This is a genomic window from Lactiplantibacillus plajomi (assembly GCF_005405405.1).
GTDB lineage: Bacteria > Bacillota > Bacilli > Lactobacillales > Lactobacillaceae > Lactiplantibacillus > Lactiplantibacillus plajomi.
Map to the genome: position 1 here is coordinate 1 of NZ_BJDZ01000017.1, position 57,671 is coordinate 57,671.

The 57,671-nt window shown below is 50.3% G+C and carries 51 protein-coding genes, 21 tRNA genes, 2 rRNA genes, 1 pseudogene and 1 other annotated feature (1 of these 76 running past the window's edge); of the genes and pseudogenes, 67 read left to right on the forward strand and 8 right to left on the reverse strand.

Features of this window, described 5'->3' with window-relative positions; genetic code table 11:
- The 24 genes from rrf (FFM82_RS08030) to FFM82_RS08145 form a co-directional block, all read left to right on the forward strand.
- Positions 1–99, forward strand: a 5S ribosomal RNA gene (gene rrf / locus FFM82_RS08030); the annotation flags it as partial.
- Between the two features lie 7 nt (positions 100–106).
- Positions 107–179: transfer RNA gene (locus FFM82_RS08035), tRNA-Val, on the forward strand.
- 3 nt (positions 180–182) lie between these two features.
- Positions 183–255, forward strand: a tRNA-Lys gene (locus FFM82_RS08040).
- Between the two features lie 43 nt (positions 256–298).
- Positions 299–415 (forward strand): 5S ribosomal RNA (rrf, locus tag FFM82_RS08045).
- A gap of 5 nt (positions 416–420) precedes the next feature.
- Positions 421–493: transfer RNA gene (locus FFM82_RS08050), tRNA-Val, on the forward strand.
- Between the two features lie 3 nt (positions 494–496).
- Positions 497–569, forward strand: a tRNA-Lys gene (locus tag FFM82_RS08055).
- Between the two features lie 92 nt (positions 570–661).
- Positions 662–734: transfer RNA gene (locus FFM82_RS08060), tRNA-Thr, on the forward strand.
- A gap of 16 nt (positions 735–750) precedes the next feature.
- Positions 751–822: transfer RNA gene (locus FFM82_RS08065), tRNA-Gly, on the forward strand.
- A gap of 19 nt (positions 823–841) precedes the next feature.
- Positions 842–927: transfer RNA gene (locus tag FFM82_RS08070), tRNA-Leu, on the forward strand.
- A gap of 13 nt (positions 928–940) precedes the next feature.
- Positions 941–1,014 (forward strand) — tRNA-Arg (locus tag FFM82_RS08075).
- Positions 1,015–1,019: 5 nt separating this feature from the next.
- A tRNA-Pro gene (locus FFM82_RS08080) sits at positions 1,020–1,093 on the forward strand.
- A 28-nt stretch (positions 1,094–1,121) separates the two neighbouring features.
- Positions 1,122–1,195: transfer RNA gene (locus FFM82_RS08085), tRNA-Met, on the forward strand.
- Positions 1,196–1,211: 16 nt separating this feature from the next.
- A tRNA-Ile gene (locus FFM82_RS08090) sits at positions 1,212–1,285 on the forward strand.
- Between the two features lie 42 nt (positions 1,286–1,327).
- Positions 1,328–1,417: transfer RNA gene (locus FFM82_RS08095), tRNA-Ser, on the forward strand.
- 6 nt (positions 1,418–1,423) lie between these two features.
- Positions 1,424–1,497 (forward strand) — tRNA-Met (locus tag FFM82_RS08100).
- Positions 1,498–1,500: 3 nt separating this feature from the next.
- Positions 1,501–1,575: transfer RNA gene (locus tag FFM82_RS08105), tRNA-Asp, on the forward strand.
- Positions 1,576–1,606: 31 nt separating this feature from the next.
- Positions 1,607–1,679 (forward strand) — tRNA-Phe (locus FFM82_RS08110).
- Positions 1,680–1,694: 15 nt separating this feature from the next.
- Positions 1,695–1,765: transfer RNA gene (locus tag FFM82_RS08115), tRNA-Gly, on the forward strand.
- Positions 1,766–1,770: 5 nt separating this feature from the next.
- Positions 1,771–1,845, forward strand: a tRNA-Ile gene (locus tag FFM82_RS08120).
- A gap of 6 nt (positions 1,846–1,851) precedes the next feature.
- A tRNA-Ser gene (locus FFM82_RS08125) sits at positions 1,852–1,939 on the forward strand.
- Between the two features lie 19 nt (positions 1,940–1,958).
- Positions 1,959–2,031: transfer RNA gene (locus tag FFM82_RS08130), tRNA-Glu, on the forward strand.
- Between the two features lie 9 nt (positions 2,032–2,040).
- A tRNA-Met gene (locus FFM82_RS08135) sits at positions 2,041–2,114 on the forward strand.
- A 2-nt stretch (positions 2,115–2,116) separates the two neighbouring features.
- A tRNA-Asp gene (locus tag FFM82_RS08140) sits at positions 2,117–2,191 on the forward strand.
- 595 nt (positions 2,192–2,786) lie between these two features.
- The gene (locus tag FFM82_RS08145) at positions 2,787–2,966 is read left to right on the forward strand and encodes a PspC domain-containing protein (protein ID WP_137645345.1); all 180 of its coding nucleotides are present in this window, start codon (positions 2,787–2,789) and stop codon (positions 2,964–2,966) included.
- 420 nt (positions 2,967–3,386) lie between these two features.
- On the opposite strand, the gene FFM82_RS08150 is transcribed toward FFM82_RS08145, so the two are convergent.
- A complete protein-coding gene (locus tag FFM82_RS08150) occupies positions 3,387–3,887 on the reverse strand; it encodes a hypothetical protein (protein WP_137645346.1) in 501 nt (166 codons plus the stop codon).
- 478 nt (positions 3,888–4,365) lie between these two features.
- Between FFM82_RS08150 and spxA the strand changes: the two genes are divergently transcribed.
- The 4 genes from spxA (at position 4,366) to pepF (ending at position 8,683) form a co-directional block, all read left to right on the forward strand.
- A complete protein-coding gene (gene spxA / locus FFM82_RS08155; protein ID WP_137645347.1) occupies positions 4,366–4,764 on the forward strand; it encodes a transcriptional regulator SpxA in 399 nt (132 codons plus the stop codon).
- 138 nt (positions 4,765–4,902) lie between these two features.
- Complete coding sequence (locus FFM82_RS08160; protein WP_137645348.1) at positions 4,903–5,634, forward strand: adaptor protein MecA; 732 nt, start codon at positions 4,903–4,905, stop codon at positions 5,632–5,634.
- A gap of 79 nt (positions 5,635–5,713) precedes the next feature.
- On the forward strand, positions 5,714–6,790 hold the full coding sequence (locus FFM82_RS08165; protein WP_137645349.1) for a competence protein CoiA: 1,077 nt from the start codon (positions 5,714–5,716) through the stop codon (positions 6,788–6,790).
- Between the two features lie 78 nt (positions 6,791–6,868).
- Positions 6,869–8,683: an oligoendopeptidase F gene (gene pepF / locus FFM82_RS08170; RefSeq protein ID WP_137645350.1), complete on the forward strand. Its 1,815-nt coding sequence runs from the start codon at positions 6,869–6,871 to the stop codon at positions 8,681–8,683.
- 121 nt (positions 8,684–8,804) lie between these two features.
- Here pepF and FFM82_RS08175 read toward each other — a convergent pair whose 3' ends face one another.
- The gene (locus FFM82_RS08175; protein ID WP_137645351.1) at positions 8,805–9,437 is read right to left on the reverse strand and encodes a DsbA family protein; all 633 of its coding nucleotides are present in this window, start codon (positions 9,435–9,437) and stop codon (positions 8,805–8,807) included.
- Between the two features lie 298 nt (positions 9,438–9,735).
- On the opposite strand from FFM82_RS08175, the gene yjbM reads away from it, so the two are divergent.
- Genes yjbM through FFM82_RS08190 form a run of 3 tightly spaced genes read left to right on the forward strand, consistent with a single transcriptional unit; the run spans position 9,736 to position 12,076 of the window.
- Complete coding sequence (gene yjbM, locus FFM82_RS08180) at positions 9,736–10,398, forward strand: GTP diphosphokinase (protein WP_137645352.1); 663 nt, start codon at positions 9,736–9,738, stop codon at positions 10,396–10,398.
- Positions 10,395–11,192: an NAD kinase gene (locus tag FFM82_RS08185; protein WP_137645353.1), complete on the forward strand. Its 798-nt coding sequence runs from the start codon at positions 10,395–10,397 to the stop codon at positions 11,190–11,192. Before yjbM ends, FFM82_RS08185 begins: the two co-directional genes overlap by 4 nt.
- Positions 11,189–12,076, forward strand: coding sequence for an RluA family pseudouridine synthase (locus tag FFM82_RS08190; protein WP_137645354.1), 888 nt, complete (start codon positions 11,189–11,191; stop codon positions 12,074–12,076). The genes FFM82_RS08185 and FFM82_RS08190 overlap by 4 nt, the downstream gene beginning before the upstream one ends.
- 54 nt (positions 12,077–12,130) lie before the next feature.
- Here the strand turns inward: FFM82_RS08190 and FFM82_RS08195 are convergent, their stop codons facing one another.
- Both FFM82_RS08195 and FFM82_RS08200 read right to left on the reverse strand, forming a co-directional pair.
- Positions 12,131–12,769, reverse strand: a complete 639-nt coding sequence (locus FFM82_RS08195; protein WP_137645355.1) for a copper homeostasis protein CutC — start codon at positions 12,767–12,769, stop codon at positions 12,131–12,133.
- A 23-nt stretch (positions 12,770–12,792) separates the two neighbouring features.
- On the reverse strand, positions 12,793–13,812 hold the full coding sequence (locus FFM82_RS08200; RefSeq protein ID WP_137645356.1) for a lactonase family protein: 1,020 nt from the start codon (positions 13,810–13,812) through the stop codon (positions 12,793–12,795).
- 135 nt (positions 13,813–13,947) lie between these two features.
- Between FFM82_RS08200 and FFM82_RS08205 the strand changes: the two genes are divergently transcribed.
- Entirely contained in the window at positions 13,948–14,307 is a 360-nt protein-coding gene (locus FFM82_RS08205; protein ID WP_137645357.1) for a PTS glucitol/sorbitol transporter subunit IIA, read from the forward strand.
- Between the two features lie 13 nt (positions 14,308–14,320).
- A complete protein-coding gene (locus FFM82_RS08210; RefSeq protein ID WP_137645358.1) occupies positions 14,321–15,460 on the forward strand; it encodes an AI-2E family transporter in 1,140 nt (379 codons plus the stop codon).
- A gap of 71 nt (positions 15,461–15,531) precedes the next feature.
- Here the strand turns inward: FFM82_RS08210 and rpsN are convergent, their stop codons facing one another.
- A complete protein-coding gene (gene rpsN / locus FFM82_RS08215; protein WP_137645359.1) occupies positions 15,532–15,801 on the reverse strand; it encodes a 30S ribosomal protein S14 in 270 nt (89 codons plus the stop codon).
- Positions 15,802–15,975: 174 nt separating this feature from the next.
- On the opposite strand from rpsN, the gene FFM82_RS08220 reads away from it, so the two are divergent.
- Entirely contained in the window at positions 15,976–16,827 is an 852-nt protein-coding gene (locus FFM82_RS08220) for a methyltransferase domain-containing protein (RefSeq protein WP_137645360.1), read from the forward strand.
- A 216-nt stretch (positions 16,828–17,043) separates the two neighbouring features.
- On the opposite strand, the gene brnQ is transcribed toward FFM82_RS08220, so the two are convergent.
- Together brnQ and FFM82_RS08230 are read right to left on the reverse strand one after the other, a co-directional pair.
- On the reverse strand, positions 17,044–18,384 hold the full coding sequence (brnQ, locus tag FFM82_RS08225) for a branched-chain amino acid transport system II carrier protein (protein ID WP_137645361.1): 1,341 nt from the start codon (positions 18,382–18,384) through the stop codon (positions 17,044–17,046).
- 311 nt (positions 18,385–18,695) lie between these two features.
- A complete protein-coding gene (locus FFM82_RS08230) occupies positions 18,696–19,346 on the reverse strand; it encodes an NAD(P)-dependent oxidoreductase (RefSeq protein WP_137645362.1) in 651 nt (216 codons plus the stop codon).
- 151 nt (positions 19,347–19,497) lie between these two features.
- Between FFM82_RS08230 and FFM82_RS08235 the strand changes: the two genes are divergently transcribed.
- Positions 19,498–20,010 carry a tRNA (cytidine(34)-2'-O)-methyltransferase gene (locus tag FFM82_RS08235; protein ID WP_137645363.1) on the forward strand — a complete coding sequence of 171 codons (513 nt, stop codon included), beginning with the start codon at positions 19,498–19,500 and terminating at the stop codon, positions 20,008–20,010.
- 171 nt (positions 20,011–20,181) lie between these two features.
- On the forward strand, positions 20,182–22,467 hold the full coding sequence (locus FFM82_RS08240) for a DNA translocase FtsK (protein WP_371852244.1): 2,286 nt from the start codon (positions 20,182–20,184) through the stop codon (positions 22,465–22,467).
- Positions 22,468–22,542: 75 nt separating this feature from the next.
- On the opposite strand, the gene FFM82_RS08245 is transcribed toward FFM82_RS08240, so the two are convergent.
- Positions 22,543–22,665, reverse strand: coding sequence for a DUF4044 domain-containing protein (locus FFM82_RS08245; protein WP_174795693.1), 123 nt, complete (start codon positions 22,663–22,665; stop codon positions 22,543–22,545).
- Positions 22,666–22,834: 169 nt separating this feature from the next.
- Here FFM82_RS08245 and FFM82_RS08250 point away from each other — a divergent pair, with 169 nt between their 5' ends.
- The 31 genes and pseudogenes from FFM82_RS08250 to FFM82_RS08400 form a co-directional block, all read left to right on the forward strand.
- Positions 22,835–23,200: a DUF3397 domain-containing protein gene (locus tag FFM82_RS08250; RefSeq protein ID WP_137645365.1), complete on the forward strand. Its 366-nt coding sequence runs from the start codon at positions 22,835–22,837 to the stop codon at positions 23,198–23,200.
- Between the two features lie 180 nt (positions 23,201–23,380).
- Positions 23,381–23,806, forward strand: coding sequence for a division/cell wall cluster transcriptional repressor MraZ (mraZ, locus tag FFM82_RS08255; RefSeq protein WP_137645395.1), 426 nt, complete (start codon positions 23,381–23,383; stop codon positions 23,804–23,806).
- Positions 23,807–23,840: 34 nt separating this feature from the next.
- Entirely contained in the window at positions 23,841–24,797 is a 957-nt protein-coding gene (gene rsmH / locus FFM82_RS08260) for a 16S rRNA (cytosine(1402)-N(4))-methyltransferase RsmH (RefSeq protein WP_137645366.1), read from the forward strand.
- Between the two features lie 26 nt (positions 24,798–24,823).
- Positions 24,824–25,201, forward strand: a complete 378-nt coding sequence (gene ftsL, locus FFM82_RS08265) for a cell division protein FtsL (protein WP_137645367.1) — start codon at positions 24,824–24,826, stop codon at positions 25,199–25,201.
- A complete protein-coding gene (locus FFM82_RS08270; RefSeq protein WP_137645368.1) occupies positions 25,198–27,339 on the forward strand; it encodes a penicillin-binding transpeptidase domain-containing protein in 2,142 nt (713 codons plus the stop codon). Before ftsL ends, FFM82_RS08270 begins: the two co-directional genes overlap by 4 nt.
- A gap of 89 nt (positions 27,340–27,428) precedes the next feature.
- Complete coding sequence (gene mraY / locus FFM82_RS08275) at positions 27,429–28,334, forward strand: phospho-N-acetylmuramoyl-pentapeptide-transferase (RefSeq protein ID WP_371852245.1); 906 nt, start codon at positions 27,429–27,431, stop codon at positions 28,332–28,334.
- Between the two features lie 119 nt (positions 28,335–28,453).
- Complete coding sequence (gene murD / locus FFM82_RS08280) at positions 28,454–29,833, forward strand: UDP-N-acetylmuramoyl-L-alanine--D-glutamate ligase (RefSeq protein ID WP_137645370.1); 1,380 nt, start codon at positions 28,454–28,456, stop codon at positions 29,831–29,833.
- Positions 29,833–30,924: an undecaprenyldiphospho-muramoylpentapeptide beta-N-acetylglucosaminyltransferase gene (murG, locus tag FFM82_RS08285; protein ID WP_137645371.1), complete on the forward strand. Its 1,092-nt coding sequence runs from the start codon at positions 29,833–29,835 to the stop codon at positions 30,922–30,924. Before murD ends, murG begins: the two co-directional genes overlap by 1 nt.
- A gap of 33 nt (positions 30,925–30,957) precedes the next feature.
- A complete protein-coding gene (locus FFM82_RS08290) occupies positions 30,958–31,821 on the forward strand; it encodes a cell division protein FtsQ/DivIB (protein ID WP_137645372.1) in 864 nt (287 codons plus the stop codon).
- Positions 31,822–31,947: 126 nt separating this feature from the next.
- Complete coding sequence (gene ftsA / locus FFM82_RS08295) at positions 31,948–33,297, forward strand: cell division protein FtsA (protein ID WP_137645373.1); 1,350 nt, start codon at positions 31,948–31,950, stop codon at positions 33,295–33,297.
- A gap of 28 nt (positions 33,298–33,325) precedes the next feature.
- Positions 33,326–34,627 (forward strand): cell division protein FtsZ, encoded by a 1,302-nt coding sequence (ftsZ, locus tag FFM82_RS08300; RefSeq protein ID WP_137645374.1) that lies wholly within the window; start codon positions 33,326–33,328, stop codon positions 34,625–34,627.
- A gap of 23 nt (positions 34,628–34,650) precedes the next feature.
- The gene (locus FFM82_RS08305) at positions 34,651–35,079 is read left to right on the forward strand and encodes a cell division protein SepF (protein ID WP_137645375.1); all 429 of its coding nucleotides are present in this window, start codon (positions 34,651–34,653) and stop codon (positions 35,077–35,079) included.
- A gap of 12 nt (positions 35,080–35,091) precedes the next feature.
- Positions 35,092–35,355 carry a YggT family protein gene (locus FFM82_RS08310; RefSeq protein WP_137645396.1) on the forward strand — a complete coding sequence of 88 codons (264 nt, stop codon included), beginning with the start codon at positions 35,092–35,094 and terminating at the stop codon, positions 35,353–35,355.
- Between the two features lie 21 nt (positions 35,356–35,376).
- A complete protein-coding gene (locus FFM82_RS08315; RefSeq protein WP_137645376.1) occupies positions 35,377–36,162 on the forward strand; it encodes a YlmH family RNA-binding protein in 786 nt (261 codons plus the stop codon).
- A gap of 19 nt (positions 36,163–36,181) precedes the next feature.
- On the forward strand, positions 36,182–36,877 hold the full coding sequence (locus tag FFM82_RS08320) for a DivIVA domain-containing protein (RefSeq protein WP_137645377.1): 696 nt from the start codon (positions 36,182–36,184) through the stop codon (positions 36,875–36,877).
- A gap of 19 nt (positions 36,878–36,896) precedes the next feature.
- Positions 36,897–37,112 (forward strand) — a binding site (T-box leader).
- Between the two features lie 67 nt (positions 37,113–37,179).
- Positions 37,180–39,978: an isoleucine--tRNA ligase gene (ileS, locus tag FFM82_RS08325; protein ID WP_137645378.1), complete on the forward strand. Its 2,799-nt coding sequence runs from the start codon at positions 37,180–37,182 to the stop codon at positions 39,976–39,978.
- Between the two features lie 142 nt (positions 39,979–40,120).
- On the forward strand, positions 40,121–41,122 hold the full coding sequence (gene dapF / locus FFM82_RS08330) for a diaminopimelate epimerase (RefSeq protein ID WP_137645379.1): 1,002 nt from the start codon (positions 40,121–40,123) through the stop codon (positions 41,120–41,122).
- A 155-nt stretch (positions 41,123–41,277) separates the two neighbouring features.
- On the forward strand, positions 41,278–41,838 hold the full coding sequence (locus FFM82_RS08335; protein WP_137645380.1) for an NUDIX hydrolase: 561 nt from the start codon (positions 41,278–41,280) through the stop codon (positions 41,836–41,838).
- The gene (locus FFM82_RS08340) at positions 41,831–42,073 is read left to right on the forward strand and encodes a PTS sugar transporter subunit IIC (protein WP_137645381.1); all 243 of its coding nucleotides are present in this window, start codon (positions 41,831–41,833) and stop codon (positions 42,071–42,073) included. Before FFM82_RS08335 ends, FFM82_RS08340 begins: the two co-directional genes overlap by 8 nt.
- A 20-nt stretch (positions 42,074–42,093) precedes the next feature.
- The gene (locus FFM82_RS08345; protein ID WP_137645382.1) at positions 42,094–42,786 is read left to right on the forward strand and encodes a 5'-methylthioadenosine/adenosylhomocysteine nucleosidase; all 693 of its coding nucleotides are present in this window, start codon (positions 42,094–42,096) and stop codon (positions 42,784–42,786) included.
- A gap of 26 nt (positions 42,787–42,812) precedes the next feature.
- A complete protein-coding gene (locus tag FFM82_RS08350; protein ID WP_137645383.1) occupies positions 42,813–43,964 on the forward strand; it encodes a cysteine desulfurase family protein in 1,152 nt (383 codons plus the stop codon).
- A 20-nt stretch (positions 43,965–43,984) separates the two neighbouring features.
- A complete protein-coding gene (locus tag FFM82_RS08355) occupies positions 43,985–44,326 on the forward strand; it encodes a DUF1831 domain-containing protein (RefSeq protein ID WP_137645384.1) in 342 nt (113 codons plus the stop codon).
- Positions 44,327–44,421: 95 nt separating this feature from the next.
- A complete protein-coding gene (mnmA, locus tag FFM82_RS08360; protein ID WP_307722442.1) occupies positions 44,422–45,567 on the forward strand; it encodes a tRNA 2-thiouridine(34) synthase MnmA in 1,146 nt (381 codons plus the stop codon).
- A 145-nt stretch (positions 45,568–45,712) separates the two neighbouring features.
- Positions 45,713–47,065 carry a TrkH family potassium uptake protein gene (locus tag FFM82_RS08365; protein WP_137645386.1) on the forward strand — a complete coding sequence of 451 codons (1,353 nt, stop codon included), beginning with the start codon at positions 45,713–45,715 and terminating at the stop codon, positions 47,063–47,065.
- 10 nt (positions 47,066–47,075) lie between these two features.
- Positions 47,076–47,738: pseudogene (locus tag FFM82_RS08370) on the forward strand (potassium channel family protein).
- Between the two features lie 258 nt (positions 47,739–47,996).
- Positions 47,997–51,041 carry a MucBP domain-containing protein gene (locus FFM82_RS08375; RefSeq protein WP_137645387.1) on the forward strand — a complete coding sequence of 1,015 codons (3,045 nt, stop codon included), beginning with the start codon at positions 47,997–47,999 and terminating at the stop codon, positions 51,039–51,041.
- Positions 51,042–51,230: 189 nt separating this feature from the next.
- Positions 51,231–51,896: a histidine phosphatase family protein gene (locus tag FFM82_RS08380; protein WP_137645388.1), complete on the forward strand. Its 666-nt coding sequence runs from the start codon at positions 51,231–51,233 to the stop codon at positions 51,894–51,896.
- Between the two features lie 12 nt (positions 51,897–51,908).
- Positions 51,909–52,604 (forward strand): tetratricopeptide repeat protein, encoded by a 696-nt coding sequence (locus FFM82_RS08385; protein ID WP_137645389.1) that lies wholly within the window; start codon positions 51,909–51,911, stop codon positions 52,602–52,604.
- Positions 52,605–52,616: 12 nt separating this feature from the next.
- Positions 52,617–55,148 carry an SF1B family DNA helicase RecD2 gene (recD2, locus tag FFM82_RS08390; protein WP_137645390.1) on the forward strand — a complete coding sequence of 844 codons (2,532 nt, stop codon included), beginning with the start codon at positions 52,617–52,619 and terminating at the stop codon, positions 55,146–55,148.
- A 103-nt stretch (positions 55,149–55,251) separates the two neighbouring features.
- Positions 55,252–56,217: a ribose-phosphate diphosphokinase gene (locus tag FFM82_RS08395; RefSeq protein ID WP_137645391.1), complete on the forward strand. Its 966-nt coding sequence runs from the start codon at positions 55,252–55,254 to the stop codon at positions 56,215–56,217.
- A 369-nt stretch (positions 56,218–56,586) separates the two neighbouring features.
- Positions 56,587–57,671: the 5' portion of a C40 family peptidase gene (locus tag FFM82_RS08400; protein ID WP_137645392.1), read on the forward strand. It continues 322 nt past the right edge of the window; 1,085 of the gene's 1,407 nt are visible here — the first part of the coding sequence; the start codon lies at positions 56,587–56,589; its stop codon lies off the right edge, out of view.

Here is a 57,671-nt window from a genome sequence, read left to right on the forward strand (position 1 = left end):
AAGGATACACCTGTTCCCATGTCGAACACAGAAGTTAAGCTTCTTAGCGCCGAGAGTAGTTGGGGGATCGCTCCCTGCGAGGGTAGGACGTTGCCATGCATTTTTTGGAGGATTAGCTCAGTTGGGAGAGCGTCTGCCTTACAAGCAGAGGGTCACAGGTTCGAGCCCTGTATCCTCCATTTGAGCCGTTAGCTCAGTTGGTAGAGCATCTGACTTTTAATCAGAGGGTCGACAGTTCGAGACTGTCACGGCTCATTAACCGCAAGGTTAATGAAATTGAATATTTTGGTTTCAAAAGTGTGGTAACGATGGCAAGAAGGATATACCTGTTCCCATGTCGAACACAGAAGTCAAGCTTCTTAGCGCCGAGAGTAGTTGGGGGATCGCTCCCTGCGAGGGTAGGACGTTGTCATGCATTTTGGAGGATTAGCTCAGTTGGGAGAGCGTCTGCCTTACAAGCAGAGGGTCACAGGTTCGAGCCCTGTATCCTCCATTTGAGCCGTTAGCTCAGTTGGTAGAGCATCTGACTTTTAATCAGAGGGTCGACAGTTCGAGACTGTCACGGCTCATTGTTACGGTTCAAAATTGAATATTAATTCAAAGTTTTTGTTGATTTATGTGACTTGGCATGTTATGCTATTATAGTTGTGTTAATCGTCATGCCGACTTAGCTCAGCTGGCAGAGCATCTGTCTTGTAAACAGGGGGTCGGAGGTTCGAATCCTCTAGTCGGCATTAACTGAATAATTATGCGGAAGTAGTTCAGTGGTAGAACATCACCTTGCCATGGTGGGGGTCGCGGGTTCGAATCCCGTCTTCCGCTTAGTACCATCAATAGTGTTGCCGGGGTGGCGGAATTGGCAGACGCACAGGACTTAAAATCCTGCGGTTAGTGATAACCGTACCGGTTCGATCCCGGTCCTCGGCATTATTATTATGAAGCACCCATAGCGCAATTGGATAGAGTGTCTGACTACGAATCAGAAGGTTGTAGGTTCGACTCCTACTGGGTGCATAGTACGGGAAATAGCTCAGCTTGGTAGAGCACCTGGTTTGGGACCAGGGGGTCGCAGGTTCGAATCCTGTTTTCCCGATTAAATAATCATAGATTATTTAGCAGATCGCGGTGTAGCTCAGCTGGCTAGAGCGTCCGGTTCATACCCGGGAGGTCGAGGGTTCGATTCCCCCTGCCGCGATTAGGAATAAGCGCTTGGACCTTTAGCTCAGTTGGTTAGAGCAGACGGCTCATAACCGTCCGGTCGTAGGTTCGAGCCCTACAAGGTCCATCTACTGATACTAGTGGACGTGTTCCTAGTTACATCTTACATGGAGGATTACCCAAGTCTGGCTGAAGGGAACGGTCTTGAAAACCGTCAGGTGGGTCAAACCACGCGAGAGTTCGAATCTCTCATCCTCCTTATTATCGCGGGATGGAGCAGTCTGGTAGCTCGTCGGGCTCATAACCCGAAGGTCGCAGGTTCAAACCCTGCTCCCGCAATTTGGTCCGTTGGTCTAGTTGGTTTAGGACGCCTGCCTGTCACGCAGGAGATCACGAGTTCGAGTCTCGTACGGACCGTTTCTACAAAATAAAACTTCATGGCTACAATGGCTCGGTAGCTCAGTCGGTAGAGCAATGGATTGAAGCTCCATGTGTCGGCGGTTCGATTCCGTCCCGCGCCATATCTGTGTTCATATGCGGGTATAGTTTAGTGGTAAAACCACAGCCTTCCAAGCTGTTGTCGCGAGTCCGATTCTCGTTACCCGCTTTCATGGGCCTATAGCTCAGCTGGTTTAGAGCGCACGCCTGATAAGCGTGAGGTCGATGGTTCAAGTCCATTTAGGCCCATATTTTGGAGAAGTACTCAAGTGGCTGAAGAGGCGCCCCTGCTAAGGGTGTAGATCGCGAAAGCGGTGCGAGGGTTCGAATCCCTCCTTCTCCGTTGTTTTATTTATAAATATGACCCCTTGGTCAAGTGGTTTAAGACACTGCCCTTTCACGGCAGTAACATGGGTTCGAATCCCGTAGGGGTCATTATATTATCGCGGGATGGAGCAGTCTGGTAGCTCGTCGGGCTCATAACCCGAAGGTCGCAGGTTCAAACCCTGCTCCCGCAATTGGTCCGTTGGTCTAGTTGGTTTAGGACGCCTGCCTGTCACGCAGGAGATCACGAGTTCGAGTCTCGTACGGACCGTTACAGATAACGGTTGACGCATTCAGTTGAATGCGTCTTTTTTTGCGCTAAATCCTCCTACAGCTTGGCGTAATGATCAATTATGGCAAGCATAGGAGGTACGACTGAGTTCGTCTATCAGCTTAATTGACTATCAAGCGCAATTTTTGCTACCGTATGGGCTGGCTGTGTGATTGGGAGCCAGGTGTCAAAGGTGCTGAGGTGGCTGCGTAACGGGAGGTCGGCAAGCCAACCATGGTATTTGCGAAATTTTCAACGGAATTAGCTGACGTTATGGTGCATCACCGCCTTAGGGGTACGGATAAGCAGATGCGGTATTCTGTCTGCAACGTGTGAGTAAAAGTCGCCATTTGGTAGCGGTCGGTCTAGAAAGCGGTGTTTTGGCGGTAATTTCATCATGGGCATCACTAATTCAATTGCAGGGTAGAACGTGCGTCAAATGATGAGGGGATGTAGCTATTCGAATAAGCACCCATTGAGCTGGTGGCCTTGTTCGATTCGACGTAAAACAAGCTCGAATATAGGTTAACTCAGTGGTATCCTTAAAGTTAAGGTGGTGCGCATTAAAAGGAATCGTTTCACGGGAGGGGTTTTAATGGAACTCAGGAGATCAAAAAAAGGTCGGTTAATCGCAGGTGTTTGCGGTGGAATTGCGGAATACTTCGATGTTTCCGTGGTAGCCGTACGCTTAGTTTTCTTCTTTGGTAGTGGTGTCTTTTTTTGGATCTATTTATTTTTAATGGCTAAAATACCAGAGAATGATTTTCTGGAGTAGTAAAGTGCCTAATCGTAAAACGTGAGCTAGTAGTTAAGATGACTTGCAGAGTTTCTTACAGCTCTCCAGATAGTGCTTAAAATGACGCGGTGATGCTTTTGACCTAGGTTACGCAAGCTTGATTAGGATGCCGTATTGGTTGTTAGTTAGGACGTCGTTGCTGATTGCCAAAAGTTGAGCACTCTCATCATAAGCGACTGAAGTAACTGGGGCGTATGTGGCGCCTGTGGTTAGCAAAAATGGTTACGAATTATTATAGTTTGTGACCATAAAAATTTAGCACAGTGTGTCGATAGCCTATGCGTAAAACAGTTATCAGGGTAAATAAAAAAATGGTACCGAAGAATCTAAACAAGATTTTTCGGTACCACTCTTTTTACAAATTGAGGCGATTGTGCCGCCACTTCTAAAGTAATTAAACTATGATTTTAACGAGCGCACGAACGTGTAACGACTTTCGTGGTAGTCATAGTCGGAATTAATGTACTTTGCAAACGGCTTGAAGGATTCGCTTCGTAACCAAACCGCGTATTCTGAGTCACGGTGCCAGTTAGTCACGATAACGAAGCCAGCATCGTTCTTAGTTTCCCGTAAAATACAGAAATGCTTTAAACCGTCGGGACGGTCATAATCGTGCCGGAAGCCACTAAATTTGGACGCAAATACTTTTTGTTCCTCAGTGGGGAGGTCAACGAAGATGAAACTGGTCATCCCGTGCCAATCTTCCGTTCCTTTAGCCAGGAGAACGTCATACGTTACGGGACTTGAAAATACGGTTGGTTCACCAGTCAAGTCGAGCAGCATGTAACGATCTTCGGTAGCGTTGGCTTGCATTAATAGCAAGTCGCGGTCAGCGTTTTGTTGCTGAACCATGGTTAAAATTTTTCGAGTCCCGAAGGTTGCTGAAACTTTTCCACTCATCTTAATCACTCCTTAATTATTACAATATATATTATACGTGTTTTTTAAAGCAAATGAAAACATGTTTGGTTACGCTGCCAATTTTCAATTTAACAAGTTATTCAACCGGACTTGCGATGTAAACTAATTAGCACGTTTCCGAGGATCCGACCAATAAATATAAATAATAACAATAAGAATTAGGTTAACCTTCGAACCAACGGAATCATGTGCCGTTCGTCTGGAACTGGTACCAGTAATAAATAGTTATGATTATAATAAGCATAAAAACGGTTGCTTGCAATCTAATTCCTAACAATTTGCGTTTCAAAGTCGGCTGAATTTCGATTTATAAAACAGAAAATTAATTATTGTTTATTATTTTACACACGTTTACTAGATATATTTTACAAAACCTATTCACATTTAAAACTTAAAGGGGTATAATAAATATTGTTATCAGGGTAGTAACGTTGTCGCTCTCCAAGGAGGAACCCGAATGGTTATTTTATATACCGCACCAAGTTGTACTTCATGTCGCAAAGCCAAACTTTGGTTACAAACTCATGATATTGAATTCCGTGAGCGCAACTTATTTACCGAACCACTTTCAATGGACGAAATTAAAAATATCTTGCGGTTAACGGAAACCGGGACCGAAGAAATTATTTCGACCCGCTCAAAGGCGTTCCAACAACTTAACGTGGATATTGACGATTTATCATTATCACAACTTTACGGTTTAATCAGTCGCGATCCTAGTTTGCTCAGACGACCGATCGTGTTGGATGAGAAACGGTTGCAAGTTGGCTATAATGAAGACGAAATTCGGCGCTTCTTACCACGCAAAATTCGGACAATCGAGCTATTACGGGCGCAGCAATTAGCAAATATCTAAACCGATGGATTGGCTAGTTAGGTGAACTAATTAGCCAATTCTTTTATTTTCAGATAGATTACTTTACAATGCGCTGAAATAAGTTAGAATTGTGATAGTGATTATGGCCCTTGACACTTAGAAAGGGGTGGATCTGCAATGGAGATGGAACGAATCAATGAAGATACGATTCGCGTACTCATCGGCAACGATGATCTCAATGAACGCGGGATTCGCGTTCTGGATTTACTAGGGAATCATAAGCAAATTGAAAGTTTCTTTTATAGCATCCTCGAAGAAGTTGATGTTGATCATCAATTCCAAGATAACGATGCCGTGACTTTCCAAGTTTTACCAAATCGCAACGGACTAGAATTATTTATCAGCAAAAACAGTGAAAACTTACAAGATACGATTGAGAAGGCGACCCAGTCGTCAACCCAATCGGATAATCAATCGTCACAAGACGACGTTTCGGATTACTTGAAACGTAAATTGATGCAGACTGACACGGATGACGCGGCTCAGCCTAAGGGGGTCCAATATAATACGACCCGTGATACGAATGATTTGGATCCGTATATTGAAGATCCGGATACGCCAACTAAGTCGTACGTGCTGCAGTTCAATAGTTTTGAAGACGTGATTGCGTTGGCCCAGTTCTTCCGGCCGGAGGGAATGGCGTCGAACTTGTATAAGTTCCGTGATCAGTACTACATGGAACTGGTTTTCTTTGTGGATCAGTCTTCTGCGGGCACCATTAAGGACGATTTATCAGTCGCGTTAGAATACGCGGATTTAGCAAAAATTACGGCGGACGTTTTACTGGAACACGGTGAAAAAGTCATGTCGAACGCTGCTCTAGAAACGGTGCGGCATTATTTTAAATAATGATAAAAAAATCGTGGTCGTTGGGCCACGATTTTTTTGTTCCTTTTTACGGAGTTGACCGGTAAAGGGGGGTGGTCGTATGTTGATTGCAGAAAACCACCAACAACAATTGGTTCGAGCGGAAACCGCACGGCGCTCACAGAATTACCACTGTCCGCAGTGTCACGCACCGGTTATTTTAAAACGGGGAACGACGATGATTGCTCACTTTGCCCACCAACCGAGCTTTGACTGTGCGAGTTTTTCAGAGGGCGAAACGGCCGAGCATTTGCAGGGAAAACGGCAACTGGCGGCCTGGTTTGCGCGTAGCGGTTACCGGGTGCAATTGGAAGCACCGCTACCAGCGCTTCACCAGCGACCGGATGTCCTGGTCTTTGGCGTTAACCAGCAGCCGTTGGCAATTGAATTTCAATGCGCCCCCTTATCGGTTCAGCGTTTAGCGGCACGCACGACCGGTTATCGCGAACATGGTTACCGGGTCTGGTGGTTATTGGGCCACCCGTACGCCAAGGGGGTGACCCGGCACGGTAAGGCGATTAAGTTTTTACAATTTGCCCAGAACTGGGGCTATTATATTCCCATTTGGGACGTAACCTGCGGGCGGCTAACGCTTCACTATCAACTGGCTAACGTCGATTTTAAGCCGCTGCGGTCCCGCCAAATACAGTTTACAAGCCAGGTGGCCGTACAACGGGTTTGGTGCTGGCAGCCCAGTGCGCACGTCATCGTCTCCCCAGTCACGGCAAATAGCGAAGCGGCCATTATGGCGGGGCGCTTAGGGGCTAATCACCAGCTCAGACAGTTGCAATTAGAATGTTATCAGCACGGGGGCAGTTTACAGCAGTTACCGGCCTGGGTGTGGTCGACGCAGGTACGGCCGCCGTTGTTGCGCGGATCGGGGTTCGTTTGGCAACTCGCTATTTTCTTTAAGTTGCGCCGTTGTCCAGTACGAATGAGTTCGTCCCAGTTGCGTACGTTGTTGATGACGACGTTACGTCCGTTACTCGCGGCCAACGCCTGCCTTTGGCCACCCGCATGTCATTCTGACCAGTTGATCGATGGGGTGATTAAAACGTTGGTTGCCTTTGATGTTATTCGTTGGGCCACAGATTCTTGGCAGTTACGCCCGGTGCAAGTTGCTTGGAAAAAGCACTAATTTAGAAACAATCAGTGCGGCATTCAGGACGGATTGTGGTAACCTAAGTTTATATCAAATTTAACTGGAGGGAATTACATGGTAGCAACGAAACAGCTTCCGACACGCGCGGCCGTGCCCGAAGCCTTAACTTGGGATCTGACGTTAATTTACGCAACGCAGGCCGACTATGACGCCGACGTCACCAAAATTAAGGCTGAGATTCCAACGGTGACGGCGCTAAAAGACCACTTTACCGAATCAGCCGACAACGTTTTAGCCGGAATTCAGGGGGTTTTAAGCCTGTACCGGCGGTTGGAAAAAGTTGCGGTTTACGCAAGCTTAAAGAGTGATCAGGATACGGGGAATAGCACTAACGCCGCGTTGGACGACCAAGCTAACGGTTTAACGGCGAAGGCGGCGGCCGCTACGGCCTGGTTCGAGCCGGCGTTGTTGACCCTGAGTCCCGCGCAGTTGGATCAATATTTAGACGAAAACGTGGCGCTACGGGATTATCGCCACTTACTGGATACGGTGCGCTTACAAAAGGGGCACGTCCTTTCCGAAAAAGAAGAGGCGTTACTCGCCTGTGCTAGTGATATCTTCGATTCTTCGGCTAAAACGTTTGGGGTACTCAATAACGCCGATTTTGAGTTTCCAACGGTGACCGATGAGGCGGGCAATGCGGTCAAACTCTCGCAGGGACTTTACGGCGTCTTACTGGAGTCGACCAAGCCGGCCGTTCGGCGCGAAGCTTTCGAAGCCCTGTATCAAGTGTACGGGCAGTTTCGGCGGACGTTGGCTTCGACCTTAGCCGGGCAAGTTAAAGTGCATAACTTTAGCGCCCAAGTGCACCACTATCCCGACGCCCGTACGGCCGCACTTGCTGGCAACCAGATCCCAATTTCGGTGTATGACTCGTTAGTTGATTCGGTTGACCATCACTTGGATTTATTGCACCGTTACGTCGCGTTACGCAAGGAGTTGCTGGGTTGCGACGAATTACACATGTACGACCTGTACACGCCGTTAACGGCGAAACCAGCCGTGAATTACACCTACCAGCAGGCGCAGGCTACCGCCCTCAAAGCACTGAAGGTGCTCGGGACCGACTATGTCAAGCACGTTAAGACGGCGTTTCATTCCCGCTGGATCGACGTGGTTGAAAATCAGGGTAAGCGTAGTGGGGCCTACTCGTCGGGCGTCTACGATACGGCACCGTATATTTTGTTGAACTGGCAAGATAATATCGATAACTTATACACGCTGGTTCACGAAATGGGGCACAGTATGCATTCGTACTATACGACCCATACGCAACCTTACCAGTACGGCGATTACGCCATCTTTGTGGCGGAAATTGCGTCTACGACGAACGAAAACCTGCTGACCGATTACTTCTTAGCTCACGAAACCGATCCGCAGATGCGGGCTTACGTTTTAAATTACTACCTTGACGGGTTTAAAGGGACCGTCTTCCGTCAAACTCAGTTTGCGGAATTTGAACAGTGGCTGCACGAACAGGAAGCCGCTGGACAGGCGTTAACGGCCGACCGGTTATCCGAACAGTACCTCGCGTTAAACCAACGTTATTACGGCGACGCGGTCGTAAGTGACCCCCAAATTGCGGACGAGTGGGCGCGGATTCCGCACTTTTACTATAACTATTACGTTTACCAATACGCGACCGGCTTCGCCGCTGCTTCAACACTAGCACAGCGAATTACGAGTCACGAAGCGGGGGCGGTCAAGGATTATTTGGGCTATCTGAAAGCCGGCTCATCGGCGTTCCCGATTGACGTGATGCACGCGGCCGGGGTCGACATGACCAAGCCGGATTACCTGGACGCTGCCTTTGACGTTTTTGAACAACGGTTGAATGAATTTGAACAGCTCGTGAAAGCGAACCGTTAAACGGGTTAAAAAAATAGCGTATTTCCGAAAAATCGGAAATACGCTATTTTAGTGACCAGTGATAACCGGTCTGCCTTGAATTAATGGGCAACGCCCGTAAAATAATTGCAAAAGCACTGAATTATAAAACGTGTAACTGAGCGGCTTGAAACGCCTCACAACTGGCCGCGTGCCGGGGAACGTTGTGGAACGGATCAAGCGTACCGTTGACCAGGTCGGCTAAGGTGGCGTAGTTAAAATGTTCTAACAAGACCCCGTAGTCGTACTGGTCACAATCAAACACAACGGCGGAAGAGGCTTCGGTAATGTTCATTTCTGAAGCGAGCCGCTGGTCAGCCTGGAACGCCTGCTTAGCAAGCTGGCCGTCGCGGTCTTCCATAAACATGTCCAAGTCAATCTTACAGGCCTCGGCAACGTCGCGGACCAGTTCTTCCGAGTAGTGTTGCTTGGCCTTTAGCATTGCCGATTGCATCGCAATCAAGAAGTTGCGCCCCCGCTTTTTACCTTGGAACAGCGCTGCTTTATAGTCTAGGATAACGCGGTAGAGCATTTGGGACTGACGGTTTTGTTCCTGCCAGTCATTGAGTTGGATACCCTGGTTCTTAAGTGTCCGTTGGATAACGTTGATATTTAGCAACGGTACGAATTGAAATTGAATTTGCTTGTCCGAATCGTTCGCCAAGCGTAAGACGTTCTTCTCATCTTGGACGCATTGGTTGGCTAACGGATTAACAAATAAATACACTTCTAACACGTCATGATTCCTCCACTTTCTTCATTCGCATCATAGTGCAGAATACCAAATCAACTGAGGTATTTGCAAGCTTTTCATTTCATCATTACGTCGATTCTAACCACGGCTTAATCGTTATTTGAATTAAACCTTCGAGCCTTATCATGCACTGATTTTCAAGTTTCGTAAAGTAATTTGTTCGTAATGGGGTTGTGGGCGTGCTTGTTAATGTTAATTATTGAACCGAGTAACGTTCATATCCTAATTAACCGAAATATGGTAAAATTTGTGGGGTATGGATTGAAGTGGAGGTGTCCTGATGGAGGATTGGAACCATTTTTTATTGCCTTATCAACAAGCCGTTGACGAGCTAAAAGTTAAGTTACGCGGGATGCGCAAGCAGTTTCGTGATTTGAATCAACACGAACCGATCGAATTTGTCACCGGCCGGGTCAAACCGGTTGATAGTATCAAAGAAAAAATGGTACGGCGTAAGGTTCAGGAGGACCGGCTCGAACAGGATATGCAAGATATCGCCGGACTGCGGATCATGTGTCAGTTTGTTGAGGATATTTACCAGGTCGTCGACTTACTGCGTAAACGTACCGACATGACCATCTTGGAAGAACGGGACTACATAAGTAACGAGAAACCGTCCGGGTACCGCTCGTACCACATTGTCATCGAATATCCGGTCCAACTGGTTGGCGGGGAGAAAAAAATCTTAGCTGAAATTCAAGTGCGGACGTTAGCCATGAATTTTTGGGCGACAATTGAGCACTCGTTAAATTACAAGTATCAGGGCGATTTCCCCGAAAATTTGAGTCAGCGGCTGCAACGGGCTGCTGAAGCGGCCTTTAGTTTGGATAAAGAAATGTCGGAGATCCGCGAAGAGATTCAAGAAGCCCAGAGCCTATTTTCGTATGGCAAATGGAGTCCGGACGCGGATGCGTCGTCAACGAAGGAAGATAACGATCAATGAAAGTGACCATTTTTGCGAATGGCAGTGCCAAGAGCCAACGGGTGGTGACCGAATTACACCAAAAATTAGTTGCTGCCGGGTTTGACATTGACAATCAGCACCCGGACATTGTGCTATCTGTCGGGGGCGACGGCACGTTATTGTCGGCGTTTCATCACTATAGCCAGATGGTCGATCAGGTTCGCTTTGTCGGGGTGCATACCGGGCACCTTGGGTTTTATACCGATTGGCGGGATTACGAAATTGATCAACTAGTTGACGGTTTATTGCGCGATAATGGTCAGAGCGTGACTTACCCGTTACTGTCCGTGGAAGTGACCTATGCGGATGGTGGGACGGATGCCTACCTCGCGTTAAACGAATCGACGTTGAAAAAGTTAGGCAGTACGATGGTCGTGGACGTGTACATTCAGGATGAACTGTTTGAGCGCTTTCGTGGCGACGGACTGTGTATTTCCACGCCAACCGGTTCGACGGCCTATAATAAGTCGGTCGGCGGGGCGGTGATCCACCCGCGCTTAGACGCGTTACAAATGGCGGAAATTGCCTCAATTAATAACCGCGTTTTCCGGACGTTGGGCTCACCAGTGATCGTGGCGCCGTATGAAAAAATCACGGTGCGTCCGCAGCAACAGGGGAACTTTTTGTTTACGGCCGACCAGCTTGATACCCAGCCGCGACCGATCGAGAAGATCTGCTATTCAATTGCGAACCGCCGGATTGCGTTTGCGCAACACCGGCATAACCGCTTCTGGAAGCGGGTCGGCACGTCATTTATCGGGTTAGACGAATGAGGTTTACGTGGCAAAATACTAGTTCAACGCCGATGAAGGTCAAAACCTTGCTCAGTCAACACGGGGTCACGCGCAGTTTGCTGAAAAAGGTCAAGTTTCACGGTGGCGCGATCCTGGTCAACGGGCAAGCGGTCCTAGCGATTCACATGTTGCACGGGGGCGAGACGGTCACGATGGTCACACCGGCTGAAATCGGCAACGACCACCTCGGCGTTTCCGATTTACCCATCAACATTTTATATGAGGACCGCGACTTCTTGATTGTTAATAAGCCAGCGGGGGTCGCCTCGGTGCCGGCCCACGCGTTACCGGATAATACGCTGGCTAACCGCGTTAAGGGTTATTACCGCGCCCAGGGGTACCAAAACGAAGTCGTTCATATTACGACGCGGCTGGACCGTGATACGAGTGGAATCGTGCTATTTGCCAAGCACCACTTTGCCCATTCGATTATCGACCACCAGCTAAAAGCGCACGCCATGAAGAAGATGTATTTGGCCGTGGTCGCTGGGACGATCACCGAGGACCACGGTTGGTTCGACCAACCAATCGGGCGGGCGGCCGATTCATTTATCAAACGGACGGTGACGCCAGCGGGGAAGCCATCGTTAACCGAGTACTGGGTGGTTAAACGGTTCACTGACCGGACGGTGGTCCGCGTGCGGCTACATTCGGGGCGGACCCACCAGATCAGGGTCCACTTTGCAGCGGCCGGCCACCCGTTACTGGGTGACGCACTTTACGACGGCCCGTTGGATGCTGGCATCGACCGTCAGGCGTTGCATTGTATGCAACTTCAGTTTGCCGACCCATTTCTTGGTCGGCCACTGGTGACGTTTGCGCCGTTGCCGGCGGATTTAGCACGCTTAATTGAAACTAACTAATCAAAAAGCGGGCAACTGACGCGTGGTCAGTTGCCCGCTTTAACTCTTTGTGAGTTAGTAACGGATGATTTTAGTCCCATGGGCCTGGGTGACCCCGAGTTGCTGGGTCACGGTGTCGACGTTGGCCGCCGTGATGCCGCCACCGGGTAAGATTTGGATGCGCCCGGCAGCCTGGTCGATCGTTTGCCGAATTTGATCAAGGCAGGCGGTAATCGGTTGGTCGAGTGGTCCCCCGTGGGTCAAAATACGGTCAACGCCGTGTTCAACCAACCAATCGATGGCGGTGGCCCGTTGATCGGTTGCCAGGGCGTCAAAGGCCATGTGGAACGTGACACTCATTCCGCCGGCGGCACCGACTAGTAATGCCATTGCTTCGGTATCGAGGGCTCCGGCACTAGTCAGCGCACCGAGTGCCACGCCGTCAACGCCGAGTGCTTGGGCGGACAGTAAGTCGGCTTCCATGATTTTTAGCTCGGTATCGTTATACACGAAATTACCGCCGCGTGGCCGAATCATGGCCACCAGACTAACGCCGTGCTCCTGGGTGTACTTAGCGGCTTCCGCCATGACACCCCGACTGACGGTCGTGCCGCCAACGGCTAAGTTGTCGTTGAGTTCGATCCGGTTGGCACCCGCAGCAATTGCCGCCGGGATCGCCGTGTAGTTTTCAAGTGCGACCTCTTTTAATAACATCTTCGTCATCCTTTTTGTTTAGATTAGAAACGAACGCAAACGCCTTCGGGGACGTTAACGTCTTTTTGCAGTAGGCTTAGTTTACCACTTGTTAAGTCGCGGGCAAATAATGTTGCATTGTCACTGTTCTGGTTAACGACCACGACGAATTCTTCAGTCGGGTCAAGGTCGAAGTCCCGTGGGAAATCCCCCTCAGTACTGATTTGTTGGACCAGTTTAGGCTGTTGAGTGCCAGCGACCGCAAAAACGGCTAAGCTATTGTAGCCCCGGTTGGAAACGTAAAGAAAGTGGCCGTCGTGACTTAGGCGGATGGCCGCCGCACCGTTATGCGCGGCAAAGTCCGTCGGAATCGTTTTAACAACCTGCTTAACGGTGAAAGCACCGGTTGTGGCATCGTAAGCGAGGGTCGCAACCTGGCTAGATAGTTCACCGGCGAGGTAGGCAGTCTGCCCATCCGGACTGAAGACTAGGTGACGGGGACCAAACCCGGGATTTAATTCGAGCACCGACTGCTCGGATAATTTTCCGGCTGAGCTAACGTTGTAAACGTAAACCCGGTCAGCGCCGAGGTCGATAACGGCTAAACGGTTATCGGGCGTCAGGTCGGTATAGTGGATGTGGGCCGCCGTCTGTTCGGGCCGCGGACCGCTACCACTGTGTTGAACCTGGTCGGTCAGTTCCAGGCCACCGTCGGCCTTGATTTTCATGACTTCGACGGTTCCCTTATGGTAATTAGCGCTGTACACCAGCTGGCGGGCTTCATCCACGGCCACGTAAGCAGGCGGCGTCCCGGGTGCAATGACGGCGTTTAGTGGCGTAGCTTGCCGGTCGGTGAGTTGCCAGGCTGCCACCCCGCCCTCATCATCCTGCTTATCAACGCTGTAAAGCCGATCCTTGGCGGAAAGGGCAAGGTAGGTCGGGTTGTCGGTGGCGACGAGTAGCCCATCGTTTGATAAGGTTTTCGCCGTCGTATCGAGGGTGCCTTGATAAATCCCCCGACTGTCTTTTTTTGTGTAAGTTCCAAATAAAACGCGTTCTTGCATGGGTGCAAAACCTCCTTGAAAGATATTTTCAGTATAGCATAATTAATCTGATTGTAAGCGATGACAAATTGGCGTGGAAGAATTAGGCTATGCTACAATTAACTTAAATAAAAAATGGATGGGAGTCCGATAATTATGGCAATTACGGCAACAGTTTCATCAATTGGTCCCAAGGCGATTAATCCAAAGGATCCGGTATTAGTTTTGTTTGATACGACCGCAACGGAAGATTTACAGCAGATCGCCATTATTCAAACGTTTACTTCCCCAGTGGAACACTTAACGTTGGAAAAGGGAAGCACCATTTCAATTGATGATCAGGCCTACACGGTCGCTTTTGCGGGTGCGTTGGTCGCCGCCAACTTGACGTCGATCGGACACGCAACGTTGTACTTTACCGAAGTACCCGCTAAGCCGATGGAAAATGGGATTTATTTAACGCCCACGGCACTGCCATCCGTGCACGAGGGTAGTATTATCTCGTACCAACCGTAAGGGGAGTGATTGATTGAAACCAGACGTGACGAGGTCGCGTGAAAAGGGCCGCCGTACGATTCGGGTGCTCGTGATTATTTTGTTGATCCTAGCGATTTTATTTTTAGGTAATCAGGTCAAGTGGATCTGGACACCGGTGCGCCAATTCTTTAGTATCGTTGGTTTTCCAATTATCTTAGCGGGGGTCCTCTATTACTTAATGAACCCGCTGGTCGACCGTTTGGAACGCAAGTACCACGTACGCCGGACCTGGACGATTATTGGCCTGTTCGTCATCATCGTCGGGCTGATCGTCTTGGGTATCGTCGCCATTATCCCGACGATTCGCGACCAAACGCTAACGATTATTAACGACTGGCCCAAATACTGGCAAAGTGCCAGTAACGAATTCGATAAGTGGTTTAATGACCCGCAGTTCAGCGTTTTCCGTGACCAACTGGAACAGTGGAATACCGACTTGAGTGCCCTAGTCAGCGGCCGCTTTTCGAAGTACCTGACCGGCACGGTTTCGTCGTTAACGAGTGTCTTTAGCACCGTAACGACCGTCATTATCGGCCTGATCACCATGCCGTTTATCTTATTCTACTTACTACGCGATGGTCACCAGTTACCACCGTATTTGGCTAAGTTCGTTCCGGCTAGGATTCGGACGAGTTTTCTAAAGATGCTCAACGAAATCAATAGTCAGGTCAGTAACTACATTCGTGGCCAATTAACGGTGGCGTTCTGCGTTGCGGTGATGTTTGCCATTGGTTATAGCATTATCGGCTTGAAGTTTGCGTTGACGCTGGGAATCGCGGCTGGCATTTTAAACCTGATCCCGTACCTCGGCTCGTTTTTAGCCATGGTACCTTCGGTGGTGATTGCCTTAGTGACGTCCCCGTGGATGCTAGTGCAAGTCCTGATTGTGTTCTTAATCGAACAAACGATTGAGGGCCGGCTGATTTCACCGTTAGTGTTGGGGAGCAGCCTGGCCATCCACCCGGTCACGATTTTGATCGTGTTGCTGGTGGCGGGGAAGATTTTCGGCCTAATGGGTGTGATCTTTGGGATTCCGGGTTACGCGATTCTAAAAGTCTTTTGGACGCACTTCTTTACGTGGTACCGTGAACATTCCGACCTTTATCAAACGGACCGGACGACTAAATCTTAATAGTGGATACAAAAATAACTGTCAGAAAACTTTCTGACAGTTATTTTTAGCTTAAAACTGAAGATTGAAATTTACCAACTGGCCTTTTTAACACCGGGAATCTGGCCCGCATGGGCGAGCCGCCGGAAATTGAGCCGTGACATGCCGAATTGACGTAAGTAGGCGTGGGGCCGGCCGTCGAGTTGGTCGCGCCGGTGAATCCGTACCGGTGAGGCGTTGCGCGGCAATTTTGCTAAGCCCGCGTAGTCGCCGGCGGCTTTCAAAGCCGCCCGTCGTTCTGCGTAACGCGCAACCGTTGCTTCAATTTTCCGTTCTTTGGCAATCTTGGATTTTTTAGCCATGTCTGAATAACTCCTTTATATAGTGGGTTTGATTATCCGCACGCAAATCAATTCAGACAAGTTTAAATGTGTTTTAGAACGGTTCTTACCTTACCACGTTCACCACGGGAAGACGATTATTTTGTTCGGCTATGGTATCATGATAGACGAGAATGACAGAAAACGGGTGAGAATGTGAAAAAAATTGAACGTGGCATGCAGTTTGTGGCGGCTAACGTTGACCGGTTTCGCTGCTTAGTTTGCGGGGCGGCCTATACGAGCGTGGCCGACCACAGCTTGCACTGTCCCAACGGTCACCAGCTCGACTTTTCCAAGAAGGGGACGCTGTACTTTTTGACCCACCAGGTACAGAGTGAATACGACGCGGACATGTTAGCCGCGCGCCGGCGGGTGTTGCAAGCTGGCTTCTTTGGCCCAATCGTAACGGCCATCAACCAGGCGCTACCGGCGACCCCACAACGAATTTTAGATATTGGGAGTGGTGAGGGGACCCCGCTCGCCCAGTTACTAGAGCAGCACGCTAACGCTGAGGACGTCGGGATTGGCTTTGATATTAGTAAGGCCGGCGTCAACTTAGCAACTCAACTGACGACCCCGGCGTATTACTGTGTGGCGGACTTAGCCCAGTTACCGTTCACGGACGACGCCTTTACGGCTATCATGGACGTATTTTCACCGTCAGCCTACGCCGAATTTGAGCGGGTGCTAGCTCCCGGTGGTCAGTTACTGAAAGTCGTGCCGAATCCGGAATATTTGGTCGAACTGCGGCACTTATTATTTGAACCGACTGACCGCCAGTATCAGTACGATAACCAACGGGTACTGGATCTTTTTCATCAGCATTATCCGACCGCGACGGTGCAACGGATTCGTTACGCTTTTGACCTGACTAACGTGGCGTTTGAGGATCTACTGGTCATGACGCCGCTACACTGGGGCGCAACGGCCGCTAGTTTGGCTGCGGCCAAGTCACAAGGGTTAGACCGGATCACCGTGGACGTCAGTCTATTAATAACAAAAAACTGATAGACCAAGCTTGCATCATCTATAAGTGGGTGTTAAGATAACCCATGAGAAATCGTTTGGTAGTTAACATCGATCAACGTCGTTGGTGACTACCGAGTTGTACTTCATTAACGTAGCGTTTCGCCGTGCCCACACCGAAATACTACGTTTTTTTAATATCAAAAATTAAAGCGCACTGAAAAATCGTTTCGGATTTTTCGATGCGCTTTTAAGTCGTTAATGATGGGTGATCGGTCGGCGACTGATTAGAATACCAATAATCAGGCCAATCAGAGCGGGAACCGTCCAACCGAGTCCCAACGCGGCTAACGGTAAACGGGCGTTTAAGCTGATTAAGAATTGGGCCCAAGTTTTGGTCGCCAGTCCCCGCGGGAGGGCGTTGACTCCGGCTAAAATGGCGGGAATCAGTGTCCAAGCGGTGGTCATGGCGAATAGCCGGCGTGAGGTCCCCAACCACGGTGAACAGACGGCCAAAATAATGAGTACGATGGCGAGCGGGTAAAGCAGCATTAAGATTGGTGTTGAATATTGAATCAACTGGGTCAACCCCGCGTTGGCCAGAATGGCCGGTAAGCCGCACGCTAAAATGATGAGCCAGCGGTAGCCGATCTTTGGAAAAATACCGTGGAGGGTTTCCCCGAACGCGCTGGTCAAGCCAATTGCGGTTTTTAAACAGGCGATGATGACGATCAAGGCGAGCAGGACGTTTCCTAACGGACCAAAATAGTAAGCGGCGATTTGGGCGAGCGTGATGCCACCATTTTCGGCCGCGGTGAACTGACCGAGACTCATGGTCCCAATCACGGCAAGTCCGGCGTAAATCAGGCCCATTAAGGACATACTGATAACGCCCGCTTTAATCGTGCCGCTGGCGATTTGAGTCGGATCATCAATCCCGAGGTCGCGGATGGCGTCAATGACGACGATGCCAAAGGCCAGTGAGGCTAACGCGTCCATCGTGTTATAGCCTTCGGTAAACCCGGTTAGGAGTGGGGCGCTAGCGTAGGCACCGCGGGCCGCGGTCTGCAAATTTCCCATTGGGCGAACTAGCGCGACCAGCATGAGTGCGCCGAGCAGGATCAAAAATAGCGGTGTGAGCCACTTACCAACGTAGGTCAAAATTTTACCGGGCCGGCGCGCCAACGCCCAGGTTGCCCCGAAGAAAAGTAGCGAAAAGAGGAGTAGGGCGAGAGTCTGATGGTTGGTCGCGATGAACGGCGCCAAGCCAATTTGAAAGGCGGTCGTGGCTAAGCGCGGCATCGCGAATAACGGCCCGAGTGTCAGGTACAAAATGACGGTGAAACCGTACGCGTACGGCCGGCTAACCCGGGCGGCCAGGTCGAAGACGCCGTTGCTGCGCGTCAGCCCCATCCCAATCACCCCGAGTAGCGGCAGGCCAATCCCGGTGATCAGCAGGCCGACAATCGCACGGCCAACGTTTTGGCCGGCTTGCTGACCGAGAAAAATTGGAAAAATCAAGTTACCAGCGCCAAAAAAGAGGCCGAATAACATCGTTCCGATGAAGAGTAAATTCCGTCCGGATAAACGGTTGTGCATGTTATCCCAACTTTCAATGTAGGTTTGATGAAGCTTGTAACTTAAAAGCTTAGCATGAAATGGCGAGAAGTTAATGAGAAGTGGCTAAAAAGTACCGGTGGGTCCGAAATTGAGCACGTCATTAACCGTCAGCTTGATTTCGATATTGCCACTGGTTTAAATCATTATCAGGACGGGTACCTATCCGCGCCGGAATCACGTATTTAGCCGCTTTAGGACTAACCGGCAAGGCGGAAAGTTGCCACTCGGACTTGACCGATTGCAGAAAAAAAGCCGTGACGTTGATCACGGCTTCTAGCTGAGCGTTAAAATTATGCCTGGTTTGCAACCGTGAAGCGGGTCTGCTGGTGGTTAGGCTGTTCGATTTCGTCTAGTACGGCAACCGCCATGGTACCGCTGGTCGTAACGGAGTCACCGGCCGCGTTGACCAGTAGCTGGTCGTCACCTAAAAGGAGGCGACTTGCGGGTCCGGCGTGAAAATCAGCGGCGGGGGAGATCCCGACCCAGTTGACGTTTTTGACGGTTTGCAGGAAGGTCAGTTCGGCCAGTTGGTTTTGGGGAACGGCGATGAAGCTAGCCGCAGCCGGATCCTTTTCCAAGTCACGCACGAACAGGTGCTGGTCGGCACCGGTCCGTAAGCTACCGGCCCCGAGAATGAAGACGAGCCGGGGGCTGGTGGTTCCGCGTAGGCGTGCAACGAGTTGGGTCGCGAGGTCGACGTGCAGGTAGGCTTGGTCTGGTGGGCAGGCCATCGCGTCAACAACCACGTCGACGGCTTGTAAGTCCTTTGTGGTGAGTGCAAAGGCGTCGGTTGCCTTAGTCGTGAGGTTGGGGTTAGTTGGTAAAGTGGCCAATTTTTCTTCGGAACGGCCAATTGCCAGGACCCGGTGCCCGCGTTGAAGGGCTTCCTTAGTGATGGCGGAACCAGCCATGCCGGTTGCGCCGATGATCATGATGTTCATTAAACGTCACTCCTTACTTTTAGTCAGTGATTAGTATAAACGAGTTGACCGGTTATTTCGAGCAATAAGCCTTTGTTAAGGGCTAGGCGCTCGTTGCTTGAACATGGTATGATAGCAAGGGAAAACTATTTCGAGATAGAGGAAGATTATTTTGACAAACCATATTGCATTATTTGAACCATTGATGCCCGCTAACACGGGTAATATTGCCCGGACCTGTGCCGGGACGGATACGGTCCTACACCTGATCGAACCCTTAGGCTTTAAGATCGATGATAAGCATTTAAAACGGGCCGGTTTGGATTACTGGGATAGTGTCGACGTTCGGATGCACGCGGACTTACCCGCGTTTATTGAAAGCATCCCAGATTTGAACCAGCTGTACTTAGTGTCGAAGTTTGCGAACCACGATTATAGTGACGTTGATTATAGTGATACTAGCAAGGACCACTACTTCTTATTTGGCAAGGAAACCACCGGCTTGCCGGAACCGTTTATGCGCCGGTACCCGGAAAAAGCCATTCGGATTCCGCAGGACGATTCGCACATTCGGGCGTTGAACCTGTCGAATTCGGCGGCGATTGTCATTTACGAAGCGTTGCGTCAGCAGGGCTTCCCGAACTTGGAACGGTCACACCAGTACGAAAACGATAAATTAAAATAACGTGGCCGGCTACCGGAACCGTTGCGCCAAAGCGCGTCTTCAGCAGGCGCGCTTTTTAGGTGGCCGGGGCGCATGAAGACGACGTTAGTGAAAGGATGAAGAGAAGTGGCGCGTAAACGAACGACAACTAAAAAACGACGACCGGCAGCTAAAAAGGTGGCTAAGCGTCAAATGACGGCTAACGTGGTTGGCCTTATCGGCGTGTTGATCACCTTGTTAGCCCTGTTCCAACTCGGGTTGGTCGGGGGGTTCTTTGCCGAGTGTTTTCGGCTGATTGCCGGTAATGCCAGTCTGGTCTTGGCCGGGTTGACCTTGTTAGTTGCGGGTTACCTGATGATTTTTGGTCGTTGGCCGCGTTTAACCTGGCGCTGGTGGACGGGTGGCAATTTAATCCTATTTAGTAGCTTGGTCTTACTGGAAATCGGGACCTTTAACCGGCTTAACCGCCACACGGAATTTGTCAGCACGACCTGGAGCTTGATTAAAAACGACTTTGCAACCGGTGGTCGTACCAGTGACCTGGGTGGCGGGCTCATCGGCGCACTTGGCTACGCGGTGACCTACCCGTTGTTTGCCAACGTCGGCACGGTGATCATTGCAACGATGCTGATCATTGCCGGGGTGTTCATTACCTTTAATTTGCCGTTTCACGAGACGGTCCAAGTTGTCCGTGAAGGCTTAGTCACGGCTGGTCAGCACGTCGCACAAGGTTATGACTGGTTAGCCCGCAAAACGCGGGTTCAAATTGCTCGCTGGCGGGCGCACCAGCAAATTAAACAAAATCAGCAGACGCCGCCCAAACCGCAACCAGCGCCTGAACCCGAACCGGTGGCACCAAAATCGCAAGCACCGGCTTCACAAGCCCCAGTGGCGACCGCGCCACGGTCGGACGTAAACATTACGGTGGCCAGCGACCAAAAACCGGCTACCAGTGACGCGCCAGCTTCGGAAGCGGCGGCTGCGAGCGATGACGAGGATTTGCTAGGGACCCAAGCGGTCGATGATGCGAATTACACGCTACCGTCTTCGGAATTGCTGACTAAGATTCCGAAAACTGACCAGAGTGCCGAGTACGCGACGATTGAAAGCAATTCGGAAAAGTTGAAAACAACCTTAGCTAGCTTTGGCGTGCAAGTCGAAGTTAAACACGTGAGTCTAGGCCCTTCGGTGACCAAGTACGAATTACACCCGGCGGTCGGCGTTAAGGTCAGCAAGGTCGTTAACTTGGCGGATGACCTCGCCCTGGCGCTAGCGGCTAAGGATTTACGGATCGAAGCGCCGATTCCGGGGAAGTCGTTGATTGGGATTGAAGTGCCGAACAAGCAGATTTCAACGGTGTCGTTCCGCGATATCGTTGAGGCTCAGCCGGCGCACCCAACGAAACCGTTGGCGGTGCCGTTGGGACGCGACGTTTCCGGTAACCTGGTCGTCGCGGACCTAGCGAAGATGCCGCACTTGCTAATTGCCGGTTCGACTGGGAGTGGGAAATCGGTGGCAATTAACGTGATGATTACCGGCTTACTGATGAACACCAAGCCCAACCAGGTCAAATTTATGCTAATCGATCCGAAGAAGGTGGAATTAGGAGTCTATAACGGGATTCCCCACCTACTGACACCGGTGGTTACCGAACCGAAGAAGGCGGCGCGGGCGCTTCATAAAGTGGTGGCAGAAATGGAACGGCGCTACGAACTATTTGCGGATTCGAAGCAGCGTAATATGCAGGGCTACAACCAGTATATTCGCCAGCAGAACGCCGCCGATGGCAAGCAGCGACCAGTTTTGCCGTACATCGTAGTCATCGTGGACGAATTGGCCGACTTAATGATGGTGACCTCCAGTGAAGTCGAAGACGCGATTATCCGGCTAGGGCAGATGGCCCGGGCCGCCGGGATTCACATGATCTTAGCGACCCAACGGCCCTCGGTCGACGTGATTACCGGGCTGATCAAAGCTAACGTGCCGTCACGGATGGCCTTCGCGGTTTCTAGCGGGACGGATTCACGGACGATCATTGATAGCAACGGTGCCGAAAAGTTACTTGGCCGTGGGGACATGCTCTACCAACCGATGGGGATGAATAAGCCGCTTCGGGTGCAAGGGGCGTACGTCTCCGATCACGACGTGGAACAAGTCGTGAACTTCATTAAAGAACAGCAGACGGCCGAATACGATGACAGTATGCTGGTTAAAGACGATGAACCGGAAGAAAGTGGTGACCCGCGCGACGGCGAAGACGAGTACTATGCCGAAGCCGTCGAACTGGTTACGGATCAACAGTCGGCCAGCGTCTCGATGCTGCAACGGCGCTTCCGAATCGGTTACAACCGGGCGGCCCGCATTGTTGATGAGATGGAAGAACGCGGCGTGGTCGGCCCGTCCGAAGGGAGCAAACCGCGCAAAGTCTACCGCCAAAAACCGGCGGAAGACGCTCCCGCGGATGATTCCCAAACTTAATTAGCCTAAACTAAAAGCGACGGCCCTCAGAAAAACTACTTTCTGAGGACCGTCGCTTTTAGTTTGTTGTTCGGGCTAGCCGAAGTTCATCAGGCCGAGTGAATAGAGCGCAGTGAGGACCAGCGAGCCAACCGTGGCCAGGATCATCAACCACACCACAACCATGGTGATCTTTTGAAACGTTGATTTTTTCTTCATTAGGATAATTGCACCACACTTTTTAAGTAATTCTTCCATAGTTTAACTTGGAATCAGCTTTTTTTCAAATAAATTCTTGAAGATTAACGGGTACGGGCACCGATCACCAGCTGAGCATTGAAAAGGCGGGAAACAATCACTATAATAAAACCGATACGGAGGAAACCATATGCAAGAATTATTCACGACCTGGTTCGGCCAAATTATTTTACTGGCGGCCGTCTCGGTGATTATATTAGGCCTTCGCCGGGTTGGCCGCCGGATCTGGCCCCGCGGACTTGTTCTGATTGATTTTTGGCCACCGTTACTGATTGTGTTTACCCATTTTCTGACTCGCCAAGTAACGGATAGTTCGTTACTGCCCTACGAAGTCGTTTCGATGATGATCTTGGGAATCGGCCTGACCCTGATCGAGGGGCTTCAACGCGGTGAAGTTTTATACGGCCGGTTTTTTAAGCAGTATTGGCGATTATTGGATATTTTAACCATCGTGGTTTACCTGGTCGCCCTCATGATTCACTTGGTTTTTGAATAAGGACTTTATTGGGATGATTCCCCACTGAGCCCCACCTAACGAATCGTCGTTAGGTGGGGCTTTTTTTGACATTTTGTTAACAATTTCGAAAAGTCTAAAAACTATGTGGTAGGAAGTGGGGGGGTGTGGTAGACTTGACTTATGTTTAATGAAAGGGGTTGACTGACCGTGGCAGCTAAGATGTTTTTTGGCGAATTTGAACATGCGCTAGATGCTAAGGGTCGGTTAATTATCCCCGCCAAGTTTCGCGAGCTGCTGGGCGCGCAATTTGTGATCACCCGTGGGATGGATGGCTGTATTTTCGGTTATCCGGCCGAACGGTGGGCGACGTTGCAGGCACAGCTAGACGACCTGCCACTGACGAAAAAGGACGCGCGGGCGTTTGTCCGCTTCTTTTACTCGGCGGCAGCGGAATGCGAATTGGACAAGCAGGGGCGGGTCATGATTCCCGCGACCCTGCGAAGTTACGCTAAGTTAGAAAAAAAGTGCGTCATCGTTGGTGTATCGGACCGGTTTGAAATTTGGAGCGCCGCTAAGTGGCAAACCTTTGAAACCGAGACCGTCGCTAACTTTGATGAATTAGCCGAAAACTTGATTGATTTTTGATTCATAAGGATTTAATGGGAAAGGGGGCGCACCCGTGGCCGAATTTGAACACATCACCGTCTTACTGCACGAAGCGGTAGCGGCGCTAAATATTGATCCCGCCGGCGTGTACGTTGATTGCACGTTGGGCGGAGGCGGGCATTCCCGCGAGATTTTGACCCAGTTAGGACCTGAGGGGCACCTTTTTAGTTTTGATCAGGACCAAACGGCCATCGATTATAACCAGGAAAATCTGGCGAGCTACCTGGCTAGCGGACAGCTGACCTTCATTAAAAGTAACTTTGCAAATTTAAAAACGGCTTTAGCGGCCAAGGGCATCGACCACGTTGACGGGATCGTTTACGACCTCGGGGTTTCCTCGCCACAATTTGACGACGCCGAGCGCGGGTTTTCGTACCAGCACGACGCGCCGCTGGACATGCGGATGGACCAAAGCCAGGAACTTACCGCACAAACGGTGGTCAATACTTGGCCGTACGCCGACTTGGTTCGGATTTTTTATCGCTACGGCGAAGAGAAGTTTTCTAAGCAGGTGGCCCGGGCAATCGAACGGGCTCGTGAGCGCCAACCAATTGAAACTACTGGTGAGTTGGTTGAATTAATTAAGGAAGCCATTCCGGCGCGCGCCCGGCGCACCGGTGGTCATCCCGCTAAGCGGGTTTTCCAAGCGATTCGCATCGCGGTCAATAACGAGCTCGGGGTTTTGGAAACGTCGCTGGAACAGGCCGTCGACTTATTAAACGTTCACGGTCGCGTCAGCGTCATCACCTTCCAGTCATTGGAAGACCGACTAGTTAAGACGATTTTTAAGGAACACAGTTCGTTACCCGAACTGCCACCCGGCTTACCGGTAGTTCCGGCCGAGTTACAACCGGATTACCGGTTGGTCAACCGCAAGCCGATCGTTCCGAGTGAAGAAGAAGTGGCCGCTAACCGGCGGGCTCGCAGCGCTAAGTTACGAGCAATCGAACGGTTACGGATGAAAGCATAAATTTGTGAATTAAGGAGTGAGTTAAAATGGCCCAGAATGGATTGGCGCGGCAGCTTCCAGAGCAGCGTCCGCAAACGAACCCGGTACATAAACCCGTTGCAAGTCCTAATCCTGCAAGCCAGACGAAGCGGGTCCCATTTTCCGCGTTTGAAAAGTGCTTGTGTGTGACGTTTAGTTTAGTGGTTTTGGCGATGGCAATCATGTTGGTTTCCGCCAACATTGCGATTGGCAATTCACAGGATAACTTGCAAACGGTCCAGACGAAGGTGACCAAGGTTCAGGACAACAACACTTCCGCCACGCAGCAAATTAACGAACTTTCGAGTCGCAGCCGGTTAAATAAGGTTGCGAAGAAGTACGGACTTTCGCTAAATAACGCTAACATAAGGAATGTTTACAAATGAATAATAAGAAAAAACGAATGACTTCGAAACGGTCGCCTGACGACAATCGCGATATTTTTGGTAAATGGTTGTACTTTGGTGCAATGGTCGTATTTGCTATTTTAGTCATTCGTTTTTCGTATATCGCGATTACGCACCGCGCAAACGGTGCCGACTTGAAGAGTTACACCCGTAAGTTATACACGACCGACACCGTGGTTGCGGCCAAGCGGGGCACGATTTATACCGCGAATGGCGACCCGATTGCTGAGGATACGAGTACTTACACGATATACGCAATTATGGCTAAAAATCAGAAAAGTGCCAATGGCAAGGCCCTGTACGTGAAGGATAACGAGCAGGTCGCCAAGGTACTGGCGAAGTACTTGCCGATTAGTCGCAAAAAGGCGTTGGCAACCCTTGAAAAGGGGGCTGGTAAGTTCCAAGTTGAATTTGGGACGGCCGGTAAGAACATTACGTTAACGACTAAGGAAAAAATTGAGGCGGAGCACGTGACCGGCTTGCACTTTATTCAGTCAGAAGCCCGGTTGTATCCAAACGGGATGTTTGCTTCGCACTTAGTTGGGTTGACCGACTCTAAGGACGTTAAGAATTCGGAGTCAACCCGGTTAGTCGGCTCGATGGGTATCGAACAGGCTTTTAACAAGCAGCTTTCCGGTAGCAATGGCCGCCGGGTGGTCACCAAACAAGGTTACCAGGGTGCGGTTAAGGCCAGCAAGAAGGTTCAAAACGGTAATAATGTTTATACGACGATCGACACGAAGTTGCAGACCATCTTAGAAACGAAGGTCAGCGCGGTCGCCGACCAGGTCGATCCAAAGGCGATGACCGCAACGCTAATGAATGCTAAAACTGGCGCTATTTTGGCCACGACCCAGCGGCCGACTTTTAATGCTCAGACTAAAAAAGGGCTGAGCAAAATGTGGCGTAATCAGCTGGTCGAGGATACCTTTGAACCCGGCTCAACCATGAAGGTCTTTACGATGGCTGCTGCCATTGATAGTGGTAATTACAATGACAACATTACGGTGCCGACCGGGACTTACCGTATCGATAATAAGGTCGTTCCCGACTGGAATACGAGCGGTTGGGGCAACATCACCTACGCCAAGGGGTTTGCCTTATCAAGTAACGTTGCCATGGCCCACTTGGAACAAACGATGGGGGCCAAGACTTGGTTGAAGTACATTAAACGGTTCGGCTTACGTTCCAGCACGAATAGTGGGTTGGCCAACGAACAAACCGGGTCCATCCAGTTTACTTATCCGATTGAACAGGCAGATACTTCATTTGGGCAGGGGATTCAGGTGACCCCGATGCAAATGCTTCAAGGCTTTACCGCCATCTCAAACGGCGGTAAAATGTTAAAGCCGTATTTTATCTCGAAAATCACTAACCCGAACACCCATAAAACGGTGTATAAGGCCAAGCCGAAAGTTGTCGGCAACCCGATTTCTGCTAAAACCGCGTCCAAGGTGTTGAAACACATGCAAGACGTCGTTTATAAATCTTACGGGACCGGGACCGCGTATAAAATCAAGAATTACCGGATTGCTGCCAAGACCGGGACGGCCCAAGTCAGCAACGGCTCGACCTACGCGACTGGCGATAATTCGTACTTGTACTCGGTCGTCGGGATGGCACCGGCTAAAAATCCGAAGTACATTATGTACATTACGATGAAACAGCCAACGCTAAGCGGTACGTCGGCTACCGACCTGATGGCGGGGATTTTTACCACCGTCATGGAACGGGCCTTAGAGGAACAAAAAGCCAGTGAATCGAAAACGCCGGCGGTTAAAATGGCCGATTTAACGGGTAAAACGACTGCGGCGGCACAAAAGGCGGCCAAGAAAGCCGATTTAACGCCGGTTGTGGTTGGCAAGGGTAGTCGCATCGTTAAGCAGTCGCTGTCCGCAGGAACTTCGGTAACGAGTGGTCAGCGGGTCGTGCTGGTCACGAACGGCCAGATGTACATGCCGGACCTCACCGGCTGGTCGGCTAGCGAAGTTGCCGAGTTTGCCGATTTGACCGGGTTGAAACTCTCAACCAACGGGACCGGCTACGTTAAGATGCAAAGCATTTCTGCTGGGAACCCGATCGAAGTTAAGGAAGGCCTGAGTGTACGCCTAAAGTAGTTAACTAAGTTTTAGAATGGAGAATTGTTGTGAGTTTAGTATCTTTGATAGCAACCTTAATAAGTAGTTTTATCATCGTGGTGGTGTTCATGCCGTCACTGATCCGGTATTTCCGGGCACGAAAAGAGGGCCAAATGATCCGGGAAGTCGGACCAAAGTGGCACGAAAAGAAGTCGGGGACGCCGACGATGGGGGGCTTACTGTTTATTATTGCCATCCTGATCACGACGTTATGGGTCGGTTTCTGGCAGGGCCTGATGAAGCCAACCACGTGGATTTTGATGTTTATTCTAGTCCTGTACGGGGCGCTTGGTTTTTGGGATGACAGCATCAAGCTGTGGCGGAAGCAAAATGAAGGGTTGAAAGCTTGGCAAAAACTGCTCGGCCAAATTGTGGGCGCCATCGTTTTCACGCTGGTCTTTCAGCAGGAAAATCCGGTCATGGCCCTACACATCCCGTTTGCCGGTGACTGGTCACTCGGAATCTGGTACATGGTCTTCGTTATTATTTGGTTGGTCGGCTTTTCTAACGCGGTCAACTTAACTGACGGGTTGGACGGCCTCGTGGCGGGGCAGGCCACGATTGCGTTTGGCACCTATGCCATTATCGCTTGGGCTCAGCAGCAATATAACGTCGCGCTCTTCTGTTTAGCCGTTGTGGGCAGCTTACTCGGCTTCTTCCTGTTTAACCATAAGCCCGCTAAGATTTTTATGGGTGACATGGGGTCACTGGCACTGGGGGGCGCGTTGGCAGCCGTCTCGATTCTCGTGCACCACGAACTGTCATTGTTACTGATCGGGTTGATTTTTGTGATTGAAACGGCTTCGGTCATGTTACAAGTGGCTTCCTTCAAGTTGACCGGGAAACGGATCTTCTTGATGAGCCCGATTCACCACCACTTCGAAATGAAGGGCTGGAGTGAATGGAAAATCGACCTGGTTTTTTGGTCGGTCGGATTAGTTGCTGCCATCATTAGCGTGGCAACCATTATATAATTAACAGGTAGGCGTATCGGTGGCGAATCAACAAACCAAGGTACGCCTATTGGCATTTTAGGCACTGCATATTAAAATAACTATATTGTGACTATTAATAATTAGGGAGATCTTGGCATATGAAGTCGGTTGAGCAATATCGGAATCAAAAAGTACTGGTCTTAGGATTAGCCAAAAGTGGGGTTAACGCCGCGCGCTTATTACACAAATTAGGCGCATTCGTGACGGTCAATGACAAGAAGGACTTTGATAATAACCCGGACGCCCAGGAACTACTGAGTGAAGGTATCAAAGTGATTACTGGCGGGCACCCGCTATCGTTACTCGACGAAGATTTTAAAATAGTGGTTAAAAATCCGGGCATTCCGTATAGCAACCCGATTGTTAGCGGCGCGCTAGCAAAGGGGATTCCGGTGATCACCGAAGTCGAACTTGCGTCGCAAATCTTGGAAGGCGAACTGATTGGGGTAACCGGGACGAACGGCAAGACGACCACGACAACCATGATTACGATGATGCTAAATCGCCGTGAAAACGCTGGTAAGGCCTACGTCGCCGGTAATATTGGGGTACCTGCTTCGGCAGTCGCTCAGAAGGCTGGCGCCAACGACACGATGGTGACCGAACTGTCGAGTTTCATGCTTTGTGGAATCGACCAATTACACCCGCACATTGCGGTGATTACGAATATTTATTCAACTCACTTGGACTGGCACGGTAACCGGGCCAACTACGTGAAGGCCAAAATGCGGATTACGATGAACCAAACGGCTGATGACTACCTAGTCATCAACTGGGATAGTGATGAATGGCGTCAGCTCAGCACGCAGTCCCGCGCCCAAGTCGTCCCGTTTTCACGGCAAGATAATAGTCGTGCCGGGGCGTACGAGCTGGATGGTAAGCTATACTTCAAAGATGAGTACATTATGGATGCCAAGGAAATCAAGGTCCCTGGTGACCATAACGTTGAAAACGCGTTGGCCGCGATTGCCGTGGCGAAAATCAAGGGGGTTTCAACGGCGGGAATCAAGCAGGTTTTGAAGACCTTCTCCGGCGTGCGTCACCGGACCCAGTACGTCGAAACGTACGAAGGCCGGCAATTCTACAATGATTCTAAGGCCACGAACTTAGTGTCGACCGAAATGGCACTGCGCGGCTTTGACCAACCGGTCGTTTTATTAGCCGGTGGCTTGGACCGCGGCAATACCTTTGAAAAAATGGCACCGGCACTCAAAGAACACGTGAAAACACTGATTGTCTTTGGTGAAACCGCACAAAAGGTGGCTGACGCGGGAAAATTAGCCGGTATTGATGACATTGTCTTTACGGAAAATTGTGAAACGGCGGTACCAATTGCTTGGGAACACAGTACGGCGGGCAATATCATTATGTTGTCGCCGGCCTGTGCTAGTTGGGACCAGTACCCGAACTTTGAAATTCGTGGCGACCGCTACATCAAGGCAATTGAAAAATTAACGGGAAAGGCGGAAGAAAACTAATGCGATTAATGATATCTGGCGGCGGAACCGGGGGCCACATTTACCCGGCGCTCGCGTTGATTGACGCACTCAAGGCACATGATAGTCAAGCAGAGGTCCTGTACGTTGGGACGCACCGCGGGTTAGAAAGCCGCATTGTTCCTGAACGGGGCATTGACTTTAAAACGATTAAAATTCAGGGCTTTAAGCGCTCATTGTCGTTACAAAACGTTAAGACCGTCTACCTCTTTTTAAAGAGTGTCGGGACCGCCCGCAAATATATTAAAGCCTTTAAACCCGACGTTGTGGTTGGAACCGGGGGTTACGTCAGCGGGGCGGTCGTCTTCGCGGCCAGCCAAATGCACATTCCAACCGTGATTCACGAACAGAACTCGGTAGTTGGTGTTACGAATAAGTTTTTAAGCCGCTTCGTGGATAAAATTGCGATTTCTTTTGAAAGTGCGCGGACGCAATTTCCTGAAAAGAAGGTCGTCATGACCGGGAATCCGCGGGCGCAACAAGTGGCGAACATCCAAAAAACCGGGGCATTAAAGGCCTTCGGGTTGAAAGATGACGTCCCGACCGCCTTGATTTTTGGGGGCAGTCGCGGGGCGGCTCGGATCAACGCCGCGACCGTTGCGGCGATTCCGGAATTGAACCGGCGCGACTACCAAACGCTGTTTGTGACCGGCCAAGTCCATTACGATAAAATTATGGAAAGTTTGTCGAAGACAGCGCTTGCACCGAATGTTAAAATCGAACCGTACATTAAAAATATGCCGGCGATTTTACCGGAAGTGGCCGTGATTTTAGGCCGCGCCGGCGCCACCAGTATTGCGGAAATTACGGCACTGGGGATTCCGTCAATCCTCGTACCTAGTCCGTACGTCACGAATGACCACCAGACGAAGAACGCCCAGAGTCTCGTCAAGGCGGGGGCCGCTGAATTAATTACGGAACAAGAACTCACGGCAACTAGTTTGCTGAAAACAATCGACGATTTAATGGCTAGTCCGCAACGGCGCGCTGATATGGTGAAGAATGCCAAGCGGCTTGGGATGCCGGACGCGGCTGACCAGTTACTGCGCGTTTTGGAAATGGTCACGAATTAATTAGTTTGAAACTGAGACGAAAGGGTGAGTGTGATGGCCATTTTTAATCGAAAATCAAGGAAGCAACGGCCTGAACAGCTTACTCCGTGGGAACGTTACCAGCAACGTGCGGCGCAGAATCAGGAGCAGGAGCAACGGCGCCACTTTAACTGGTCCGGGCGGCGGATTCGCATTGGGGATAAGCTCCCACAACTGAAGAACCAGCGCCAGCGCAGTTTATTTCGCCGGTCAGCGTTACTGATTGGCATGTTTACGGTTGGCTTACTGATTGGGGGCTATTTTATTTCGCCGCTTAGCCATATTCAGCGGGTCACCATTACCGGAACCGACCGTCTAACCCGGCAGCAGGTCATGCACGCGACGAGCATTCAACCAGGCGGTTCGGTGTGGGCGTTCGTTGGTCATGATCAACGGGTCAGTCGGCGGGCCAACGCCGCCAACCCCCAAATTGCAAGCGTGACCACGCAACTGACCGGCCTTAACCAAGTTAAAGTGGCGGTGCATGAAATTAAAGTTGCCGGCTACCTGGTCAACGGCGATTATTATCAGCGGGTGTTGGAAAACGGTCAGATTTTAACCAAGCAGTATTCGCAACCCGGCGGTGGTTCACCGATTTATGCCAACTTTAAGAGTGGTCAGCGCTTGAAAGCGATGATTACTCAATATGCCAAGTTACCAGCGGCCGTGAAGCACGCCATTTCAGAGATTAAGTTTGCGCCTTCCAAGGAAAACGCGATGCGCGTGCACTTATACATGAATGATGGTAATGAGGTTTACGCGACCATTGCAACGTTTGCGAAAAAAATGACCTATTATCCGGGCATCGTTGCGAAGATGAAAACAAAGGGGATCATTAACCTAGAAGTCGGTGCTTATTCATATTCTTTCAAGAAATAGAATATTCATTGAAAAGGTGGCTGCGCCCTTTTTAAAAGCGCTTAGTATATGGTAAACTAAGGGTTAACTAGGTGTGTCATTAAAATCCTTAAATATTAATGTAAAGTACTAGGAGGTTCCTCTATTATGGATAATTCAGGAATTTATGTCGGACTTGATATAGGAACCACCTCAATAAAAGTCATTGTTGCTGAACGTGTAAAGGGACAAATGAACGTTATTGGTGTGGGAAGCGAACGTTCTAATGGTTTAAGTCGCGGGGTTATTGTCGATATCGACAAGGCCGCTGCCGCGATTCAATCGGCAGTACGCCAAGCTGAAGAAAAAGCAAGTATCGAGATAACCAAAGTGGTTGCGGGAGTGCCCGCTAACCTAATTAAAATTGAACGTTGTCGCGGCATGATTGCCGTGGCGGATGAATCAAAAGAAATCAATAATGAGGACGTCAAAAACGTTGCGACGGCGGCGCTAGTTCAAAGCCTCCCGCCGGAACGTGAAGTGCTCGACGTAATTCCTGACGAATTTGTGGTTGATGGTTTTGACGGCATTAAGGATCCGCGGGGAATGGTCGGTGTGCGGTTAGAAATGCACGGGACCCTCTTCACGGGACCCAAGACGATCATTCATAATACTCGCAAGGCGATTGAAAAGGCCGGCTTGCAGATTGAACAAATCGTTATTGCGCCGTTAGCCTTGAGTTCGTTAGTTTTAAATGATGGCGAACAGGACTTTGGTTCGATCATTATTGATATTGGCGGTGGCCAGACGACGGCCGCAGTTATTCACGACCATCAGTTAAAGTATACTTATGTTGATCAAGAAGGCGGCCAATACATTACCAAAGATATTTCGGTCGTGTTGAATACTTCGATTGAAAATGCGGAAAAGCTCAAACGTGATTACGGCTATGCCGATGCTCAGCAGGCCGCGGATGATGAAGAATTTCCAGTCGACGTTGTCGGTCAGAGTACCCCAACGCAGATTAGCGAGCAATACTTAGCAGAAATCATCGAAGCCCGGTTGGATCAAATCTTTAGCAAGGTTAAGCAACGTTTAGATGAGATCCGGGCGTTAGAATTACCTGGTGGTATCGTTTTAACTGGTGGTGTCGCGGCGATTCCGGGCATTACCGAACTTGCAAGTCAAGTTTTCGGTACCCGTGTCCGGGTCTTTATTCCGAACCAGATGGGCTTAAGGCATCCGTCGTTTGATGAGGCCTTGGCCGTGATCAAATATCAAGCGGCCTTAAGTGAAGTCGCACAAATTGTTGAAAGTGCGCTAACTGGTGATACCCGGGCCAGTGTCCCGCGGGACTTTGCGGAACCCGCAAGTGTTAATCAAGCTGCGCCGAGCCAGAGTCGGCCAAGTGAAGCAGCGGAACCAACCAAACAACAATCCGAACAAGCTGAAGATCGTGGTGATAAGAAGAGCGGTTTTGACCGTATCAAGGGATTTTTTAACCACTTCTTTGATTAACTAGGATGGGAATGACGGAGGAAAAATGATGGAATATACTTTAGACGGCGCCCAGAATTCAGGCGCAACTATTAAAGTCATTGGTGTCGGTGGCGGTGGCGGTAACGCCGTTAACCGGATGATTGCCGAAGACGTTAAGGGTGTTGAGTTCATTGTGGCCAACACCGACGTGCAGGCACTTCAAACGTCCAATGCTGAAACCAAAATTCAATTAGGACCGAAATTAACCCGTGGTCTGGGTGCCGGATCAAATCCGGACGTGGGCTCAAAAGCAGCCCAAGAAAGCGAAGAAGCCTTGACGGAAGCCCTCCAAGGTGCCGACATGGTCTTTGTGACCGCCGGTATGGGCGGTGGGACCGGTAACGGTGCGGCCCCGGTCGTGGCTAAAATTGCCAAGGATTCCGGTGCGCTAACCGTTGGTGTCGTTACCCGGCCGTTTACGTTTGAAGGACCTAAGCGGGCGCGTAACGCCGCTGAAGGAATCGCGCAGATGAAGGACAACGTGGATACGCTGATCGTCATCGCCAATAACCGTTTGTTAGAAATCGTTGATAAGAAGACGCCAATGATGGAAGCCTTCCAAGAAGCCGACAACGTGTTACGTCAAGGGGTTCAAGGGATTTCTGACCTGATTACGTCACCCGGCTACGTTAACTTGGACTTTGCTGACGTGAAGACCGTCATGGAAAACCAGGGCTCCGCGTTAATGGGAATCGGTTCGGCTAGTGGTGAAAACCGGACGGCCGACGCCACCAAACAGGCGATTTCCTCGCCGCTGTTAGAAGTTTCAATCGACGGTGCCGAACAAGTTCTGCTGAACATCACCGGTGGTCCGGACATGTCCTTGTACGAAGCCCAGGCCGCATCCGACATCGTTTCGCAGGCCGCCACGACCGACGTCAACATTATCTTTGGGACTTCGATCGACGACAGCCTTGGCGACGAAGTTCGGGTGACGGTGATTGCCACTGGAATCGACCAGAAACAAAAGGAAATCCAAATGGGCGGTCAGAGTCGCAAGCAGGCTAGCCAACAACGTGGCGGCATGTTTACCAATGACCAGCCAGTCGCTGATAACGGTCACCAGGCCGCTAACAACGCTAGCCAGCCAGAACAGTCCAACGACCCGTTTGGCAACTGGGACATTCGGCGTGAACCAAGCAGTTCACGACCAATCAACAACAACCGCGCCAACGAATTTAAGAACGTTGAAAAAACCGACTTTGACGTTTTTAACGACAGCCCGGCAAACGACGACGATAACGCGGACGATAAGGGCAACGGCGATTCATTAGATACGCCGCCATTCTTCAAGCGGCGTCGTAAGTAGCACATTGAAGGGAGCGATAGCAGATGGCCGGAAGATTTAGTTTAAGTAATTTCTTTGGCGTTGGTGATGATCAGCTGGACGAACCAGCACCAACCCGCCAAGCCGAACCACAAGCACCAACTCGCCAGACGACCAATCACCGGACTGCGCCAAAAATCGTACCCATGCAAGGTGGTAAGTCGGTGAATAGTAAAATTGCCTTATTCGAACCGAAAATTTATTCGGACGTTAAGGAAATCGCGAGCCAGCTATTAAAAAATCAGGCGGTCATTGTGAATTTTGACCACGTTGATGACCAGATGGCCCGGCGCATCGTCGATTTCCTGACCGGAACGGTTTACGCCATTAACGGCGAAATCGAACGGATCGGTGATGAAATTTTTCTTTGTATTCCGGAAAACTACGAGGTTTCCGGCAGTACAACGAGTCAGTTTAATCCCAACAGTTTTTAAGGAGTGAGCGGACTGTTAACTTTAATTATTGGCCGGTTGTTTCAGCTTTACCAGCTCGCAATCGTCGTCTTTATCCTAATGTCCTGGTTCCCGGGGGCTTATAACACGGGAATCGGCCGTTTCTTAGGTCGAATCTGTGATCCGTTCCTAAGTATTTTTCGGCGGTTCATTCCCGCCATTGCGGGGCTGGATTTTTCACCGATCATTGCCATTTTAGTTTTACAACTAGCGGAAAGCGGCTTATTCTTTACGCTACGGTTAGTTGGAATATATTAGAAAAGTAACGAGGATAGTATCGTGAATGACAATTTAATGCAACATTTTCGCGATAGTGAAGCCCCATTCATTGAACAAGTAACCAGTTGGCTACAACAGGCTGGCGACCAGTACCGACCGATTTTGACCGCATTTTTAAATCCGCGGCAAGTCTACATTGCCCAGACGATGGTCAACCAGTTAGACGACGTGCGCATGCGCGCGTTCGGTGGCTATCCGGGGGCGGAGTTGCAGCGGGTCCTGTTTTACCCGAGCTACTACCAACCGGAGCAGGCTGATTTTCAGATTACGTTGTTCAACATTGTTTACCCGTTAAAGTTTGCGGCCTTAAAACACGGGCAAATTTTGGGTACCCTAGCGAATTCGGGCGTTGAACGCGACGTGTTCGGCGACATCATTTCGGACGGTCAGGGGTGGCAGTTTTACTGCGAGAGTGAAATGGCCCAGTACTTTGATGACCAAATCGACCGGTTTGGTAAGACCAAGGTACATCTGACGGCGGTCCCACTCGCCAATGCGGTCATCCCGGAAAACGACTGGGAGACCGTTACGACGACCGTCAGCTCACTGCGAGCGGACAGCGTCATCAAGGCCGCCTTCAACTTATCACGCCACCACGCCAAGGAATTGGTCGAGGGGGCGAAGGTGCGGTTGAACTGGGCGGAATTGACTAAGGCCGATTACGAATTGGCACTGTTAGATATGCTGAGTGTCATGCATTACGGCCGGGTCCGCTTAGCCGAAGTCGGCGGTGAGACTAAGAAAGCGCGCTTGCGGATAACGTTGGACATTATTCATAGTAAATAAACATTGGAGGAAATTGAGCATGGTGTTAAGTCCTGATGACATTCATAACAAAGAGTTTTCCACGAAGCTTCGTGGTTACAATATTGACGAGGTAAACGACTTCCTTGAACAGATTATTAAGGATTATCAAATTACCTTGAAGCAAAATAAAGACCTCCAGGAACGTTTAGACGCAAGTGAAGGCAAATTAAAGTACTTTAACGAACTGAAGGATTCCCTCAACCAATCAATTCTGGTTGCCCAAGAAGCGGCGGACAAGGTTAAGACGAATTCGAAGAAGGAAGCTGACATTATTACGCGTGAAGCTCAAAAGCAAGCGTCAGATATTGTTAGCGAAGCGACTGATAAGTCTAACCAAATGATTGATGAGGCTTCTCAAAAGGCTAAGCGCTTATCGGTTGAAACTGACGACTTGAAGAAGCAGACCCGCGTCTTCCGTCAACGGTTGCAAGTGATGCTAGAATCACAGTTGGAAGTTGTTAAGAGCAAGGACTGGGATCAGTTACTTAGTGAGACCAACACGGCCGACTATACCGAAATTCAGCACGTTTTAAAAGAAGATAACCTTGACAACGATCCTAATCCGAGTGTAAACTCAGAGTCAGCCGCTGAGATTACTGAAGCGGCGCAGGGAGAAACGCCGGTTGCGGACGGGGGCGACGCCGCCCAGGACCAAACCGTCGTGATTTTCCCGGATGACGATAGCGACAACTAAGCCGTTACCGTAAATCAAGTTCAAAGTATTGAGGAGAACAGCAAACGGCTTGTCGATACGCCCAGAGAGTTGCCGGTAATGGAAAGGCAATCGTCCCTCGGTAAGCTGCAGATCATCTCCGAACGCTACCCCTGAAAAGTCAGTAAGGGGGGCCGGTTCATGACCGTTAACCATGCTAAGAGAGAATCTAAACAATTCTAAAATTGGGTGGTACCACGATAACTTCGTCCCTGTGCGGGCGGAGTTTTTTTGTGCATCCGGTGGCGAACTGATTGGGTAAAAATACATTAAGGAGTGATCAAATGCGCGTTAAAGATACGCTAAATCTCGGTAAAACCAAGTTTAAAATGCGTGGTAATTTACCAGTTAAAGAAGTTGAACGCCAAAACGTTTGGGCGGAAAACAAAGTCTACGAACAACGGCAAAAATTGAATGAAGGTAAGCCGAGCTTTATTTTACACGATGGCCCTCCTTACGCTAACGGTGATATTCACATGGGCCACGCCCTGAATAAAATCACCAAGGACTTTATTGTTCGCTACAAGTCGATGAACGGCTTCCGGGCGCCGTACGTGCCTGGTTGGGATACTCACGGGTTACCGATCGAACAAAAGCTGAAGCAGGCCGGTTACGACCGCAAGAAGATGTCAACGAACGAATTCCGGGAACTTTGCCGCGAATACGCGTTGAAACAAGTCGATCGCCAACGCGATGAATTTAAACGCTTAGGTGTTAGCGGTGAATGGGACAACCCGTACTTAACCCTTAAGCCGGAGTTTGAAGCGGCCCAGATCCGGGTTTTCGGCGCCTTTGCTAAGCGTCACTTGATTTACCGGGGCAAGAAGCCAGTTTACTGGTCATGGTCGTCTGAATCCGCTTTGGCCGAAGCCGAAGTGGAATACCATGACATTACCTCACCATCCGCCTTTTACGGTGAAAAGGTCATTGATGGCAAGGGTGTCCTGGATGACGACACTTACATGGTCGTTTGGACGACGACGCCGTGGACGATTCCCGCTTCTGAAGGGATCACGGTTGACGCCAACTTCGATTACGCGGTCGTACAACCAGCTGGTGAAAGTCGCAAGTTTGTGCTGGCAGCCGAATTAGTTGATGAAAACGCGGAACGCTTCGGTTGGCAAGACGTTAAAGTGTTGAAGACCGTTAAGGGTGCCGACTTGGACCGGGTCCTTTGCCAACACCCGTTTGACGCGAACCGCCAGTTAGTCACCATGTTAGGCGACTTTGTGACCTTGGATTCCGGGACCGGCTTAGTTCATACCGCTCCTGGTTATGGGGAAGATGACTTCCGCATCGGGCAACAGTACGGGCTACCCGTCTTTGCTCCGGTTGATAATAAGGGTTACCTGACCGACGAAGCCGGCGAAGATTTTGGCGGTGTCTTCTACGATGATGCTAATCAAATTGCGCTGGATAAGTTGAAGGCCGCTGGGTTACTGCTTGATTACATGCCGTACGAACATAGTTACCCGTTCGACTGGCGGACTAAGAAGCCAATCATTTTCCGGGCAACGCCGCAGTGGTTTGCTTCTGTCGGCGACATGCGTGACGAAATCCTGAAGTCGATGGACGACGTTGAATTCTTCCCAGAATGGGGTAAGAAACGGCTTTACAACATGATTCGCGACCGCGGCGACTGGGTCATTTCCCGGCAACGGGTCTGGGGTGTGCCGCTCCCGATTTTCTACGCGGAAGATGGGACCGCCATTATGGAAGAAGCCACGATCAACCACGTGGCCGACTTAATCGGTAAGTACGGCTCCAACGTTTGGTTTGAACGCGACGCTAAGGACTTGTTGCCAGAAGGTTACGCCAACGAACACTCACCCCATGGAGAATTTACCAAGGAACACGATATCATGGACGTTTGGTTCGACTCCGGGTCGTCACACCAGGGGGTCTTGGCAGAACGCGACTACCTGAAGTACCCGGCCGACCTTTACCTTGAAGGCTCCGACCAGTACCGTGGGTGGTTCAATTCCAGCTTGATCACCAGCGTTGCCGTTTCCGGTCACGCCCCTTACAAGCAAGTCTTATCACAAGGCTTTACCTTGGATAACCAGGGTCGTAAGATGAGTAAATCGCTCGGAAACACGATTGCACCAGCCGATGTTATCAAACAGATGGGGGCCGAAATCGTCCGCCTCTGGGTGTCATCGGTTGATACTAGTTCCGACGTACGGGTCTCAATGGAAAGCTTCAAGCAAGTGGCTGACGCCTACAAGAAGTTCCGGAATACCGTCCGCTTCATGTTAGGGAACGTCACCGACTTTGATCCTAAGACCAACCGGGTGGCCTACGACGACTTAGCAGCCGTTGACCAGTACATGGAAGTTCGCTTAAACCAATTCGTTGCTGAAATCAAGGCGCATTACGACGCTTATGACTTCTTAGATATTTACAAGAAGTTGATCAACTTCTTGACGGTTGACTTATCCAACTTCTACTTGGATATCGCGAAGGACATTATGTACATCGATGCCGAAGACAGTCGCTCGCGGCGCTCGATGCAGACGGTCTTCTACGACGTGTTGGTTGCGTTGACGAAGTTGTTTACGCCAATGTTGCCACACACGACCGAAGAAATTTGGCCATTCTTGAAGGAACCGGAAGAATTTGCGCAATTAGCCGATATGCCAGAAGTGCAGACGTTTGCTAACGCCGACGACTTAATGAGCAAGTGGACGAAATTCATGGCGCTTCGTAGCGACGTCTTAAAGGCGTTGGAAGAAGCGCGTGATTCGAAGCTGATTGGGAAGTCGTTGGATGCGCACCTGAACCTTTACTTGGATGATGCCACCCAAGGCTTCTTGAAGAGCTTGGATACCAACGTTCGCCAAATGTTGATGGTGTCCGCACTAGATATTCGACCACTCGCCGATGCACCGGCCGACGCCGAAAAGTTCGGTGACACGGTTGCCATGACGGTCGCACACGCCGAGGGGGACGTTTGTGCCCGTTGTCGGATGACGAAGACCGACGTTGGCAGTGATACTGCCTACCCACAACTTTGTGCGCGCTGTGCGGAGATTGTCCGGACTAACTATCCAGAATCGGTTGAAACCGGTTTGGAAGCATAATCAGTGTTATTAAACGGGGTCGTTAGCGTTTAGGCTAGCGGCGCCGTTTTAGTTTTCAGGGCCTTAGGAATTGAATTTTCATGAAATAATAAGTATGATAATGAAGTAGTAAAATTAACGAATATATAAAGATAGGATGCTGATGGCAGTGAAAATGATCAAGGTTCACGGTTCCGGCAATGATTTTTACTTGCTGGATCAAACGCAATTTCCAGAACCGCTGACGGATGAAGAACTGAAGCAACTGGCAATGAACGTTTGCAAGCGGGATGGTGCTGGCCTGTATGACGGTGCCGACGGGGTATTAGTCGTTGATAAATCTAAGCATCCCAGTGTACTTGGTCGGATGCGGGTCATCAACGCGGATGGCACCGAAGCCAGTATGTGCGGTAACGGGTTGCGGACGGTTGCCCGCTACTTAGGCACGCAAAATAGCCGTGAGGATTTCCGGGTCCAAACGATGTATGCGGATCTGAAAGTTCAGGCGGTGGCTGACTTTGCCCACCACGTGCCGGCGTACAGCGTTGAAATTTCACCGGTTACTTTTGATGCCGAATCGTTGGGGATGCACGCTAACCACAACGCAACCACCATTATTAACGAAAAGATTCCGGCAATTTCAGCTGATTTGAAGTTTTCCGCGGTGGCCGTCCCCAATCCGCACCTGATTGCCTTCGTTGACCACGCCACCTTAGTGGGTCCCGAATTGGGGCGGATTGGTGAATGGATGAACGATGGTAAAAATAAAATTTTCCCGGACGGCGTTAACGTCAGCTTCGTGGAAGTTTTAGGTAAAAATTCAATTTTTGTGCGGACCTTTGAACGTGGGGTTGGCTTCACCAACGCTTGCGGGACCGCCATGTCAGCTTCCTCGCTGATGTACGTGTTGTTACACCAAGAAAGCACGGACTTTAATCAGCAAATCCAAGTCACGAACCCGGGTGGCATGGTGTACACCGTGGTTCACCAGGGCGCGGACGAGGATTACTGGATGGAACTGATCGGCAACGCGACCTTTGTTCGAATCGTGACCCTACCGGTCGAAGCCGCTTTAGCGGGCGATTACAGTACTGCCACGGCGACCGAGACTGGTGAACAGCCAGCGTACGAACAATTCGTTGCAAATTTATCACAGCCTAATTAGCGATTGGTAGCGGAAAGGACCGGGTCACTTGGCGCGGTTCTTTTTTGCGCTTGGTCTTAAAATTGTGATAATTTCCGGCCAGCTGACGGGCAAAAATTGCATTCGGCCTAAAAAATCGGTATCCTTATTGAGAGACGACGAAAGGGGGCGCGCTGTTGAAATTCGAAGAACGCGTTCAGCGCCGCCAAACGGTTTATCAGGGCGGCTTAGTGCAAGTTGAAAAGCAGGAAGTCACGTTACCGGACCAGTCCACGGCGACCCGCGAAATAGTCCGGCATCAGCCGGCCGTGGCGCTGTTAATGATCGACAGCAACAATCAGCTACTAATCGAACGGCAGTGGCGCACGGCCGCCGGCAAGCCAATTTTGGAAATTCCGGCGGGTAAGATCGAAGCCGGTGAAACGCCGCGAGCGGCGGCTATCCGTGAGATGAATGAAGAAACGCGGCTGCAGGCGGCCAACCTAACGGCCGTAGCGTCCTTTTATACGTCACCGGGATTTACCGATGAATTGATGACGTTATACACTGCAACCGGCTTAACGGCGGTCACAACGGCGTTACCGCAGGATGCGGATGAGCAAATCGAACTGATCCGCTGGGATTTAGCGACCGCCGTCGAAGCGGTTGCCAGCGGTGAGTTGCAGGATGCCAAGACGGTGATGGCCGTCTGGTATTGGCAGGCCCATCCCGAGTTAGGGGGCACGCTGAATGGCTGAAGACGAACAGATGACCCGCCAACAGTACCGCCAGCGCCACGGCCAGACGGTACCCGTGGACGACGATAATGACCAGACAAGCGAGCCGACACCCTCACGCCAAGCGTACGCGGCTCAAACTAATCAAGAACTAGAGGAAGCCAAGACCAAGCGGCTGGCGCGTAAGTTGAACTGGGTGATTTTTGGGCTGGTCCTTGCTATCATCATTGTCTTTTTAATATTATTTTTTACGTAGGAAAGTAGGAGCAGTTAATCATGAAATTTGGAATTATTTGTGCCATGCAAGAAGAACTGAAAACGTTACGTGAGGCACTGACCGATGAAAAAGTAGTCACCATCAAAGACATCACTTTTTACGATGGCACCATTAGTGACCAGGAAGTCGTGCTGGTTCAATCCGGCATTGGTAAGGTGCAGGCGGGGATGACGACCGCCTTAATGATCACTAACTTTGACGTAGACGTCGTTATTAACTCCGGTTCTGCCGGTGGCATCGGCCAAGGCCTGTCCGTCGGCGACGTTGTCGTTGCAACCAAGACGGCTTATCACGACGTTGATGCGACCGCCTTTGATTACGATTACGGCCAGTTACCACAACAACCGTTATATTATGAAACGGATGCGCACTGGGTCAAAGAAATCATGGCCGCGGCGGCTGCAACCGGCTTAAATGCTAAGACCGGCCTGATTGTTTCCGGGGATCAGTTTATTGCGGGGAAGGCGGCCACCGACAAGATTTTGGCCCACTTCCCAGACGCGCTTTCAAGTGAAATGGAAGGGGCCGCGATTGGTCAGGCTGCCCACCAGTTTAACACCCCGTACGTCGTCATTCGGGCCATGTCCGACGTTGGTGACGAAAATGCCGGCGTGTCGTTCGACGATTTTATCTTGGAAGCCGGTAAGCAATCGGCCGCCATGTTACTGGCCCTGTTTAAGGCTCAGAATTAAGTGAATTAGTTAGAAGGAAGAATGTAATGAAACGAGTGTACCTCGATAACGCCGCGACCACGCCAATGGCCGCGTCCGTGATCCAAACGATGACAGATCAAATGACCAATGATTTCGGGAACGCGTCCAGTACCCACGCTTTTGGTCGCGCTGCCCGGGAAGTCTTGGATAATAGTCGCCACGTGATTGCTAAGAGTATTAACGCGGCCGATGACGACATTATTTTTACCAGTGGTGGGACCGAAAGTGATAATACGGCGTTGATTCAGACTGCCTTTGCGCGCCAAAAGTTAGGTAAACACATTATTACCACGGCCATCGAACACCAAGCAATCTTAAAATCGGCGGCGTACCTTGAGGAGCAAGGCTTCGAAGTGACCTACTTACCAGTCGACCGGAACGGGAACATCTCGCTGGCGGACTTAAAGGCGGCCCTCCGAGCGGACACGATCCTCGTCTCCGTCATGACAGGTAATAACGAAGTTGGGTCGCACATGCCGATTCACGAAATTGGTGAACTATTGAAGGATCACCAAGCGTGGTTCCATACCGATGCCGTCCAGGCTTACGGATTATTGGACATTGACGTGCAACGCGACCACATCGACCTGTTATCGACGTCGGCGCATAAAATCAACGGGCCGAAGTTTCTCGGGTTCTTGTATAAGCGCAACGGGGTCAACTTCCCGAGCTTCATCAAGGGTGGCGAGCAGGAAGACAAACGCCGCGCCGGCACTGAAAACGTTCCGGCAATCGCTGGTTTTGCCCAGGCCGTTCAAGAATTAACGACTGAAGAAAAGGCGCACCGCCAGGCCAAGTACCACGACTTCAAGCAGTACGTGGTCGACCAGTTAACGGCTAATGGAATTGACTTTGAAGTGAACGGCGCCCTTGGAACCGATAATCTCCAGCACGTCCTGAATTTGTGGATCAAGGGGATTTCGACCTATATTTTACAAACGAACTTAGATCTGGGCGGCGTTGCCGTTTCCGGTGGCTCGGCTTGCACGGCGGGGAGCTTAGAACCGTCGCACGTGTTAATCGCGATGTTCGGTGCGGACTCACCGCGGGTCAACGAATCGATTCGGCTGAGCTTTGGTCGTTACACCACCAAGGAAGACTTGGACCAGTTCGTGACCGTCCTGACGAAGACGGTTCAGCGGTTATCAAAGAAGTAAGCTAACTAGGAGGTAGGCAGATGGCATACACCAAGACGGTCCAGCTTGACGGCGATACCAAAACTTACGCGTTAAGCACGGCCATTAAAAAATATTCGTTACTAGATTTAGGGTTCATTAAGGGACGTTCCGGTGCGTTCAGCTTTGAACGCTCGTTGGACCCGAACAGTCCGTACCAGGCAGCCTTTAAGCTAAAAGTTGCCGTTAACGCTGACTTGACCGGCTTCAAGATGAGTACGGTCACCGGTAACGGGATGCAGCGCGCAAACCTGTTTAAGAACGCGGCCCATCCCGACGAAGTCGAACAATTACGCTTTATTTTACAGAGCTTTATCGACCGTGACATTTTAACCGAACAGTAATTGCGAAACGCCTGGCTTGCAGCCGGCGTTTTCTTTGTTATAATGGTAAATACTGGACTTGTACGACCTTCAAATCGTGGATTCTCCAGAATCTTTTGGAAATGATGGTGAACAGTATGACTGATCACAGTAACACCCGTGTCGTTGTCGGCATGAGTGGTGGTGTTGACTCATCCGTTGTCGCGTTGCTATTAAAGCAGCAGGGCTACGACGTGGTGGGCGTCTTTATGAAGAATTGGGACGATACGGACGAGAACGGTGTCTGTACCGCGACCGAAGATTATAAGGACGTTGCCAAAGTCGCCGATAAAATCGGCATCCCGTATTACTCAATTAACTTTGAAAAGGAATATTGGGACCGGGTCTTTACGTACTTCTTAGACGAGTACAAGAAGGGCCGCACGCCGAACCCCGACGTTATTTGTAATAAGGAAATTAAGTTCAAGGCGTTCTTGGACTATGCAATGGACCTTGGTGCCGACTACATTGCAACCGGGCATTACGCCCGCTTGTCACATGACGATGACGGTACGATGCACCTATTGCGTGGTGTTGATAGTAACAAGGATCAGACTTATTTCCTAAGTCAGTTAGATTCCGCAACCTTGCAAAAGGTCATGTTCCCGCTGGGTGACATGATCAAGCCGGACGTGCGTAAGTTAGCGTTGAACGCCGGTTTGGCGACTGCTAAGAAGAAGGATTCCGTTGGGATCTGCTTCATTGGCGAAAAGAACTTCAAGGAATTTCTCGGCCACTACTTACCGGCAACGCCTGGTAAGATGATGACCTTTGATGGTGAAGTTAAAGGTGAGCACGCCGGCTTAATGTATTATACAATTGGCCAACGGCGCGGTCTGGGAATCGGTGGCGACGGTGTCGATAACGAACCGTGGTTCGTGATTGGTAAGGATCTTAAGAAGAACATCCTGTACGTCGGCAAGGGTTACCACAACCCCCACCTGTACGCGACTTACTTGGAAGCGTCCGACTTGCACTTTGTCACTAACGAAGACTTTGGCAATGATTTCCACGTGACGGCGAAGTTCCGTTACCGTCAAAAGGACTCCGGGGTAACGGTTCACTTTAATGAGGACCACACCCAGGTCAAGGTGACCTTCGATGAGCCGGTTCGGGCCATCACCCCTGGCCAAGCGGTCGTCTTCTACCGTGGTGAGGAATGCTTAGGCTCCGGCATGATTGACGCTGCTTACAACGACGAGCGCGTTTTGCAGTACGTTTAACAGAAATTACGATTAACGGGTTCACCCCAACTGGTTACGGCCACGGGGTGGACCCTTTTGTTTACCGTAAAATCCGGATTACCGCTTGATTTTCGGTTAATTGTTGCTTAAGCTAGGGGAAGTATAGCAATAGGATGGGTGGAAGATGAGTCGACTTAAACACATTAAATTATTTGATACGCTGTCGAAAAAAATGGTGGCGGGTTTTCTGATTTTGATCACGATCGGTAGTCTCCTGCTGAGTTTACCGTGGGCGACGCCGGACGGGCAAACGACCAGTTTTATGAACGTGTTGTTTACGGCGACCTCGGCGACCTGTATTACCGGTTTAACAGTGGTCAATACCGCCACGCACTGGACGACTTTCGGTCAGCTAGTGATCCTCGTCTTATCTGAAATTGGGGCGTTGGGGTACATGACCTTTGCGGTGTTGTTATTTAACATTATGCGTCGCCGGATTGGTTTATCAACGCAGCTGATGGTCAAGGAATCCCTGAACTTAGAAAACTTGAGTGATACCAAGAGTGTGATGAAGTACGTGATCGGTTTATCGCTGGCGTTTCAAGTTGGCGGGATGGGGCTGTTTGCCGTCGACTTCGTCCCGCGGTTTGGCTGGACCCACGGCCTGTACGTATCGATGTACCACGCGGTCATGTCTTTTTGTAACGCCGGCTTTGACGTTTTTGGTGATAGCCTGATCAGTTTTCGTAACGACGGCTACGTCCTGATCGTGACCATGATCCTGATCGTTGCCGGTGGCTTAGGGTTCCTGGTTTGGCGAGACTTACTACTCTTCCACGAGCGTAAGCGGCTGACACTGAACTCAAAGCTGACCCTACTGACGACGCTGAGTCTATTCGTCATCGGATTCATTTTGCTATTCGTCACGGAGCGTGATTTACGGCTGTTGCCAGCCGGAACGTCGTGGTTTACCCGGACAATTAATACGTTGTTCTTGAGCGTCACGCCGCGAACGGCCGGTTTGATTACCATGCCGACCGGCCAACTACAGGCCGGGAGCCTGTTTGTCATTATGATTTTGATGTTCATTGGCGGTACCCCCGGGTCAACGGCCGGTGGGATTAAAACCACCACCTTTGGCGTCCTAATGTTTCAAAGCATTGCCCAGATTCGGGGACGCAAGGACGTTGAGTATAGTCGCCGCCGTTTTAGCCAAGAAAACATCAGTCGGGCCTTGTTACTGGTCTTTCTAGCCAGTATCGTCATGACGGTCGCCACCTTAATTTTGACCCAGACGGAAACGATTCCGCGCGATTTTGGCCTGGAATACATTTTGTTCGAAGTGCTTTCCTCTTTTGGAACGGTCGGCCTGAGTTTGGGACTGACCCCTAATTTAAGTGTCATTGGTAAGTTAATTATCATGTTACTGATGTTTATTGGTCGGGTCGGGATCTTTACGTCACTGTACGCCCTGTCGAAGCGTCAAGCGAAGGTCAACCTGATTCGCTACCCGGAAGAAAATATTTTGATTGGATAGGATGATAACGATGAAGAAAAGTTTTGCGGTCTTTGGTTTGGGCCGGTTCGGTGAAAGCGTCGTGCGCACGTTAGCGGAAGCCCATTAAGACGTACTTGCCGTGGATATTCACGAAGGGCCGGTCAACGAATTGATGGACGTTGCGACCCAGACCTTGATTGCCGACACCCGTGATGAAGAGGTTTTACACGATTTAAACATCGATACTTTTGATTACGTCATCATCGGGATCGGTAATAATATGGAAGCCAGTATTTTAACCACCATGCTGAGTAAGGAGCAGGGGGCTAAAAAGGTGATTGCTAAGGCGGAAACTAGTGACCAGGGGCGCGTTTTGGAGCGGGTCGGCGCCGATCAGGTCATATTCCCAGAGCGTGACATGGGGCACAGCATTGTCCGCAAGTTGCTTTCGAATCACATCTTGAACTTTATTGACTTGAGTGATGAATACACGTTAGCCGCGATTGAAATTACCGACCCAACGTTTGTTGATCAGAACTTAATTGATTTAAACTTGCGGGAACGCTTTGGCTTAACGGTCATTGCCATTAAACACGGTAAGGAAATCAACGTTTCACCGCAACCGACCGATATGATGAAGACTCACGACATTGTCACGGTCGTGGGTCCAATCAAAGGGGTTAACGCGTTAGACGAGGCTTTAAAAAAATAACTACTATTATATAGTGAAGGTTCACCGTTATTAATGGTGGCCTTTTTTTTGCGTAAAAAGCTTTGCAAGTAAAATTGACTAACGTGAATTACGATTCGAACAGTAAAAAAACAGGTTTGTACAAACCTGTAAATTGTTGTGTTACCGCTTCCGTGCTATACATATAAGTAGGGCGTTAAGGAGCAAGGAACAAAGAGTTAATCCGATTAGGATGAATGAGAATCGATTAGAATACGCCTGAGAAAGGTCGTTGAGATAATGCGTTTAACCCAACTCCAACGGATACAACAAATTAATCATCAATATCAAAAGCGAGAATATCAGCGCTCGTGGAAAACGACGGTAACCTTGTTAGCGGCCAGCGTCGGCTTGGGGGCAACTTTATTGACCCTCCCAGCCGCGGCGGCAACCGATCCGTCACAATCGGTCGCAACGCCGAGCACCGAAACGGTCGGTCAGACGAGTGGGACCACCTTAACTAAGGCGACCGTACTGACGAGCTCAGCGACGAGTACGTCGCAAGCCGAAAGCGCTGCCAGCTATGGTGGTTCCACCAGTTCAACCAGTACAGCCGATTCATCGGCAAGTACGGAAACTGAAACAACCGCAGCGAGTGGAGCGCTCAGTGGCACCACCTCCGGAACGGAAACGGGGACCAGTACGAGTACGGTAACTGGCACGTCCGCGGCGAGTGCGGCTCCCACTAGTAGTACGGCCGCTCCCGCAAGTTCTGCGACTAGCGGGACTTCGATCAGTACGACGACGACCGTCACGGTAGGCAGTAGCGAAGCGGGGAGTAATGCTACTAGCAGTACGACTAGTACCGCGACCAGTGGTACCGCTTCGCAAGCGGATACCCCGACCACGTCCGAAGCGGTACCGGATACGACCGTCGTCCAGTTTGGCGATCCCGGTATTCAGGCCGAAGTGATGAACAGTATCAAGGCAATTTCACCGGTCACCGTCGGGATGCTGCGTAACTTCAACGGAACCATCAATATTGGGACGATGAACGTGCCCCTAGCGCTCAGTGGCAACTTGGAAGGTATGCAATACTTGCAGTATTTACCAAGTACCAGCTTAATTAAGTTTTACGTGACGTTACCTCATCCGGATGTTGATTTAACACCACTACAACCGGACCGTTTTTCAGAATTGTCGATCTGGTGCAAGGATCTGAGCGCTGTTAATTTAGCACCCTTAACTAAAATTGATCCGGTGACGTTATCCTGGGTTCAATTTGCCGGTACTGATCAAGGTGGCATGGCCGATTACCAAACGAATGCCAATGGGATGACCAATGCACAATTAGCTGAATTAGCACCGTGGTTGACGGCGATTGATAATACCCGCACTAGCTCGATTTTTAACTTAAGTTTAGGCAATAACTCAATTACCGATTTTTCACCGTTAAGTGGCTTCACCCGGTCGGCGTACTTAGGCGTACTCGGTCAACGGGTCAATGCCAACGAGCAACCGGTGAATATGGTGATTGGTCAACCAGCGGTGTTTACCGCACTACCCATTATTGGCTTACAGGGTGAGTCGCTAACCAGCCATTATTATTCGACGATTAGTGGTAGTCCGACCGGTGCGACGACGGTCACACCAACGCCGCTGACCGCGTTGGGCGATGGACGCTTTGAAATTCCAACTGCTTACCCGACCGTCAGTGGGGCTAACTGGTTTAGCTATGGTATTCCGGGCTACACGATGGCGGTTACGGCGGAAAACGTTAACCAGGCCTTTATGAGCGTTAGTTATCCGAACGGGGTGTCAATTAATTACGACGTTGCGATTTATCAACCCGCTAATTGGCTGACGGCCCCCGAATTAAACGTGCGGTACTTGGACGGCACCACTGGTGAAGCGATTCAACCGGCTACCAAGCTCCAAGGGACTAAAATTGGTGAAGCCTATGATTTAACCGACCAGACGGCCATTGACGGTTACCGGTTGGACCCAACCCGTAGTAGTGCGTTGACTGGCACCTATACTCAGGATCCGCAGGCGTTAACGTACACTTATGAGCGGGAACCCGCCGGGGGGATCACCGTCAAGTACGAGACATTGTTCGGCAAGGAATTAGCACCAAGTACGACTATCAGCGGTTACGTCGGCGATGCGTATACGGCCAAACCGGCTAGCGTTGCGGGCTATACGGTAAACCGCACGCTGACGGGAAGCTTGCCCGAAAGCGGTCAGTTAGGACTGACCGCGGGAACCATCACGTACCTGTACACCCCCAATACACTATCACGGACGGTGGAGTACGTGGATACCGTTACGAATACCGTGTTATCGACCGATACCGTGACCGGGTTATTCGATTCAGCGTCGAGCTATTCACCCGAACAAACGATTAACGATTACGTTAGCCGCGGTTACCAGTTAACCAGCAGTGACGTACCAACGGGAAGTGCGTTACTTAGTGACCCAGCCGCCGATTTAACTTACCGGGTTGACTTTACGCACCAAACGTTATCGATTGATTCGGATAGTACCATTATTCCGAAAGACGTGATTATCGAGCGGACGGTGACGCGGACAATCAACTATCAAGACGCTGAAGGACAACCAATTGGAACGCCGGTAGTGCAAAGCGTGACCTTTGAACGGACCGCAACCCGCGATCTCGTGACTGATGATGTTACTTATGACGACTGGCAACCAACGAGTAGTGCACAACTGGCGGCGGTCACCAGTCCACTTTACCCGAACACCTTACCAAGTCAGGTGATTGTGCCCGAAAAGTTAGTTACGGCGGATTCGCCCGACGAAACATTAACAATCACCTATAAAGACTCAACGCCGGGGAGCGGCGACGAAAATGATACGCCGGATAGTGCCGATACGTCGGAAGCGCCCGGTAGTTCAGCCGCTACGGGTGGTTCCGTAGGGTCAGAAACGCCGGGAAGCTCCGCGGCGCCGGAAAACCCAGTCGATTCGGGTGCCGCTGCGGGTGACAGCTCTTCAGCACCATCTGGGTCGACTCCGGCTGCGGGTAGTGATAGTACCAGTGGTGAATCTGGTAGTGCCGCGGCTGGCAGCCAACCTTTAGGGGGGCAGTCATCAGCAAGTGGCGCGACTAGCGGTGGCACTTCACCGGCGAATAGTGCGGTGACTGGTCTTCAATCAGCAGCGGTACCAGTGAAACCCGCGCAATCGTCAGCCACTCCGCAATCAGCCTTGCCACAAACTAACGAACAAGCACCGGTAGCCACTAGTTTGATTGGCATAGTATTACTCGCGTTAGCAGCTGGGTTTGCTAACTTGAAGCAATGGTTACGGCGGCGGTTTTAATCAATAAGTTTAGCAGGTAGAAAAGTCGAGTTAAGGGGGTGTCCCTTAACTCGCTTTTTTTGCGCTTTTTCTAGTTAACATAATTTTAATTTATCGCACTTGATTGATTTTTGAAAATTTAACTGAAAACTGGCATAATGGTAATAATATTGAGCGGTCGTCAGCGACCCGGATGAGGAAGTAATTAATTTGACCAAACTATTATTTATTCGCCACGGTAAAACCGAGTGGAACCTGGAAGGCCGTTACCAAGGCTCGCAAGGGGATTCGCCGTTGTTGCCAACCAGCTATGACGAGATTCACCAATTAGCCGCGGCTTTGAAGGATATTTCATTTAGCCACTTGTACGTGAGCCCACTCAAGCGTGCGCGGACGACCGCGACAACCTTACGGGATGACTTGGCGCAACCGGCCTTACCGCTGACGGTCATGAGTCGCTTACGGGAATTTAACTTAGGTAAAATGGAAGGCATGGCGTTTAGTGATGTGAAAGTTAAGTACCCTCAGGAGTACGACGCGTTCCGCAACCACCCGGATCAGTACGACCCGACGGCAATTAACGGCGAAAGCTTTCAGCAGTTATTAAAACGGATGTTACCAGCGATTCGCCAAATCGTGGCGGCCAACCCCAAGCGGAGTGATAACGTGATTATTGTGAGCCACGGGGCCGCGCTTAACGCGTTGGTAAACACGTTATTGGGGGAATCATTGGCAACGTTGCGTCGTCGCGGTGGGTTGTCGAATACGTCGACGACAATTTTAGAGACGCGCGACCGGGGTCAGTCGTTTAAACTCTTGGACTGGAATGATACGTCCTACTTGGCACGGCGTCCCGATCCGACCGACACGATTTAAGGAGGCGCAAAGATGGCAACGAATAAACAAGGACGGCCAGACCGTCAGCAACAACAAGCGTTAGTCCATCAACTGGTGACCACCATTGATGCGCATCCGGATGATTATCATCCTTATTACGACTTAGTTGTTTTATTAACGGCTGGTCAGGATTTTGAACAGGCTGAAGCGTTGGCGATGAAAGCGTTGGGAAAGTTTGAAACCGACGCAGCGGCCGCCGACCTTTTTCGCTATGCGCTCGGCAACGTTTATTATCAGGCCCAGACTTATGACAAGGCGATGACCTTTTATCAGCAAATTCACGACCCAAAATTAAAGCTGGACGCGTATTTGATGATGGCCCAGTCACTGATGGCGAAGAAGGATTACCAGCACGCACTGGTATGGGCAATCACGGCCCAGGAGTTAAATTCAGCTAACGTTGATGCCAACTTGCTAGTGGCAGACATATTACTTGCATTAGGCAATAACCAACAGGCGTACGATTATTATCAACGGGTGCTTACAATTGAACCGACGAATGGTCGGGCGGCGTTCAACGCGGGATTGACGGCGATGGTGCTAGGCAAGCCGTACGCCGACCTATTTAAGCAAGCACAACGGCAAGACGCCGATTATTTTGAGCGGCACCAGCAGCAGTTAACGGACATTGAAAAAACGTTGCGGGCGCAACAAGGCTCCGATGACCGGACGACACCAAATTCTTAAGGGAGGGATACCATGGCCGGCGTACAAGAAAATTTGTTTAATGATCAGCAAAACGGTGCGATGACGACCCACTTTGTGGTGGGGAAGGTTGCGGCCGTCTTTTTTAGCAGCAATGATAGTTTTTATAAAGTCTTGTTGGTCAAGGTCAGTGAGCAAAATATCGACTGGCACGAAGATGAGATCGTCGTGACTGGTAACTTTGCGGATATCCAAGAAGAGACGACCTACCGCTTCACCGGTCGAACGGTTCGCCACCCGAAGTATGGTGTTCAATTTCAGGCGGATAATTATCAAAACCAGACGCCAACTTCGCGGAGCGGTTTGATCGCCTACTTATCCGGGAGCGACTTTCCCGGGCTGGGCAAGCAGACGGCGACCCGCATTGTTGACACGTTGGGCGAAGACGCGATTGATAAAATCTTGGCAGATCCTAAAGTTTTAAAACCGATTGGGTTACGCAAGGGTGTTCAGCAAACGCTGATCGATACGTTGCGGGTTAATAACGGGTTGGAACAGACCATTATCGGCCTTAATGCCTACGGTTTTGGCAGTCGGTTGGCAGCGGCAATTTATGCTAAGTATCAGGCCGATACCCTGAACGTGATTCAGGAAAATCCTTACCAGTTAGTCGAGGATATTAAGGGGGTCGGCTTTAAGAAGGCTGACCAAATCGCGGCCCAACTAAAAATCGATCCGCAGGCCGATAGCCGGTTACGAGCAGCATTACTGACGGAAATCAATGAGGTTTGCTCGCAGAACGGGGATACGTACACCACGGCCAAGCCGCTGCTCGCGGCAACGTTGCGTTTGTTAGAAGACGCCCGGCACGTGCAAGTCGACCCGCAAAAAATTGCGGATCAGTTAGTGGAACTGGCCAAGCAAAATAAAGTTGTTGGTGATGACAACCGGATTTATTTACGCGACTTGTACGAAGCAGAATGGCGGATTGCCGAGCATTTGAAGCGGCTATTAGATGCCGATGCGGATACCGACTTTAAGCCGCGGGCCATCGATTCAGCAATTGAACACGTGGCTAAAGCGAGTCACCTGACTTACGACGACTCGCAAACAACGGCGCTACGTGAGGCCATTAGTGCCCACGTCTTCTTATTGACCGGGGGTCCCGGGACCGGGAAGACCACGATCATTCGCGGACTAGTCGCGTTGTTTGCCGAACTGCACGACGTTTCACTGGATATTAATCAGTACAAGGACAAACCGTTTCCAATTTTGCTGGCCGCACCAACGGGACGGGCAGCGAAACGGATGGCAGAAACGACCAACCTACCAGCTAGTACGATTCACCGCCTACTGGGGTTGACCGGGCGCGAAGACGGCCCCGAGCAACCGGCAAAGGACTTGGAGGGCGGCTTACTGATCATTGACGAAATGTCGATGGTTGATACGAAACTCTTTGAGCTACTGCTACAAGCGGTGCCGAGTCACATGCAGGTAATTTTGGTGGGCGATAAGGACCAGTTACCATCGGTCGGTGCGGGTCAGGTTTTTCACGATTTGTTACAAATGCCAGACTTACCGCAGATTGAATTGGATACGATTTACCGGCAGGATGATCATTCCAGTATCATCCCGCTAGCGCACGCCATTAAGGACGGGCACTTACCGGACGATTTTATGATCAATCAGCCGGACCGTTCCTTCATTGCTTGCAACGCTTTTCAGGTGAACCACATCGTTGAACAGGTCGTTTCCAAAGCCAAGCAAAAGGGATTTACGGCTGATCAGGTCCAGATTCTAGCACCAATGTACCGCGGTGCCGCGGGAATCGACCAACTAAATACGACCGTTCAAAATATTTTTAACCCACTAAAGTCCGCGCAGCAAAAGCACCTGACTTATAATGGTCAGGATTTTCGGGTCGGTGATAAGGTCTTACACCTAGTGAATTCGCCGGAGGATAACGTCTTTAACGGTGATATTGGTAAGGTTGTCGGTATCGACCTCGCTAAGGATCCGCATAACGAATCCAAAAAAGATCAGTTAACGATTGCGTTTGACCAGAACGAAGTGACTTACCAACGATCGGATTGGAACCGACTGACGCTGGCGTACAGCATGTCGATCCATAAATCACAGGGGAGCCAGTTTAAAATGGTGATTCTGCCGATGGTTCCCCAGTTTTCACGGATGCTTCAACGTAATTTACTGTACACGGCGGTCACCCGGGCCGAAGAGATGTTGATCATGCTCGGGGAGAGCCAGGCGTTTGAACGTAGCGTAACCAATGAGTCGGTCAACCGCCAAACGACGTTGACCAAGCGGTTACGGCAAGTGATTAGTGGCGAGACGGCGGTGGTAACCACTGATAGTGATACCTCGGCGGCCGAGTCTACAGCTACGGTGGCCAGCACCGCGGCAACTAAGGTGGCTGCCAACGAGCCGGTAGCTGAAGCTGCGAAGTCGACCGATCCAGGCCCACACCGCCACGTCCTGACGACCGAGCTCGTAACGATGGGCACGGTTGACCCGATGATTGGGATGAGCGGTATTAAACCGCAGGACTTTATGCCGGCCGCGCACTAATTTAAGGCGGGCTCATTTAATTAAATTACCGTCGCCGTGCACTTTTTGACGGCTAACTGTTATAATCAAGGTATCAAAGATGAATAATTTTATGGAGGGCGTTATGTCAGCAGATGAATCGTATTCCAAACTCAAACTGTTTGCGTTGAATTCCAACCTACCACTCGCAGAAAAAATTGCGGCGCGGGTCGGGGTTCCGTTGAGTAAAACTTCCGTTAAGCGCTTTAGCGATGGCGAAATTCAAATCAATATTGAAGAGAGTATTCGTGGCGCGGAAGTCTATGTTATTCAGTCCATTTCGGATCCGGTCAATGACATGGTCTTAGAATTAATGATCATGATCGACGCGTTACGGCGTGCGAGCGCAAGTGAGATTAACGTGGTGATCCCGTATTACGGTTATTCGCGCCAAGATCGCAAGGCGCGTTCACGTGAACCGATTACGGCGAAGTTGATTGCGAACTTACTAGAAAATGATCAGGCCACCCGGGTGCTGACCGTCGATTTGCACGCGGCCCAGATTCAAGGGTTCTTTGACATTCCGGTCGATCACCTATTAGCTGCCCCAATTTTAGCGAGCTACTTCAAGGACCGTGGGATTACTGAGAACTTGGTGGTAGTTTCACCGGACCACGCCGGGGTGTCCCGGGCGCGGAAGTTAGCCGAATTGTTGGGCGCGTCGATTGCCATTATTGATAACCGTAATCCGGTGACTGACGCGGCCGTTCCGGATAGTATTATCGGCGACGTTCGCGGACGCACCGCAATTATTATTGACGACATGATCGACACGGGGAGCCGTTTTGCGGTTTCCGCCAAGACGATGGAAAAGGCCGGGGTGGCCAGAATTTTTGGGTGTGCCACGCACGCCATCTTTTCACAGCAGGCACCGGAGAAATTACAAGCTGCGCCGTTTGAAAAAGTAATTGTTACGGACACGATTCAAATTCCAGCTAACAAACAATTTCCAAAGTTGGTCCAACTTTCAGTGGGTCCACTATTGGGGGATGCAATCAAACTGATCCACGCCCAGCGACCAGTCGACGGGTTATTTGATCCACGTCTTTAACAAGCAAAAAGTTTTCGTCACCGGTGGCGGCGAAAACTTTTTTTGTGGCTAAAATCAGTTTAAATCAAATTTTTAATCAAACAACGGTTTAGCGCGATTTGTATGCTGCGACTAAGTTGATGCGAACCACTGAGTTAGCCGATTACTTGTGATTGTGAAGCCCGGAGTGCCGGCATATTGTATTGGCCGGGGATGGACGATGTATTTTTTAAATAAACGCATTGTTTCACAAAAAAATAAGTAATTCTAGTTTGCATTTTCTTAAACTGTGCTACAATAAAATTATGATTTGTAAAAGACGTTAAGCTTTTCTTAAGATTTAAACTTGATAGCCTACTTTAATGACTTGTTTTAGAAGGAGTGAATTGAATGTCACAAGCACATACAACGGGCAAGGTCCTAGCCGGTACGGTTGGTGCCGTTGGTTTATTGCTTGCTACAGGCCAAGCTGCCAACGCAGCATCAGTCACGGTAAAAGCCAATGATACCGTTTGGGGACTCGCCCAGGAACACGGCGTTTCCGTTCAAAGTATTGAACAATTAAATAAAATTAAAGCGCTTGATGCGCATACCGACTTAATTTTTGTCGGTCAGCAGTTACAAATTAACGGTTCAAAGCAGGGTACCGTTACGAAGACTTCGGCCACTAAGACCGGGTCACACACCGTTCAGGCCGGTGATACGTTATGGGATCTTGCTGATCAATACCATACATCAGTTTATAAGTTACAAGTGCTTAATAACTTGTCCGGTGATTTAATTGTTACTGGTCAATCGTTGAAGGTTCCCGCAACGACTGAAGCTAAGACGACCACTAAACAAACGACACCGGTTTCATCCGCCGCTACGTCGTCAGTTGCGGCGTCGGCCCAAACGACCAACGTTAGTTCAACGAGTGCCGCCTCAGCAGTTACCAGCAGTGCCAAGACCAGCCAAGCTAGTGCGCAATCCGTTGCAAGTCAGGGTGCAACGAAGACCGCGACGAGTGCGGCAACTAGTCAGGCACCGGCTAGCGTGGCCAGCTCGACGAGTGTTACTAGTCAAGCCACTAGTAGCGCGAGTCAGGATACCACTAGTACAACACAAAGCTCAAATACGACGGTAAGTGCCGCTGCCGATACGCCGGCAGTTTCCAAGGCGCCAGTACAGCAGACAACCGCGGCCTCATCGGCTTCAACTACTCAGAATGCGGCAAGTAGCCACGCCACGAGTCAGGCGCAATCTAGTTCGACGAGTGCGGCTAGTTCGCAGGTAACGTCGTCTTCAACGACATCAACGGCAAGTGCCAGCTCGTCAGCGACGACTAACACCACCAACACGGTGAACGTTTCGGACTTGGTTTCCTCATCTAACTCGGCATCGTCAGTAACGACTTCTAACGTTGCGACGCAAAACACGAGCAACAGTGAGCTGACTAGTGGTTCGGTGACCGGGTTAGCGTTGAAGTTAGCCAA

Coding starts and splice junctions, on each gene's coding strand:
- ftsZ (WP_137645374.1), top strand. CDS start 33,326: ATGGAATATACTTTAGACGGCGCCCAGAATTCAGGCGCAACTATTAAA.
- ftsL (WP_137645367.1), top strand. CDS start 24,824: ATGGCCCAGAATGGATTGGCGCGGCAGCTTCCAGAGCAGCGTCCGCAA.
- FFM82_RS08355 (WP_137645384.1), top strand. CDS start 43,985: ATGGCATACACCAAGACGGTCCAGCTTGACGGCGATACCAAAACTTAC.
- FFM82_RS08365 (WP_137645386.1), top strand. CDS start 45,713: ATGAGTCGACTTAAACACATTAAATTATTTGATACGCTGTCGAAAAAA.
- ftsA (WP_137645373.1), top strand. CDS start 31,948: ATGGATAATTCAGGAATTTATGTCGGACTTGATATAGGAACCACCTCA.
- FFM82_RS08250 (WP_137645365.1), top strand. CDS start 22,835: ATGCAAGAATTATTCACGACCTGGTTCGGCCAAATTATTTTACTGGCG.
- pepF (WP_137645350.1), top strand. CDS start 6,869: ATGGTAGCAACGAAACAGCTTCCGACACGCGCGGCCGTGCCCGAAGCC.
- FFM82_RS08200 (WP_137645356.1), bottom strand. CDS start 13,812: ATGCAAGAACGCGTTTTATTTGGAACTTACACAAAAAAAGACAGTCGG.
- FFM82_RS08290 (WP_137645372.1), top strand. CDS start 30,958: ATGGCCATTTTTAATCGAAAATCAAGGAAGCAACGGCCTGAACAGCTT.
- FFM82_RS08385 (WP_137645389.1), top strand. CDS start 51,909: ATGGCAACGAATAAACAAGGACGGCCAGACCGTCAGCAACAACAAGCG.
- mraZ (WP_137645395.1), top strand. CDS start 23,381: ATGTTTTTTGGCGAATTTGAACATGCGCTAGATGCTAAGGGTCGGTTA.
- murG (WP_137645371.1), top strand. CDS start 29,833: ATGCGATTAATGATATCTGGCGGCGGAACCGGGGGCCACATTTACCCG.
- dapF (WP_137645379.1), top strand. CDS start 40,121: ATGGCAGTGAAAATGATCAAGGTTCACGGTTCCGGCAATGATTTTTAC.
- FFM82_RS08345 (WP_137645382.1), top strand. CDS start 42,094: ATGAAATTTGGAATTATTTGTGCCATGCAAGAAGAACTGAAAACGTTA.
- FFM82_RS08190 (WP_137645354.1), top strand. CDS start 11,189: ATGAGGTTTACGTGGCAAAATACTAGTTCAACGCCGATGAAGGTCAAA.
- ileS (WP_137645378.1), top strand. CDS start 37,180: ATGCGCGTTAAAGATACGCTAAATCTCGGTAAAACCAAGTTTAAAATG.
- FFM82_RS08185 (WP_137645353.1), top strand. CDS start 10,395: ATGAAAGTGACCATTTTTGCGAATGGCAGTGCCAAGAGCCAACGGGTG.
- mraY (WP_371852245.1), top strand. CDS start 27,429: ATGCCGTCACTGATCCGGTATTTCCGGGCACGAAAAGAGGGCCAAATG.
- FFM82_RS08145 (WP_137645345.1), top strand. CDS start 2,787: ATGGAACTCAGGAGATCAAAAAAAGGTCGGTTAATCGCAGGTGTTTGC.
- FFM82_RS08160 (WP_137645348.1), top strand. CDS start 4,903: ATGGAGATGGAACGAATCAATGAAGATACGATTCGCGTACTCATCGGC.
- FFM82_RS08165 (WP_137645349.1), top strand. CDS start 5,714: ATGTTGATTGCAGAAAACCACCAACAACAATTGGTTCGAGCGGAAACC.
- FFM82_RS08320 (WP_137645377.1), top strand. CDS start 36,182: ATGGTGTTAAGTCCTGATGACATTCATAACAAAGAGTTTTCCACGAAG.
- rpsN (WP_137645359.1), bottom strand. CDS start 15,801: ATGGCTAAAAAATCCAAGATTGCCAAAGAACGGAAAATTGAAGCAACG.
- FFM82_RS08205 (WP_137645357.1), top strand. CDS start 13,948: ATGGCAATTACGGCAACAGTTTCATCAATTGGTCCCAAGGCGATTAAT.
- FFM82_RS08305 (WP_137645375.1), top strand. CDS start 34,651: ATGGCCGGAAGATTTAGTTTAAGTAATTTCTTTGGCGTTGGTGATGAT.
- FFM82_RS08375 (WP_137645387.1), top strand. CDS start 47,997: ATGCGTTTAACCCAACTCCAACGGATACAACAAATTAATCATCAATAT.
- yjbM (WP_137645352.1), top strand. CDS start 9,736: ATGGAGGATTGGAACCATTTTTTATTGCCTTATCAACAAGCCGTTGAC.
- FFM82_RS08270 (WP_137645368.1), top strand. CDS start 25,198: ATGAATAATAAGAAAAAACGAATGACTTCGAAACGGTCGCCTGACGAC.
- murD (WP_137645370.1), top strand. CDS start 28,454: ATGAAGTCGGTTGAGCAATATCGGAATCAAAAAGTACTGGTCTTAGGA.
- FFM82_RS08245 (WP_174795693.1), bottom strand. CDS start 22,665: ATGAAGAAAAAATCAACGTTTCAAAAGATCACCATGGTTGTGGTGTGG.
- FFM82_RS08350 (WP_137645383.1), top strand. CDS start 42,813: ATGAAACGAGTGTACCTCGATAACGCCGCGACCACGCCAATGGCCGCG.
- brnQ (WP_137645361.1), bottom strand. CDS start 18,384: ATGCACAACCGTTTATCCGGACGGAATTTACTCTTCATCGGAACGATG.
- FFM82_RS08230 (WP_137645362.1), bottom strand. CDS start 19,346: ATGAACATCATGATCATCGGCGCAACCGGCATGGCTGGTTCCGCCATC.
- FFM82_RS08340 (WP_137645381.1), top strand. CDS start 41,831: ATGGCTGAAGACGAACAGATGACCCGCCAACAGTACCGCCAGCGCCAC.
- recD2 (WP_137645390.1), top strand. CDS start 52,617: ATGGCCGGCGTACAAGAAAATTTGTTTAATGATCAGCAAAACGGTGCG.
- FFM82_RS08395 (WP_137645391.1), top strand. CDS start 55,252: ATGTCAGCAGATGAATCGTATTCCAAACTCAAACTGTTTGCGTTGAAT.
- FFM82_RS08240 (WP_371852244.1), top strand. CDS start 20,182: ATGACGGCTAACGTGGTTGGCCTTATCGGCGTGTTGATCACCTTGTTA.
- FFM82_RS08150 (WP_137645346.1), bottom strand. CDS start 3,887: ATGAGTGGAAAAGTTTCAGCAACCTTCGGGACTCGAAAAATTTTAACC.
- spxA (WP_137645347.1), top strand. CDS start 4,366: ATGGTTATTTTATATACCGCACCAAGTTGTACTTCATGTCGCAAAGCC.
- FFM82_RS08195 (WP_137645355.1), bottom strand. CDS start 12,769: ATGTTATTAAAAGAGGTCGCACTTGAAAACTACACGGCGATCCCGGCG.